Genomic DNA, 55138 nt, shown 5'->3' with positions numbered 1-55138 from the left:
ATGAGAAAAATTTGCATTCATAGGGTCGCTGCGTAAGCTCAGGAAGGGTTTAGGCCCAGGGCCTTCAAACGTCGATACAGCGTACGTTCACTCATCCCAAGGTGGCGTGCCAATTCACTGCGTGGGCCCTGGAACTGTTCCAGCGCCTGCGCCAGTTCGCCCAAGTCGTTGCGACCTCGGTTTCTGGTGAAACCTGCCGCCTGGCCGTGACCCACCTCTTCTGGCAGGTGCTCGGGCCGGATCAACCCGTCGTCGGTGAACAGCTGCGCCCTCTCCAGGATGTTACGCAGCTCACGGATATTGCCCGGGAACGGGTGCAGCGCAAGTTGCTGCAAGGCTGCCTCAGTCAGGCTGGCAGCCGGCTTGCCGGCCATCCGCTGCAAGAGGCTCTGCGCCAGCAAGGGCAGGTCCTCGACCCTTTCGCGTAACGCGGGCAAGCGTATCGGGAAGCCACTGATGCGGTAATACAGGTCTTCACGGAATGTGCCGTCCGCGACCATTTGCTTCAGCGGCTTGTGTGTTGCTGAAACCAGGCGGAAATCGGAATGCACGGTACGCAGGCTACCGACCGGGCGGAAGCTACCGGACTCGATCAGGCGCAGCAGTTTGACCTGCATCGCCAGCGGCACTTCGCCGATTTCGTCGAGGAACAGCGTGCCACCATGGGCCGCTTCGGCAAGGCCGATCTTGCGCTGGTTGGCACCGGTAAAGGCGCCCTTCTCGTAGCCGAACAATTCACTCTCGAACAATGACTCGGTCAAGCCGGTACAGTCGACTACCACCAAGGGGCCGTTGGCCCTAGGGCTGCCCATATGGATTGCACGGGCGAACAGCTCTTTGCCAGTCCCCGATTCGCCCTGCAGCAGCACGGGTATCTGCGCAGGTGCCGCCCGTTGCAGGCTGGCCAAGGCTGCTTTGAACGCTGGGGCCCGGCCAACCAGCCCCTGCTGCTGCGGTTGCGCGGACGCAAGCGTGATGGTGGTCAGGCGCTCGACGAACGCAACGACCCTGCCCTGTTCATCGAGGATGGGCCGCAACTCTACATCCACATGTTCAGGCCCACGCGGGGTGTGATGGATATGCAGCACGCGCTCCGGCGCCTTGCTGTCCCAGGCCTTGCGCATCGGGCAATGTTCGCCGGCCTGGTCACAAGGCACGGCGTAGTGATGTGACACCCGATGGCACTTCTCACCCAGCGGCGCTACTGCGTCACGGCCGAACTGTCGGCGGTAGGCCGCATTGGCAGCGAGGATGTTGTAGTCGGTGTCCAAGACGATGGCAGGTAGCGCATCGTGTTCCAGGTAGGAAACCAGGGCTAGGATGATTGAATGGGTTTCAGGCATGACAACGACCGGTTGGATAACCTGGCCGAGGGTACCAAGTACTGCCAAATGCTGCCATTGGCTGCCAGTCGACTGCCAAACGTAGCTGCCATTTTATCTGGCATGCGCCTGGCAATGCCGGATCGGCTGGCCTGCGTGGCTGGAAATTCCTGGCATGCATCTTGATAAACCTCCTGTCACTCCCTGCGCCTCTCAAAGGCGCCGTGGAACATTTGGAGAACGTAATGATCATTGGCAACAACCTTCACGTAGAAGCTTTCTTCGATGAGGCGACCTCGACCATCAGTTACTTGGTCATGGACGGCGAAACGCGCAAGTGTGCATTGATCGACAGCGTGCTGGATTACGACCCGAAGTCTGGGCGCACCTGTACCGCTTCGGCGGACCGGCTGATCGCCCGGGTCGCGGCGCTGGGCGCAGAGGTCCAGTGGGTGCTGGAAACCCATGTACACGCCGATCACCTTTCGGCCGGGGCGTACCTCAAGGAAAAGCTCGGCGGCCACACGGCCATTGGCGCGCACATCACCCAGGTGCAGAAAGTGTTCGGCACCTTGTTCAATGCCGAACCTGGCTTTGCGCGCGATGGCAGCCAGTTCGATGTGCTGCTCGAAGACGAGGAAGGGTTTCGTATCGGCAATTTGCATGCCCGGGCCTTGCACACCCCTGGGCATACCCCTGCGTGCATGAGCTACCTGATAGAGGATGCCGGAGAAAAGGTGCTGTTCGTTGGCGATACGCTGTTCATGCCTGATTACGGCACCGCCCGTTGCGATTTCCCCGGTGCCGACGCGCGTACCCTGTACCGGTCGATCCGCCGGCTGCTGGCGTTCCCCGACCACACTCAACTGTTCATGTGCCATGACTATCTACCAGGCGGGCGTGCCATGCGCTACGTCACCACGGTGGCCGAACAGCGCGCCAGCAATATCCACATCCATCAAGGCATCGACGAGGACAGCTTTGTCGCCATGCGCGAAGCCCGTGACAAGACCCTCGACATGCCCGTGCTGATCTTGCCGTCGGTGCAGGTCAACATGCGCAGCGGTCATTTTCCCGAGCCCGAGGCCAACGGTGTCAGCTACCTGAAGATCCCGCTGAACAAGCTTTGACCGCCCTGCCCGATAACCAGAATTTCAGGAAGTCCCCCATGCCTGCCTTGCAATCCCCTGCCAGTTCCAACCACCACAAGGTGGTCATCGTCGGTGCCGGTGCCGCGGGTATCGCCACCGCTGCCAGCCTCATCAGCCGCGACCCCTCGCTGGACATCGCGTTGATCGATCCCGCCGATGTGCACTACTACCAGCCTGGCTGGACCATGGTCGGCGCCGGTGTATTCACGGCACCGAGTACCGCTCGCACCATGGCCTCGACCATTCCACAGGGCGTACGCTGGGTCAAAGCGCGCGTTCAAGGCTTCGATCCACAGGGCCAGCGGGTCACGCTCGAGGATGGCCGCGCCATCAGTTATGAACAACTGGTGGTGTGCCCTGGACTCAAGCTCGACTGGGAGGCCATCGACGGCCTCAGCGATACCCTCGGGCGTAACGGCGTGACTTCCAACTACCGCTACGATCTTGCGCCCTACACCTGGCAACTGGTGCAAAACCTCAAGCAGGGTCGTGCCCTGTTTACCCAACCACCGATGCCGATCAAGTGCGCCGGCGCGCCTCAAAAGGCGCTGTACCTGTCTTGCGATCACTGGCTGCGGCACGGTCGGTTGGGTGATGTGAAGGCCAGCTTCTTCAATGCGGGCGCCGTATTGTTCGGTGTACCCGACTATGTGCCAGCGCTGATGGCTTATATCGACAAGTACGGTGTCGACCTCAACTACACACAACGCCTGGTGGCGGTGGATGGCCCCAGCAAGCGTGCCACCTTCGTCCGTGCGCTGGCCGACGGCAGCAGCGAGACCCGCACCGAGGCCTTCGACATGCTGCACGTCGTGCCACCGCAGGTTGCCCCGGACTTCATCCGCAACAGCCCGTTGGCGGATGCTGCGGGCTGGGTCGATGTCGACCCACATACCCTGCGCCATCGGCAGTTCGCCAATGTCCATGCTCTGGGTGACGTTGCCAGCACCAGCAATGCCAAGACCGCCGCGGCGGCGCGCAAGCAGGCGCCTGTAGTGGCCAATAATGTCCTGGTGGCGCTGGGCAGGTTGCCGACCCTTGCACAGTACGATGGCTATGGGTCCTGCCCACTGACCGTCGAGCGGGGCAAGATCGTCCTGGCCGAGTTCACATATGGCGGCAAGGTTGCACCGAGTTTTCCGCGTTGGCTGCTCGATGGACGGCGACCAACACGCCTGGCCTGGTTGCTGAAGGCCCGGCTGCTGCCACCGCTGTACTGGCAAGGCATGCTCAAGGGGCGTGAGTGGCTGGCGCGGCCCCAGCCGTTGGCCGCCGAGGCCGCCCAGTGATCGAACATCAACTGCTCGGCGCCGGGCTCGGTGCAATCATCGGCGCAGTGCTGGCGCTGACGGGCGCTGGCGGAGGCATCCTTGCCGTACCCCTGCTGGTGTTTGGCCTCGGCCTTTCGATGGTGGAAGCCGCCCCCATTGGTTTGCTAGCCGTTGGGCTCGCCGCTGCCGTGGGCGCGGTGCTGGGCTTGCGCCAAGGGCTGGTGCGTTACCGTGCAGCGCTTTTCATCGCACTGATTGGCATTGCCGGCGCTCCGCTCGGCCTGATGCTGGCGCACCGCTTGCCCAATACGCCGTTGGCCTTGGTGTTCGCCGGGGTCCTGGTTTACGCCTGTGTACGCATCTGGCGCAAGGCGGCCAAAGAGCTGCGGGGTGAAACCAACGAGGCGCACCGCTATATCGAGCCCTGCGTACTCAACCCGTTGCAGGGGCGTTTGCGCTGGACGTTGCCTTGTGCGCGGGCGTTGGCCTTGACTGGCGCGCTGTCGGGGTTGTTGTCAGGGTTGCTGGGGGTGGGTGGCGGCTTCGTGATCATTCCGGCCTTGAACCGCTACACCAACCTGCGCATGAAGAGCATCGTCTCCACCTCCCTGGCGGTCATTGCGCTGGTGTCGACGGGGAGCGTGGTTAGCGCCAGCCTGGCTGGGGTAATGCACTGGCAGGTGGGCGCACCGTTCGCTATCGGCGCTGTGCTCGGCTTGTTGCTGGCCAGGCCACTGGCGGCGAAGCTGGCCGGGCCACGCTTGCAGCAGATGTTTGCAGTGGCCGGATGGCTGGCTGCCTTGCTGCTCGCGGCAAAGGCTCTACTCGGCTAACAGCTCGCCCTGTTCGGCGGCGCACAGCGCCAGCAGGTAGTCCCAGACCACCCGCAGGCGTACCGACTTGTGCAGTTCACGGCGCGTGCAGATCCAGTAGCTGCGCTGGATGGTTTCGCTGGGCAGTACGCGCACCAGCGTCGGGTCGTGGCGGGCCATATAGTTGGGCAGCACGGCGATGCCCAGGCCTGCCCGGGCCGCCGTTTGCTGGGCGATGACGCTGGTACTGCGGAAGGCCACGCTGGGTGAGCGGCAGAAGCTGTTAAGGAACAGCAACTCCTGGCTGAACAACAAGTCGTCGACGTAGCCAATCCAGCTGTGGCGGGCCAGGTCTTCACGGTGACGCAAAGGTGGCGCCCGGTCCAGGTACGCCTGGCTGGCATACAGCGCCAGGCGGTAGTCAGTGAGTTTGCGGGTGATCAGTAGGTCAGCGTTGGGCCGCTCGAGGTGAATACTGATTTCCGCTTCGCGGTTGAGAATGCTGACAAACCGCGGGACCGCCACCAACTCCACTTCAAGCCCGGGGTAACGCTCGAACAAGGCGTTCATGCGTGGGGTGAAAAACATGATGCCGATGCCTTCGGTTACCCCCAGGCGGATTTTGCCCAACGGGGTGATGGCCTGGTTGATTTCTTCCTGCGCCAGCAGTGCGACGTTCTCCATGGCTTCAGCATGCTTGAGTAGCGCTTGCCCGGAGGGGGTCAGTTCGTAGCCTTGGGCATGTTGCACGAACAATGCAGTGCCCAGGCTTTTTTCAATGCTTTCGATATGCCGGGCGACGGTACTGTGGGTGGTGTTGAGGCGCTTGGCGGCGGTGAGGAGGCGGCCACTGCGCTGCAACTCGAGGAAAAACCGCAGATCATTCCAGTCGAACATGCATCCCTTTCCCTGTTGGCCGTTGTGCTAAAACGCACAACGGCTGCGCGAAATCTCGTGTTCCCTCAGCGAAATTAATCAATAAGATGGAAGGCGACAAGAATAATAATCAGGCGCGAGGTTGCACATGCCATCAGCCGATTCTGTCTTTGACTACGTGGTCGTAGGGGCCGGCCCCGCCGGATGCCTGCTGGCCAACCGTTTATCTGCCGACCCTTCCTGCCGCGTCCTGCTGCTCGAAGCGGGCGGCCGCGACAACTATCCCTGGATTCATATCCCTGTCGGCTACCTTTACTGCATCAACAACCCGCGCACCGATTGGTGTTTCAAGACCGAAGCGCAACCGGGGCTGGGCGGACGCAGCCTGGGTTATCCACGGGGCAAGGTGCTGGGTGGCTGTTCCTCGATCAACGGCATGATCTACATGCGTGGCCAGGCAGCCGACTATGACCGCTGGGCTGAACAGGGCAACGACGGCTGGGCCTGGAGCGATGTACTGCCATTGTTCAAGGCCAGCGAAAACCATTTTGCCGGAGCCAGCGAACACCATGGCGCCGCCGGTGAGTGGCGGGTCGAACGCCAGCGCTACAGTTGGCCGATCCTCGATGCGTTTCGCGATGCTGCCGAGCAGAGCGGCATCGGCAAGGTCGATGACTTCAACACGGGCGACAACCAGGGCTGTGGATACTTTCAAGTCAACCAGCGCAGCGGTGTGCGCTGGAACGCGTCCAAGGCGTTTCTGCGGCCCATCAAGGAACGCTCCAACCTCACCGTCCTGACTGACGTGCAGGTCGACCAGGTGTTGTTGAACAACACCCGTGCACGCGCTGTGAAAGCGCTGTGGCAAGGCGCCTGGCATGCGTTCGCTGCCCGGCGCGAGATCATCCTGTGCGCCGGAGCTGTGGGGTCTCCCGGCATCCTGCAGCGCTCTGGTATAGGCCCGCGCACGTTGCTGGAACGCTTGGGTATAGGCGTGCGCCACGATATGCCGGGTGTCGGCGGCAACCTGCAGGACCAGCTGCAACTGCGCCTGATCTATCAAATCCGCAATGCCCGCACCCTCAACCAGATGGCCAACAGCCTGTGGGGCAAGATGGGCATGGGCCTGCGCTATCTCTACGACCGCAGCGGGCCGCTGGCCATGGCGCCGAGCCAGTTGGGTGCGTTCGTGCGCTCAAGCCCCGATCAGCCCACGGCCAACCTCCAGTACCATGTGCAGCCGCTGTCGCTGGAGCGCTTCGGCGAGCCACTGCACCGCTTCCCGGCGTTTACCGCTTCGGTGTGTAACTTGCGCCCGGCGAGCCGCGGGCGTATCGACATTCGCAGCGCGGACATGAGCAGTACCCCGCTGATCGACCCCAACTACCTCAGCGACCCGCAAGACCTGCGCGTGGCCGCCGACGCTATCCGCCTCACCCGGCGTATTGTCCAGGCCCCTGCCCTTGCCGCTTTCGACCCTGTGGAGTATTTGCCTGGCCCTGCCCTGCAAACCGAACAAGACCTGTTCGAGGCCGCCGGCAAGATCGGCACCACGATTTTCCACCCGGTGGGTACCTGTCGCATGGGTAATGGCCCGTTGGACGTTGTGGATAACCAATTGCGCGTGCGCGGTATACCCGGCCTGCGCGTGGCAGATGCCTCGATCATGCCGCAGATCACCTCCGGCAATACCTGTTCCCCTACCCTGATGATCGCCGAGAAAGCGGCGCAACTGATCCTCAAAGGAGCTGCCACTCACACTTACCTGAACGAAGACGCGTTACCGACGCCCTGACCCGGGTGCGTGCAGTACCGGCAGCCTGCGGTCAGAGGCGGCCGACAGTGGAACAACAAAAATAATCACTGTGGCCTGCGGGCCGAGGACAGCAACGATGTCGGATTACATCCAAGAGCAGGGGGCGGCGGCGAGCAGCAACAGCCGTCGTGAAGAACGCAAGATCATTTTCGCGTCATCCCTCGGGACGGTTTTCGAGTGGTATGACTTTTTTCTTTATGGCGCGCTGGCTGCGGTCATCAGCAAGCAGTTCTTCGCGGGTGTCAACGACACCACTGCCTTCATCTTCGCCCTGATGGCCTTTGCTGCCGGCTTCCTGGTGCGACCCTTCGGTGCCTTGGTGTTCGGCCGGCTGGGTGACATGATCGGGCGCAAGTACACGTTCCTGATCACCATCGTGCTCATGGGCCTGTCCACCTTCGCCGTGGGCCTGCTGCCTACCTACGCCAGCATCGGTATCGCAGCGCCCATCATCCTGGTGGTGCTGCGCATGCTCCAAGGGCTGGCCCTAGGCGGCGAGTACGGCGGTGCGGCAACCTATGTGGCAGAACATGCACCGCCCGGCAAGCGCGGCTTCCATACAGGCTTCATCCAATCCACTGCTACCCTGGGCCTGCTGCTGTCGTTGCTGGTGGTGCTGGGCAGCCGTTACATCAGCGGCGATCAGTTCGAAACCTGGGGCTGGCGCTTGCCGTTCCTGCTGTCGATCGTGCTGTTGGGGATCTCAACCTGGATCCGCATGAGCATGCATGAATCGCCGGCCTTCGTGAAAATGAAGGCGCAGGGCAAGGTCAGCAAGTCGCCGATCCGTGAGTCGTTCACTTCCTGGCCTAACCTCAAGGTCGTGCTCACCGCCTTGTTCAGCATCAACGCCGGCCAGGCCGTGACCTTCTATACCGCGCAGTTCTACGTGCTGTTCTTCATGACCCAGATGCTCAAGATGGACCCGGCCCAGGCCAATACCCTGCTGATCATCAGCGTGGTGATCGGTGCGCCGTTCTTCGTGATTTTCGGCTGGTTGTCCGACCGCATCGGGCGCAAGCCGATCCTGATGGTTGGGCTGTTGCTGGCGACGGTGCTGTACTTCCCGCTGTTCAAGGCGCTCAGCCACTACGCCAACCCTCAGATCGATGCCGCCAGCCGCCAGGCGCCCATCGTGGTCACTGCTGATCCGCAAGGTTGCACCTTCCAGTTCGACCCCGTTGGCAAGGCCCGTTTCGACAGCCCGTGCGACAAGGTCAAGACGTTCCTGGTCAAGCAAGGCCTGCCCTATAGCTCGGTGGCGGTCACCGGCAGCCAGGTGGTGGTGAACATCGGTGACAAGACCATCAATGGCTTCGATGAAGCCGCCATGCGTACCGCGATCGAACAGGCAGGCTACCCGGCCAAGGCTGACCCGGCGCAGGTCAACCAGGTCATGGTAGTGGTGCTGATCGTGGCGATGATCCTTATCGCTACCATGACCTATGGCCCGTTGGCGGCGGTGATGGTCGAGCTGTTCCCCACCCGCATCCGTTACACCTCGATGTCACTGCCCTACCACATCGGCAACGGCTGGTTCGGTGGGTTCCTGCCGACGGTGTCGTTCGCGTTGGTGGTGTACACCGGGGACATCTTCTATGGCCTGTGGTACCCCGTGCTGGTGACCGGCATCAGCCTGGTGGTGGGCATCTTCTGCCTGAAGGAAACCAAGGACGTGGATATCGACAAGGTGTGAGGCAAGGCACATGTATAAAAAAACCGGCTGTAAAAGCCGGTTTTTTTATGCCCTAAAAAAACTTATGCACGATTTTCGAAAAAACGTCATACACAGAAATAAATAGCTAATTCAGATACTTACCGCTGTTTAAAGCGCATTCATCCAAAAATTGCTAACAACTTATCCACAGATGCTCAGGCGATCTGCTCCTGCGGTTTTTCATCCACTGGCGGCAGCGAACCCAAGGCCCGTTGGGTCGCCTCATTCCAGGCGGCAGCACGATCATTGAGCTCGGCAATGGCCCGCGGACCGCTGCCGTTGGCGTACATCGGCTCACCAATCACTACCTCGATGGTGCCCGCGCGCTTACCCCAGCCGGTCTTGGGCCAGAACTTGCCAGCGTTGTGCGCGATCGGCAGCACCGGCAGGCCAGCGTTCACCGCCAGGGCGGTACCCCCGCGGGAAAACTTGCCCAGTGTGCCGAATGGCACACGGGTACCTTCGGGGAATATCAACACCCATACGCCCTGCTTGAGCAGCTCATCACCCTTGCTGGCCACCTGGCGCAAGGCTTCCTTGGGATTGTCGCGGTTGATGGCGATCGGCCTGAGCATGGCCATCGCCCAGCCAAAGAAGGGCACGTACAGCAGTTCACGCTTGAGCACTTGGCTCAACGGCGAAAAATAGGCGGAAAGGAAGAAGGTTTCCCAGGTGCTCTGGTGGTTGGACAGAATCACACAGGGTGTTTTGGGCACGTTCTCGGCACCGGTCACCTTGTAGTGGATACCCAGGAATACCCGCGCCAGCAGCACGGCGAATCGGCACCAGTAGACGTTGATGAAGCGATAGCGTTTGTGGAAGGGCAAAAATGGCGCGATGAAAAAGCTCAGCGAGCACCACAGCAAAGAACTGGTGCCCAGTAGCAGGTAAAAAAGAAAGATTCTGATCGCCTGCAGGATCGACATAGTGGCATGTACCGTTGCGGGGCTTGCCCGCCTGAGAAAAATGCGCCCTTAGGCGCATCGTTTAAATTAGTTCTCTGGCGATAGCGGCCAGATCGTCGAAAATCAGTGTAGTTTCAGCGACGCCTTTTTCCAGGGTCCGCTCTCCCTTGCCGGTTTTGACCAACACGGGTTGTGCACCGACGGCCAGGGCGGCCTCAAGGTCACCTTTGCTGTCGCCAACGAACCACACGCCGCGCAGGTCGGCCTGGTAGTAGTCGGCAATTGCCCGCAGCATACCCGGCTTGGGCTTGCGGCACGCGCAGCCTTCATCCGGCCCGTGCGGGCAGTACACGATGTGGCCTACTTCGCCGCCCTGTTCGGCCACCAGCGCACGCAGGCGTGCATGCATGGCCTCCAGGGTTGCCAGCGAGTAGTAACCACGGGCAATGCCGGACTGGTTGGTGGCCACGGCCACCGTCCAGCCCGCCTTGCTCAACTGCGCGATGGCCTCGATCGAGCCGGGAATCGGGATCCATTCCTCCAGCGACTTGATGTAGGCGTCGGAGTCTTGGTTGATCACTCCGTCACGATCGAGAATCAGCAGTTTCAAGGCTTACCCCAGCAGCGAAATGTCGGCCACGCCCAGGAACAGACCGCGCAGGCGGCTGAGCAGGGCATAACGGTTGGCACGCACCTTGGCATCCTCGGCGTTGACCATCACCGCCTCGAAGAAGGCGTCGACCGGGTCACGCAAGGCAGCCAGGCGGGCCAGCGATTCGCTGTACTGGCGTGCGGCAGCCATCGGTTGCACAGCCTGGTCGGCCTGCTGGATGGCCGAGTACAGGGAGAACTCATTGGCGTTGTCGAAGTACTTCGGTTCGACCTGCTCTGCGATAGCACCTTCAGCCTTGCCCAGCAGGTTCGACACGCGCTTGTTCACCGCGGCCAAGGCCTCGGCTTCTGGCAGCTTGCGGAAGGCCTGCACGGCCTGTACGCGCTGGTCGAAGTCCAGGGCGGAACCCGGCTTCAGGGCACGCACCGACAGATAGGTGGCAACGTCGATGCCCTCGTCTTCATAGCGCGCGCGCAGGCGGTCGAAGATGAACTCCAGCACCTGCTCCGCCAGGCCGGCAGCCTTGACCTTGGTACCGAACTGCTTGACCGCGAACTCGACCGCACCGGTCAGGTCCAGGTCCAGCTGCTTCTCGATCAGGATACGCAGCACGCCCAATGCAGCACGGCGCAGGGCGTACGGGTCTTTGCTTCCGGTGGGCAGCATGCCGATACCAAAGATGCCGACCAGGGTGTCGAGCTTGTCGGCGATGGCAACGGCAGCACCGGTCAGGGTCTGCGGCAGCTCGGCGCCAGCGCCGCGCGGCATGTACTGCTCGTTCAGTGCCAGGGCGACGTCTTCTGGCTCGCCATCGTTGAGCGCGTAGTAGTAACCGGCAACGCCCTGCATTTCAGGGAATTCGCCGACCATCTCGGTGGCCAGGTCGCATTTGGACAACAGGCCGGCACGGCCAGCACGCTGGGCGTCGCCGCCGATCAGCGGGGCAATGAAGGCGGCCAGTTTGGAAACGCGTTCGGCCTTGTCGTAGACGGTACCCAGCTGAGCCTGGAATACCACGTTCTTCAGGCGCTCGTTGAAGCTCGCCAGTGGCTGCTTCTTGTCCTGCTTGAAGAAGAACTCGGCGTCGGTCAGACGTGGGCGCACGACCTTTTCGTTACCCTGGACGATCTGCTTGGGGTCCCGGCTCTCGACGTTGGCCACGGTAATGAAGCGCGGCAGCAGCTTGCCTTCGCTGTCCAGCAGGCAGAAATACTTCTGGTTGTCCTGCATGGTGGTAATCAGGGCTTCCTGCGGCACGTCGAGGAAACGCTCCTCGAACGAGCACACCAGCGGCACAGGCCACTCGACCAGCGCGGTCACTTCGTCCAGCAGCGCTGGCGGCACGATCGCTGTGCCTTCCTGCTGCAGGGCCAGTTCGGCAGTGCGCTTGGCAATCAGCTCGCGGCGCTCGGCGAAGTCGGCCAGCACGTAGGCTTTGCGCAGGTCTTCGACGTAGTTGGCCGGGGTGGTGATGACCACATTTTCCGGGTGATGGAAACGGTGGCCACGGGACTCGCGGCCTGCCTTCTGCGAGAGGATGGTGCAGTCGACCACCTGGTCGCCGAGCAGCATCACCAGCCACTGGGTCGGGCGTACGAACTCTTCACGGCTGGCAGCCCAGCGCATGCGCTTGGGGATCGGCAGGTCGTTGAGCGAATCCTCGACGATGGTCGGCAGCAGGCTGGTGGTGGCTTTACCCGGGATGTGCTGAGAGAAGCGCAGTTTGGCGCCGCTCTGGTCGATTTCGGACAGTTCGACCCCGCACTTCTTGGCGAAGCCCAGGGCCGCCTGGGTTGGCTGGCCTTCGGCGTTGAACGCCGCCTGCAGGGGCGGGCCATCGATGTTGATGCTGCGGTCAGGCTGCTGCACGTCGAGCTGGCGGATCAAGACGGCCAGGCGGCGTGGCGCGGCATAGACCTGTTTGCCCGCGTAGTTCAGGCCAGCGGCCTGCAGGCCTTTCTCGATACCGGCGAGGAAGGCTTCGCCGAGGCTGGCAAGGGCTTTGGGTGGCAGCTCTTCGGTGCCCAGTTCTACCAGAAAATCTTGAGCACTCATTGTGCAGCCTCCAGCTTCGCCAACACTTCGTCACGCAGTTCAGGGGTGGCCATCGGGAAGCCCAGGCGTGCGCGGGCTTGCAGATAGCTTTGCGCCACGTCCCGGGCCAGGGTGCGCACGCGCAGGATGTAGCGCTGGCGCTCGGTCACCGAGATGGCGCGACGGGCGTCGAGCAGGTTGAAGGTGTGCGAAGCCTTCAGGACCATTTCGTAGGTGGGCAGCGGCAGGTCCAGCTTGATCAGGCGGTTGGCTTCGCTTTCGTAGAAGTCGAACAGTTCGAACAGCTTCTCGACGTTGGCGTGTTCGAAGTTGTAGGTCGACTGCTCCACCTCGTTCTGGTGGAACACATCGCCGTAGGTGACCTTGCCGAACGGGCCGTCGGCCCACACCAGGTCGTACACCGAGTCGACACCCTGGATGTACATGGCCAGGCGCTCCAGGCCGTAGGTGATTTCACCGGTGACCGGGTAGCACTCGATACCGCCAACCTGCTGGAAGTAGGTGAACTGGGTCACTTCCATGCCGTTGAGCCAGATTTCCCAGCCCAGGCCCCAGGCGCCCAGGGTCGGCGACTCCCAGTTGTCTTCGACAAAACGGATATCGTGGACCAGTGGGTCGAGGCCGATGGCTTTCAGCGAGCCGAGGTACAGCTCCTGGAAGTTGGCAGGGTTGGGCTTGAGCACTACTTGGAACTGGTAGTAGTGCTGCAGGCGGTTGGGGTTTTCGCCATACCGCCCGTCGGCAGGGCGACGGCTAGGCTGCACGTAGGCGGCGTTCCAGGTTTCTGGGCCGACGGCGCGCAGGAATGTTGCGGTGTGGAAAGTGCCGGCGCCTACTTCCATATCGTAGGGCTGAAGCACCACACAACCTTGCTCGGCCCAGTAGTTCTGCAGGGCGAGGATCAGGTCTTGGAAGGTACGCACGGCTGGCGTAGGCTGGCTCACGAAATTCACCTGTATCTGGGGATGCGGATGTAAAGAGCGGGAGTATAACCTGATTCGCTTCGCCCTCTACTCATTGGAGCCTTATGCCACGCTGCTTTTGGTGTTCAGACGATCCGTTGTACCAGGCCTACCACGACCAGGAATGGGGAACGCCGCAGCGTGACCCGGCGTTGCTGTTCGAGATGCTTTTGCTCGAAGGGTTCCAGGCGGGGTTGTCGTGGATCACCGTGCTGCGCAAGCGCGAACGCTATCGACAGGTGATGTATGGCTTCGATCCGGTAAAGCTGTCGCAGATGAGCGACGAGCGGATCGAAGCGTTGATGCTCGATCCCGGCATCATCCGCAACCGCCTCAAACTCAAGGCCGCGCGGCGCAATGCACAGGCCTGGCTGGCTGTGGATAACCCGGCCGAGTGGCTGTGGTCGTTCGTCGGGGGCACGCCCAGGATCAATCATTTCACGGGCCGCGGCGAGGTGCCGGCAGTGACCGATGAAGCCAAGGCCATGAGCAAGGCCCTGCAGAAAGCCGGCTTCACTTTCGTCGGCCCGACCATCTGTTACGCCTTCATGCAGGCGACCGGGATGGTCATGGACCACACCACCGATTGTGATCGTTACGCCGCCTTGGTGCGCTGAGGGGTTACAATGCGCGCCTTGCTGAAATAAGGAATTCGCCTGTGGAAAAGTTCAAGGGCGCCCTGATGGTCGGGGTGCTTCGTCTGTTTGCCAAGCTGCCCTGGGGCGCAGTGCAGCGCGTCGGTGCCGGCATCGGCTGGCTGATGTGGAAAATCCCCAACGGTTCGCGCAACGTCGTGCGCATCAACTTGGCCAAGTGCTTCCCGCAGATGGACCCGACCGAACGTGAGCAGTTGGTGGGCCGCGCGCTGCGGGACATCGGCAAGTCGTTTGTCGAAAGTGCCTGTGCCTGGATCTGGCCGCCGCAGCGGTCGCTGGACCTGGTCAAGGAAGTACACGGGCTTGAAGTACTGGAGCAGGCCCTGGCCTCGGGCAAGGGCGTGGTCGGCATCACCAGCCACCTGGGTAACTGGGAAGTGCTCAACCACTTCTACTGCAGCCAGTGCAAGCCGATCATCTTCTACCGCCCACCCAAGCTCAAGGCGGTGGATGACCTGCTGCGAGAGCAGCGCGTACAGATGGGCAATCGCGTGGCGCCTTCGACCAAGGAAGGCATCCTCAGCGTGATCAAGGAAGTGCGCCGTGGCGGCCAGGTGGGCATCCCTGCTGACCCGGAGCCGGCCGAATCGGCGGGTGTGTTCGTGCCGTTCCTGGGTACCCAGGCGCTGACCAGCAAGTTCGTGCCGAACATGCTGGCCGGTGGCAAGGCGGTAGGAGTGTTCCTGCATGCGCTGCGTTTGCCGGATGGTTCGGGCTTCAAAGTGTTCCTGGAAGCAGCCCCGGAGGCGATGTACAGCACCGATGTGACCGAGTCGGCGGCGGCCATGAGCAAGGTGGTCGAGCGCTATGTGCGCGAATATCCCAGCCAGTACATGTGGAGCATGAAGCGCTTCAAGAAGCGCCCGGCTGGCGAGCCGCGCTGGTATTGATGTTTCGGGGGGCTGCTTTGCAGCCCCAACGATTTCAGGCCTTGTTCAGTTTCTTGAGAAACACCGTCATTTCTTTTTCGGCCTGCTTGTCGCCATGAGCCTGCGCCGCCACTATCCCATCCTCCCAGGCCTTGCGCGCCGCCGCCGCATCACCCTGCAGCTGATACGCCTTGCCCAGCAGCTTCCAGGCTGCGGAGTACTTCGGGTCTTGCTCCACACACACCGCCAGGTGCACCGCCGCTTCAGCGCCGTTCCCTTCATCCAGCCAGGCTTTGCCCAGCCCGAACCGCAGCAGCGGGTTATCCACACCCTTGGCCAGCATCTTCTCCAGCGACTCGCGCATGCCCTCTTCCCCTAGAAGAAACTCAAACCCACGTGGAACAGCTTCTCCACGTCCCTGATGTGCTTTTTATCCACAACGAACAGGATCACATGGTCGCCTGACTCGATCACCGTATCGTCGTGGGCGATCAGCACCTGTTCGTCACGAATGATCGCGCCGATGGTGGTGCCGGGTGGCAGGGAGATGTCTTCGATGGCCTTGCCGACCACCTTGCTCGACTTCGCATCGCCATGTGCTACCGCTTCGATCGCCTCGGCCGCACCACGGCGCAGCGAGTGTACGCTGACGATGTCGCCACGGCGCACGTGCGCCAGCAGGGTGCCGATGGTGGCCAGCTGCGGGCTGATGGCAATGTCGATGTCGCCGCCTTGCACCAGGTCGACATAGGCCGGGTTGTTGATGATGGTCATCACCTTGCGCGCGCCAAGGCGCTTGGCCAGCAGCGATGACATGATGTTGGCTTCGTCATCGTTGGTCAGCGCCAGGAAGATGTCGGCGTCGGCGATGTTCTCTTCCAGCATCAGGTCCTTGTCCGAGGCACTGCCCTGCAGCACCACGGTGCTTTCCAGGGTGTCGGACAGGTGGCGGCAGCGCGCCGGGCTCATCTCGATGATCTTCACCTGATAGCGGCTTTCGATGGCCTCTGCCAGACGCTCGCCGATCTGCCCGCCACCGGCGATGACCACGCGCTTGTTGGTTTCATCGATCCGCCGCAGTTCACCCATCACGGCGCGGATGTCTTTCTTGGCGGCGATGAAGAAGACCTCGTCGTCGGCCTCGATCACGGTATCGCCCCGTGGGGTGATCGGCCGGTCGCGGCGGAAGATCGCGGCTACGCGGGTGTCGACGTTGGGCATGTGCGCGCGAATCTGGCGCAACTGCTGCCCCACCAACGGGCCACCGTAGTAGGCCTTGACTGCCACCAACTGCGCTTTGCCTTCGGCAAAGTCGATCACCTGCAGTGAGCCTGGGTGTTCGATCAGGCGCTTGATGTAGTTGGTGACCACCTGCTCGGGGCTGATCAGCACGTCCACTGGAATGTGGTCGTTGTCGAACAGTTCCTCGCGTGTGAGGTAGGCCGATTCACGCACGCGGGCAATCTTGGTCGGGGTGTGGAACAAGGAATAGGCGACCTGGCACGCCACCATGTTGGTTTCGTCACTGTTGGTGACGGCCACCAGCATGTCGGCATCATCGGCGCCGGCCTGGCGCAGTACCGTGGGCAGCGAGCCGCGGCCTTGCACGGTACGGATGTCGAGGCGGTCGCCCAGGTCGCGCAGGCGATCGCCGTCGGTGTCGACCACGGTGATGTCGTTGGCTTCGCTCGCCAGGTGCTCCGCCAGCGTACCACCCACCTGCCCTGCGCCGAGGATGATGATCTTCATCCGCTACTCCCTAAACGTTTTGCTTACCCGCGCGAGGCGGCGATCTTGATCAGCTTGGCATAGTAGAAGCCGTCATGGCCGCCTTCCTGGGCCAACAGCTGGCGGCCATGGGGTTGACGTACACCTGCCTCGGTAGCCAGGTCCAGCTCACGGGCGCCCGGGGTGCGGGTGAGGAAGGCCTCGATCACTTCGGTGTTCTCGGTGGGCAAGCTCGAGCAGGTGGCATACAGCAGCATGCCGCCCACTTCCAGGGTTGGCCACAGGGCATCGAGCAGCTCGCCTTGCAGCGCGGCGAGGGCTGGAATGTCGTCGGCCTGACGGGTCAGTTTGATGTCCGGGTGGCGGCGAATCACGCCGGTCGCCGAACACGGCGCGTCGAGCAGGATGCGCTGGAAGGGCTTACCGTCCCACCAGCTGGCCGTGTCGCGGGCGTCACAGGCGATCAGCTCGGCGTCCAGCTGCAGGCGGTCGAGGTTCTCGCGCACACGGGTCAGGCGCTTGGCCTCCAGGTCGATAGCCACCACATGGGCCAGGCCCGTTTCGGCTTCGAGCAGGTGGCAGGTCTTGCCGCCTGGGGCGCAGCAGGCGTCGAGCACGCGTTGGCCGGGCGCCAGTTCGAGCAGGTCGGCGCACAGTTGCGCGGCTTCGTCCTGCACGCTGACCCAACCCTGGGCGAAGCCTGGCAGGCTGCGCACATCACAAGCTTCGGCCAGCACGATACCGTCGCGGCTGTACTGGCAGGCACTGGCACCGACGCCTGCTTCGGCCAGCAAGGCCAGGTAGGCGTCGCGGCTATGGTGGCGGCGGTTGACCCGCAGGATCATCGGCGGGTGGGCATTGTTGGCCGCGCAGATCGCTTCCCACTGCTCTGGCCAGAACGCCTTGAGCGCTTTCTGCAGCCAGCGCGGGTGGGCGGTGCGTACCACGGGGTCGCGCTCCATGCCGGCGAGCAGGGCCTCGCCTTCGCGTTGGGCGCGACGCAGCACGGCGTTGAGCAGCCCTTTTGCCCAAGGCTTTTTCAGCTTGTCGGCGCACCCGACCGTCTCGCCGATGGCCGCGTGGGCCGGAATGCGGGTATAGAACAACTGATACAGGCCGACCAGCAACAGTGCCTGCACATCGGCGTCGGCAGCCTTGAACGGCTTCTGCAGTAACTGCGCGGCGAGCAGGTCGAGGCGCGGCTGCCAGCGGGCAGTACCGAACGCCAGGTCTTGGGTCAGGCCGCGGTCACGTTCGTCTACCTTGTCCAGTTGCGCCGGTAGCGAGCTGTTCAGCGAGGCCTTGCCGCTGAGGACAGCAGCCAAGGCACGAGCGGCGGCGAGGCGTGGGTTCATTGGCCAAGCACCTTGCCACTGGCGAACTTCTCGCGGCGGCTGTTGAACAGGTCGCTGAAGGCCAGGGCCTTGCCGCCTGGCAATTGCAGGCGTGTCAGGCTCAAGGCCTGGTCACCGCAGGCGACCACCAGGCCGTCCTTGCTGGCAGAGAGGATTTCACCCGGGGCGCCCTTGCCTGTGGACACGTGAGCGGCGAGTACCTTCACGCTCTCGCCGTCGAGGGTGCTGTGGCATACCGGCCAGGGGTTGAGGGCACGGATCAGGCGCTCCAGCTCCACGGCTGGGCGGCTCCAGTCGATGCGCGCTTCGTCCTTGTTCAGCTTGTGTGCATACGTGGCCAGGGCATCGTCCTGCACTTCGCCCTGCAAGCTGCCGTCAGCCAGGCCGGCGATGGCCTGCACCACAGCGGGTGGGCCCATTTCGGCGAGGCGGTCGTGCAGGCTGCCGCCGGTGTCCTGGGCGCTGATTGGCGTAATCACTTTGAGCAGCATGGGGCCAGTGTCCAGGCCGGCTTCCATACGCATCACGGTCACGCCGCTCTCGGCATCGCCTGCTTCTACGGCGCGCTGGATCGGCGCCGCGCCGCGCCAGCGTGGCAGCAGCGATGCGTGGCTGTTGATGCAGCCCAGGCGGGGGATGTCCAGCACTGCCTGGGGCAGGATCAGGCCATAGGCGACCACTACCATCAGGTCCGGCTTCAGTGCAGCCAGTTCGGCCTGGGCCTGTGCATTGCGCAAAGTCGGCGGCTGGAACACCGGAATGTCATGGGCCACGGCCAGCTGCTTGACCGGGCTTGGCATGAGCTTCTGGCCACGGCCGGCAGGGCGGTCGGGCTGGGTGTAGACGGCCACGACCTGGTAGGGGCTGTCGAGCAAGGCCTTGAGGTGTTCGGCAGCAAACTCTGGAGTGCCTGCAAAGACGATGCGCATGGAGTTCTCGCTTCAAAAAAGAAAAAGGCTTGCCGGAGCAAGCCTTCTGGAAGGTGGGGATCAGGCTTGCTGGCGGTGCTGCTTTTCCAGCTTTTTCTTGATCCGGTCGCGTTTGAGCTGCGACAGGTAGTCGACGAACAGCTTGCCGTTGAGGTGATCGAACTCGTGCTGCACGCACACCGCCAGCAGGCCTTCGGCTTCGAGCTCGTAGGGCTTGCCGTCGCGGTCCTGCGCCTTGACGCGCACGCGCAGCGGGCGGTCGACGTTCTCGTAGAAGCCAGGCACCGACAGGCAACCTTCCTGGTACTGGCCCATGTCGTGGGTGAGTTCTTCGACCACCGGGTTGATGAAGACCCGCGGCTCGCTGCGGTCTTCGCTCAGGTCCATCACCACGACCTGTTTGTGGACGTTGACCTGGGTGGCAGCCAGGCCGATGCCGGGCGCTTCGTACATGGTTTCAAACATGTCGTCGATCAGCTGGCGCAGGGCGTCGTCGAACTCTGTCACCGGTTTGGCGATGGTGCGCAGGCGCGGGTCCGGGAATTCGAGAATGTTCAAGATGGCCATAGGGTCAGGCAGTCACTGTGCGTTCGGTTGAAAACTGAACACACATAATAAAGGGAATCGGGGGATTCGGCACCTGGCAAGCTCGACTAGGGTGTCTATGGGCTTGATAGCGTCCGATTAATGGACAGCTTTTCAAAGTGTTACCCACACAGTTATCCACAGGTTGTACCACGTAGATGGCCCTGTTTCGATCAAGGATGATCCCTATGCTCAATCACCATTCGTCGCTCTGCCCGCCTGCCGAACTAGAGGCGCGATTACGCCTGCATCGTCTTCCAGAAACGGGTTTGCGTCGCTTTCGCACTTTACTCGAAGCCTTCGGCAGTGCTTCGTCGGCGCTTAGCGCTCCGGCCGGCGCCTGGCGAGCATTGGGTATAGCACAAGCCAGCATCGATGCCAGGCGAAGTGCTGAGGTGCGCGACGGGGCGCTGGCTGCAATGGCCTGGTTAGAGCGCCCCGGCCAGCATTTACTGATGTGGGACAGCCCTGGCTACCCCGCGCTGCTGGCGGAAATCGACGATGCCCCGCCCTTGCTTTTCGTCGCGGGTGACCCGGCCTTGCTCGAGCGGCCCCAGCTGGCGATTGTGGGCAGCAGGCGTGCTTCGCCACCGGCTCTGGACACGGCCCGGGCCTTTTCCCGTTACCTGTCCCATGCCGGGTTCACCATCACCAGCGGGCTTGCATTGGGTATCGACGGCGCCGCTCATCGGGCTGCGCTTGAGGCCGGAGGTGCCACAATTGGCGTGCTAGGCACGGGTCTGAAAAAACTTTATCCACAGCGCCACCGCGACTTGGCCAGGGCAATGATCGACAACGGTAGCGCGCTGGTTTCCGAGTACCCGCTGGATGCCGGGCCGTTACCTGGCAATTTTCCACGGCGTAACCGGATCATCAGTGGCCTGTCACTGGGCGTGCTGGTGGTCGAGGCGAGCTTGGCCAGCGGTTCGCTGATTACCGCACGGCTTGCGGCCGAGCAAGGCCGCGAGGTGTATGCCATCCCCGGCTCCATCCACCACCCAGGCGCCAAGGGCTGCCACCAGCTGATTCGCGATGGCGCATTGTTGGTGGAAAGCGTGGAGCAGATCCTGGAAAGCCTGCAGGGGTGGCAGAACCTGCCACCGGCCGTCGTGGACACACCGACACATCCGTTGCTAGCGCTGTTGCATGCTGCGCCGCAGACCAGCGAGATGCTTGCCCATTGCAGCGAACAGCCATTGGCGCAGGTACTGGCGCAGTTGACCGAGTTGGAGCTCGAAGGCCGGGTGAGCAATGAAGCTGGGCGTTGGTTTGCCCGCGCCGGCTAAGTAAACTGCGTGCAAGGCTTAAATGCGGAGAGACACAAATGGTGAGCAGTTGGCGTGTGCAACAAGCCGCACGTGAGATTCGGGCCGGTGCGGTGATCGCCTACCCGACGGAAGCGGTCTGGGGCCTGGGCTGCGACCCGTGGAACGAGGACGCGGTGTATCGCTTGCTGGCGCTCAAGTCGCGGCCTGTGGACAAAGGGTTGATCCTGATCGCTGACAACATCCGCCAGTTCGATTTCCTGTTCGAGGATTTTCCCGAAGACTGGATCGACCGCATGGGCAGCACCTGGCCGGGGCCCAATACCTGGCTGGTACCGCATCAGGACCTGTTGCCGGAGTGGGTGACGGGGCAGCATGACACCGTGGCGCTGCGGGTCAGTGATCACCCGCAGGTGCGCGAGTTGTGTGCGTTGGTGGGGCCGTTGATTTCCACCTCGTGCAACCCGGGTGGGCGGCCGGCGGCGAAGACGCGGTTGCGGGTGGAGCAGTATTTCCACGGGCAGCTGGATCTGGTGCTCGGCGGGGCGCTGGGTGGGCGCAAGAATCCGAGTGTGATTCGTGATCTGGCCACGGGCGAGGTCGTCCGCCCGGGATAGAGCTGCCGGGTGAACCGACGACTTCCCGGGCAGCGCCTATGTTGTTGCAGCGGGCTTGTCCTGCGAAGGGGCCGCAAAGCGGCCCCTGTGTTCAAGGGAGCAGAACGGTCGACCCCACAGTCCGCCGCGCCGACAGTTCGGTCTGCGCCTTGGCTGCCTCACTCAGCGGATACCGCTGCTGGATATCCACAACCAGCTTGCCGCTGGCAATCATTGCAAACAGGTCATCCGCCATGGCCTGGGTGTTTTCGGCATTGTTGGCATAGCCGGCCAGGGTCGGCCGGGTGACATACAGCGAGCCCTTCTGCGACAGGATGCCCAGGTTGACCCCCGTCACCGCGCCCGACGCATTGCCAAAGCTCACCATCAACCCGCGTGGCTGCAGGCAGTCCAGTGAAGTCAGCCAGGTATCGGCACCCACGCCGTCGTACACCACCGGGCATTTCTTGCCGTCGGTCAGCTCAAGCACGCGCTTGGCCACATCTTCGCGGCTGTAGTCGATGGTGGCCCAGGCACCCAGCGCCTTGGCCCGCTCGGCCTTTTCGGAGGAGCTGACAGTACCGATCAACTTGGCCCCCAGCGCCTTGGCCCATTGGCAAGCCAGCGAACCGACGCCCCCGGCCGCCGCATGGAACAGAATCACATCGCCTGGCTGCACGGCGTAGGTCTGCTTGAGCAGGTATTGCACGGTCAGGCCCTTGAGCATCACCGCCGCCGCTTGCTCGAAGCTGATGCTGTCAGGCAGCTTGACCAGGTTGGCCTCCGGCAGCGTATGCACTTCGCTGTAGGCACCCAGTGGGCCGCCGCCATAGGCTACACGGTCACCTACTTTCAGGCGGCTGACCCCCTCGCCCACCGCTTCGACCACACCGGCACCCTCGGTGCCCAGGCCTGACGGCAACGCAGGCGGTGCGTACAGCCCGCTGCGGAAATAGGTGTCGATGAAGTTCAAGCCGATCGCATGGTTACGCACACGCACCTGCTGGGGCCCGGGCGGCGCCGGGTCGAACGCCACAAGCTGCAACACTTCGGGGCCGCCATGCTGGCTGAACTGGATACGCTTGGCCATCTCGCACTCCTGTTATCGGGATCGGGAAAGGCCTTCTATCGGACGCCTTTGCTTGATCGCCGTCAACTGCGGCGCGCCAACCACCGGTGGTATGCTACGCGCCGAATTCTTCCCTGCCCGTTCCTGGTGACCCGATGACTAGCCGCACCGAGGCCGTGAAAGCCTACCTGCTCGACCTGCAAGACCGCATCTGCTCTGCCCTCGAAGCCGAAGACGGCAGCGCCCGCTTCGTCGAGGACGCGTGGGTGCGCGAAGCTGGTGGCGGGGGCCGCACGCGGGTGATCGGTGACGGGCAACTGATCGAAAAAGGTGGGGTGAACTTCTCCCACGTGTTCGGCGCCGGCCTGCCGCCATCGGCCAGTGCCCATCGCCCCGAGCTGGCAGGCCGTGGCTTCGAGGCCTTGGGCGTGTCGCTGGTAATCCATCCGCACAACCCGCATGTGCCAACATCCCATGCCAATGTACGTTTCTTCATTGCCGAGAAGGAAGGCGAGGAGGCCGTCTGGTGGTTCGGTGGCGGCTTCGACCTGACCCCGTACTACGGCAATGAGGAGGATTGCATTCACTGGCACCGTGTGGCCGAGCAGGCGTGCGCGCCGTTCGGCGCTGACGTTTACCCGCGCTACAAGGCCTGGTGCGACCGCTACTTCCACATCAAGCACCGAGGCGAGCCCCGTGGCATTGGCGGGCTGTTCTTCGATGACCTGAACGAGTGGGATTTCGACACCTGCTTCGCCTTCATCCGCGCCATTGGCGATGCCTATGTCGACGCCTACCTGCCGATCGTCCAGCGCCGCAAGAACACGCCTTACACCGCCCAGCAACGCGAGTTCCAAGAGTACCGCCGCGGCCGCTACGTGGAGTTCAACCTGGTCTATGACCGCGGCACCCTGTTTGGCCTGCAATCAGGTGGCCGTACCGAGTCGATCCTCATGTCGCTGCCACCGCAGGTACGTTGGGGTTACGATTGGAAGGCCGCGCCGGGCAGCGAAGAAGCGCGCCTGACCGAGTACTTCCTGCAAGACCGCGACTGGCTCGCCCAGTAAGCCTGTGGATAACCGAGGAGCTCCCATGGACCAGTATGTCGTTTTCGGTAACCCCATCGGCCACAGCAAGTCGCCGTTGATCCACCGCCTGTTTGCCGAGCAGACCGGCCAGGACCTGGAGTACGCCACCTTGCTGGCGCCACTGGACGAATTCAGCGACTGCGCCCGTGGCTTCTTCAAGCAGGGCAGCGGCGCCAACGTGACCGTGCCGTTCAAGGAAGAAGCCTACCGGCTATGCGACAGCCTTACCCCACGTGCCCAGCGTGCCGGGGCGGTAAATACCCTGAGCAAGCTGGCAGACGGCACCCTGCGCGGCGACAACACCGACGGCGCAGGCCTGGTGCGTGACTTGACGGTGAACGCCGGGGTCGAGCTGGCAGGCAAGCGCATTCTCATTCTGGGTGCCGGTGGTGCGGTGCGGGGTGTGCTGGAGCCTATCCTGGCGCACAACCCGCAATCGCTGGTGATTGCCAACCGCACGGTGGAAAAGGCCGAGCAACTGGCCCATGAGTTCGATGACATGGGGCCGGTGGTGGCCAGTGGCTTTGCCTGGTTGCAGGAGCCCGTGGATGTGATCATCAATGCCACCTCGGCCAGTTTGTCCGGTGAGCTACCGCCGATTGCCGACAGCCTGATCGAGGCGGGGCGGACGGTGTGCTACGACATGATGTATGGCAAGGAGCCCACACCTTTTTGCCAATGGGCGAGCAAGCTGGGGGCCGCCAAGGTGTTGGACGGGCTGGGCATGCTGGCAGAGCAGGCGGCTGAGGCGTTCTTTATCTGGCGTGGAGTTCGGCCGGATACGGGGCCGGTCTTGGCTGAGTTGCGTCGACAACTGGCTCGCGGCTGAGAACCTGGGGCCGCTTTTGCGGCCCATCGCCGACAAGTCGGCTGCACCTCATTCGGCAAATTGAATAGGGCACAGCGCCTTTCCCTCCAGCTTCTGCAACTCTTCGATTACCTGCGGCCTGGCCCGCTGCAGCGTCAAACTTCCCCCCGTGCGTCGTAACCGCCGTGCCTCGCGGTGCAACATATCCACACCTGAGTAATCGATGAAATTCACCTGCCGAGCATCAATCACCACATGCGGCCCCTGGCAGCGCTGCAGGCGCACCTGCAGGTAATGCGCCGCGCCGAAAAAGATCGACCCGCCCACCCGCAGCACATCCACCGACCCTTCGCGGCTCTGCTGTACCCGTGGCCGTGACGTGCGCTTGAGATAGAAAAACAGCGAGGCCAGCACGCCAGCGTAAATGGCCGTCTGCAACTCCAACAGCAAGGTCGCGGCAGCGGTCAGGGCCATGACCAGGAACTCCGAACGGCTGACCCGGAACAGTGCGCGTATCGCGCGATGGTCCACCAGCCCCCAGCAGATCAGCAGGATGCTGCCGGCCATGGCCGGAATCGGCAACTGTGCGATCAGCCCGGCGCCTGCCACGGCGAACAGCGCCACCCACGCTGCGGAGAACACCCCAGCCATCGGCGAGCGGGCGCCGGCGTCGTAGCTCAGCCCCGAACGGGTGAAGGAGCCGGATGACAGATAGCCGGAGAAGAACGCCCCGACAATATTCGACAACCCTTGGGCACGGATTTCCTGATCGGCGTCGATCAGTTGCTCGGAGCGTGCCGACAGCGAGCGGGCAATCGACAGGCTGGTGACCAGCCCGAGCATGCCCACCGCCACGGCGCTGGGCAGCAGCCGCAGCATCAGGTCCAGGTCCAGCAGGGGCAGTGGGCTCAAGGGCGGTAATTGGCCGGTGAAGGCCGGTACCCGTGGTACGTGACCGAAGACGCCCGGCAGCAGCCAAGCCAGCAGGCTGACCAGCATCAGGCTTATCAACAGGCTCGGCCAGCGTGGGCGCCAGAGCTTAAGGGCGATGCCGATGAGTACGGTGGCCACACCCAGCGCCAGTGAAGGCAGGTCGATCTCACCGGCGTGGCTGGCCAGCGTCTGTACGGTTTTCAACGCCGTTGCCTGGCTTGGCAGGTCCATGCCCAGCAGGTTAGGCAGTTGGCCAAGGGCGATGACGATGGCGGCGCCGAGGGTGAACCCGAGCACCACCGAATGGGAGACGAAATTGACCAAGGCCCCGAAACGCAGCAGGCCGAGCAGCAACTGGAAGACGCCGGCGAGGAAGGTCAGCAGCAACACCAGGGTGACGTAGTCAGCGCTGCCGGCCACGGCCAAGGGGCTGATGCTGGCGTAGAGGACAATGGACATCGCGGCGGTCGGGCCGCAGATCAGGTGCCAGGAGGAGCCCCATAGGCAGGCGACCAGTACCGGCACGATTGCAGCGTACAGTCCGTATTCTGCAGGCAGCCCGGCGATCAGGGCATAGGCGATCGATTGCGGCAGGGCGAGGATCGCACCGCTCAGGCCCACCAGCAGGTCCTGGCGCAGGCTGCGACCCGATTGACGGGGCAGCCAGGTGAGGAAGGGCAGCAGGTGGGTCAGGTGAATCATCGGGCAACTCGCGTCAGGGGGTGTCGGGTACAGGCTTTACAAATCGGATGCCACCGCTTCCCTGGCACTGCCGCCGGCCAGGGTGGTCACCCCGGCCAGCCAGCCCTCGACCACCTGAGGGTTCGCCTTGGCCCAGGCCTTGGCCGCTTCATCGAAAGTGATTTTCTTATCCACAACCTCGGCCATGATGCTGTTTTCCATATCCAGGGTGAATTTCAGATTACCCAGCAGCCTCGCCGCGTTCGGGCACGCTTGTGGATAACCCTTGCGGGTCAGCGTATAGACCTCGCCCTTGCTGCCAAACCACTGCTCACCGCCCGTGAGGTAATGCATCTTCAGCTTCACGTTCATCGGGTGTGGTGTCCAGCCCAGGAAGGTGATGAACTGGCTCTTCTTCACGGCGCGGTCGACTTGCGCCAGCATTGCCTGTTCGCTCGACTCCACCAGCTTCCACTGGCCGAGGTTGAATTCATTCTTGTCGATGATCGCTTTCAGCGACAGGTTCGCTGGCGCCCCCGAGCCGATCCCGTAAAGCTTTCTGTCGAATTGGTCGGCATGTTTTTGCAGGTCGGCAAAATACTTCACGCCGGCATTCCATACGTAGTCGGGTACCGCCAGCGTAAATTCGGTTCCCTCCAGATTGCGCGAGAGCTGCTGCACATCGCCGCTGGCGATGAACTTGTCATGAAAGCCCTGCTGCGCCGGCATCCAGTTGCCGAGGAAGGCATCGACCTTGCCGTCCTTCAGGCCACCATAGATGATCGGCACCGCCAGGCTGTCGACCTTGACCTGATAGCCCAGGCGCTCCAGCAGCAGCCGGGCGATAGCGTTGGTGGAGGCAATGTCGCTCCAACCGGGGTCGGCCAGTTTCACAGTGGTGCATTGCGCGTCGTCGGCGTAGGCGCTGGCAGTGGTCAGGCCAAGGGCCAGGGCGAACATGGCGGTGGAGAACTTGAGCATGGCGGCCTCTCTTCATCAATCCAAGGGTGCGGGCTGTGGATAACGTGCCTTGCGCTCGAGGTCGTCGAGGTCGATGTGGTTGCGCATGTACTGTTCGCTGGCATCAACCCAAGGTTGATGGTCCCAGCTTTTCAGCGTGCCGATGGCCAGCGCTTCGGCGACCAGACGGCGCCGCCGCTGGCTGGCCAATACCTGCTGGCGCAGGCTGGGCATATCCCAACGCTGCCGGGCTTCATCGACAAATGCCTGCAGCAGCGCCTGGTGGTCCGGGCTGCCGGTGAGGTTCTCCCGCTCGTGCGGGTCGCGGCTCAGGTCATAGAGTAGACAGGGGTCGTCTTCGCTGTACACGAACTTGAAGGCGCCGCGGCGGATCATCATCAGCGGGCCGACCGTGCCTTCGGCCATGTATTCGCCGATCACCTCGTCATGGCCGCCCTGCCCTTGCAAGTGCCCGAGCAGCGAGTGGCCATCCAGGTGCAGCTGTGGTTCCAGCTGGCCGCCGGCCAGCTCGACCAGAGTCGGCAACAGGTCGCAGGTCGACACCGAGGCGCTGACCCGCCCGGGCGCAAAGCGGTTGGGTGCATAGATCAATAGCGGTACCCGCGCCGCCATCTCGAACCAGTGCATCTTGTACCAGAGCCCACGCTCGCCAAGCATGTCGCCGTGGTCACCGGAGAATACGATCAAGGTATCGTCGGCCAGGTTGCACTCTTGCAGGGTCTGCAGCAGCTGGCCGATGTTGTCGTCAATGTAGCTGCAGGCGCCGAAGTAGGCACGGCGGGCGTCGCGGATCTTATCCACAGGCAGGGGCTTGTCCCACAGGTCGTAGACCTTGAGCAGGCGCTGGGAATGGGGGTCCAGCGCATGCTGGCCCAATTCGGCGCAGGGCATGGGGATATCCACACCCTCGTAACGATCCCAGTAACGCTTCGGGATGGTGTACGGGTCGTGGGGGTGAGTCATCGAGACGGTCAGGCAGAACGGCCGGCCATGGTTCTCGCGCACATGGTCGTAGAGGTACTGGCGGGCCTTGAACACCACCTCTTCGTCGAAATCCAGCTGATTGGTGCGCACGCAGGGGCCGGCCTGCAGCACTGATGACATGTTGTGGTACCAACTCGGGCGCTCGTGCGGCGCGTCCCAGTTCACTGTCCAACCGTAATCGGCGGGGTAGATATCGCTGGTCAGGCGTTGTTCGTAGCCGTGCAATTGGTCCGGGCCACAGAAGTGCATCTTGCCCGACAACGCCGTGCGGTAGCCGAGCCGGCGCAGGTAATGGGCGTAGGTGGGGACATCAGCGGGGAAGTCGGCAGCATTGTCATAGGCGCCGATGCGGCTGGGCAACTGGCCGCTGACCAGGGTGAAGCGTGAGGGGGCGCACAGCGGGCTGTTGCAATAGGCCGAATCGAATACCACGGCCCCCTCTGCCAGGCGCTCCAGGTGGGGCATCTGGATCGGTGAGGTACCGTAGATCGGCAAGAGGGGCGCGGCCATCTGGTCGGCCATGATGAACAGGATGTTCGGGCGCGTCATGGTGGGCTTCCATCGTTCAGGGTTATGCGAACTGCTTGCCTATCAAGATGCGGGTGTGGATAACATGGGTAAAGCCCATGGCGGGCAATGACTGGGATTAGCAGTACTTATGTTTGATCACTTGGCCGAGCTCTCGCTCGACACATTGCGTGTGTTCGAGTCCGCGGCGCGCTTGCGCGGCTTCACCGCTGCCGCGCTGGAACTGGGGACTACCCAACCGGCGGTGAGCCAGCAGGTCAAGCGCCTCGAGGCCCATCTGGGCACGCGCCTGTTCGACCGCATCTACCGCGGTATCGAGCTGACCGAGGCGGGCCAACTGTTATTCGAACAGGTGAATCAAGGCCTGCAGGCGATGGACGACGGTATTGCCCAAGCCAGCGGGCGGGGCCAGCGCGAGGTGCTACAGGTGGCCACGGACTTCGCCTTTGCCGCGTTTTGGCTGATGCCGCGCCTGCAGCGTTTCCATGCTGCTTATCCACAGGTGGATGTGAGCCTGGTGACCGGTGAGCGCAGTCAGGCGATGTTGCGGCCTGATATCGATGTGGCGGTATTGTTTGGCGATGGGCGCTTCCATCAGGGGGAGAGCCGATGGTTGTTCGATGAGGAGGTATTCCCGGTCTGCAGCCCACGGCTGACTCATGGCAAACCCTTGTCAGCCGTGGCTTTGCAACGATTGCCCTTGCTTCATTTACGCGGTGAACAGGCCAGCCGCTGGTTCGATTGGGCGGGGGTCTTTCGCGGGTTTGGTGTGGCCAGCCCGCCGCCATCTGGACAATTGCGGTTCGATAACTACACGTTGTTGATCCAAGCAGCGATTGCCGGGCAGGGGGTGGCAATTGGCTGGGGACATCTGGTCGATGGGTTGGTGGAGCAAGGGTTGCTGTGTCGGCCGTTGGAGGGGAGTTTGCGCTCCCAGCGGGGGTATTACGTGGTGCTGCCTCCGCGCAAGCGGCGGGGGGCGCTGATTGAAAGGTTCGTGGCGTGGCTGGAGCATGAGCGGGGGCTTTGACAGGGTTGATGTGTAGCCGGGCTGGCTTGTCGGCGCAGAGCGCTCAGGATACGAAGTTCAGATGCTCGCCCCGGTGCAGCCCCAGCTCCAGGATATCGACCATCCCCGCCGCCACCCCGGCCAGCCGCCGTAACGGCCCATCCAGCTCCGGCGGCACCGTACCGCTGGCCGTGCGAAAGTGCTCCATACCCATTCCAGGGAAATCCTGCGGCGTATTGATCAGCGTCCAGTGCAAGGCGCTGCGCTGCAGTGCATCGACCACCTGGTCGGCGCCCTTACGCTGTTCATCGCTGTAGCTGCCCGGCGTATCCAGCACGGCAAAATCGCCCACCAGCAGCACACGGCGTATAGTCGTGCGGGTAAGCCCGGCGACCAGTGCTTCGCTCATTTGCCATTGTGCTGCCAGGTCGCCTGGCGCCAGCGCCGACAACAGGGCAATCACCGCCGAGCCGCCCGCCGCGCCCTGCTCCGCCTGGTCGGCGCCCTCCAGGCCGCCTATCTTGAAATGCAGGCCGGGGCGCGGGGCATGACGGTTGAGGTCATCGACCACGGCCGTGACCTCATGCTGGCGTGACAGCAACTCAACCATCAGGGCGCTGCCCAGGCTGCTTTCAGCCCCAAACAGCACCAGCTTGAACACTGGGGTTTCGGCATTTTTCACCACGTCACTCCCTTTGCAGGTGGTGATGGTTTGACCGCATTCAGGAGTTATCGTGCAGAGGATCAAGGGTTACCACGCCCACGTCTATTACGACGCAAGCACCATCGAACAAGCTCGGGCTCTGTGCGAGGAGGCAGCGCGGCTGTTTCCCGTGACCATGGGACGCATGCACCGCAACCCGGTCGGGCCGCACCCGGACTGGAGCTGCCAGTTGGCTTTCGGGCCAGAAGTAGTGGGGGTGGTGTTGCCGTGGTTGGCGTTGTACCGCAAGGGGCTGGTGGTGTTTCTGCATCCGCTGACGGGGGATGAACTGGCGGATCACCGGGATCATGCGATCTGGATGGGTGCCGTGCGGCCTTTGGATCTGTCGATCTTTGAGCAATAGGCTGTTCTTACCGCCCCTATCGCCGGCTTGCCAGCGATAGGGGCGACGCGGCTCAGCGTCGTGCGCCTCGCACCCCTTCAGCCAAGGCCGAGCACAGGCCCAGTACGTCACTGACGGCCTGATCGGCATCCTTGGCCTGGGCGATCTTGTCGACCAGCGCCGAACCCACCACCACCCCATCGGCCAGGCGCGCAATCGCCGCAGCCTGCTCCGGGGTGCGAATACCGAAGCCGACACTGATCGGCAAATCGGTATGCCGACGCAGGCGCGCAATGGCTTGGGTCACCTGGTCGGTGGTCGCCGAGCCGGCACCGGTCACACCCGCCACCGATACGTAGTAGACGAAACCGGAGCTGCGCTCCAGTACGCGCGGCAGGCGCGCATCGTCGGTGGTCGGGGTGGTCAGGCGGATGAAGTCGATGCCTGCGGCCTGGGCCGGGGTGGCGAGTTCGGCGTCGTGTTCTGGCGGCAGGTCGACGATGATCAGGCCGTCGACACCTGCCTCTTTGGCCTCGGCGACGAACCTGGCCACGCCAAAGCGGTGGATCGGGTTGTAGTAACCCATCAGCACGATCGGGGTGGTTTGGTTACCGACGCGAAATTCGCGAACCATCTGCAGGGTTTTGGCCAGGGTCTGGCCAGCGTCCAGGGCGCGCAGGGTGGCCAGCTGGATGGCCACGCCATCGGCCATCGGGTCGGTGAATGGCATGCCCAGCTCGATCACGTCGGCACCGGCCGCCGGCAAACCCTTGAGGATCTGCAGCGAGGCGTCATAGCCAGGGTCGCCAGCGGTGACGAAAGTGACCAGCGCGGAGCGGCCTTCGGCTTTCAGCTCGGCGAAGCGTTGTTCTAAACGGCTCATGCCTGTTTCTCCTGGGCGGCCATGTGGTTCATCACGGTTTGCATGTCTTTGTCGCCACGGCCGGACAGGCAGATGACCATCAGGTGGTCCTTGGGCAGGGTCGGGGCGCGTTTAATTGCCTCGGCCAGGGCATGGGCGCTTTCCAAGGCCGGAATGATGCCTTCCAGACGGCAGGTGGCATGGAACGCATCGAGGGCTTCGTCGTCGGTGATGCTGACGTACTCCACACGCTTCACTTCGTGCAGGTAAGCGTGCTCTGGGCCGATGCCCGGGTAGTCGAGGCCTGCGGAAATCGAGTGGGCGTCGGTGATCTGCCCGTCATCGTCCTGCAGCAGGTAAGTACGGTTGCCGTGCAGCACGCCTGGGACGCCGCCATTGAGGCTGGCGGCATGCTTGTCGGTGTCGACGCCGTGGCCACCGGCTTCAACGCCGATGATCTGCACGCTGGCATCGTCGAGGAAATCGTGGAACAGGCCCATGGCGTTGGAGCCACCGCCGACGCAGGCAATCAGGCTGTCGGGCAGGCGACCTTCCTTCTCCTGCAGCTGGGCGCGGGTTTCCTTGCCGATGATCGACTGGAAGTCGCGCACCATGGCCGGGTAAGGGTGTGGGCCGGCTACGGTACCGATCAGGTAGAAGGTGTCGTCGACGTTGGTGACCCAGTCGCGCAGAGCCTCGTTCATGGCGTCTTTCAAGGTGCCGGTGCCTGCGGTAACCGGAACGATCTCGGCGCCCAGCAGTTTCATGCGGAACACGTTGGCCTGCTGGCGCTCAATGTCGGTGGCGCCCATGTAGATCACGCAGGGCAGGCCGAAGCGTGCAGCGACGGTGGCCGTGGCCACGCCGTGCATGCCGGCGCCGGTTTCGGCGATCAGGCGTTTTTTGCCCATGCGCTTGGCCAGCAGCACCTGGCCGATGCAGTTGTTCACCTTGTGCGCGCCGGTGTGGTTGAGCTCTTCACGCTTGAAGAAAATCTTGGCGCCGCCGCAATGTTCGGTCAGGCGCTCGGCGAAGTACAGCGGGTTGGGGCGGCCGATGTAGTCGCGCTGGAAGTAGGCCAGCTCTTCGAGGAATGCGGGGTCGGCTTTGGCCGCTTCGTATTCGCGGGCCAGGTCCAGCACCAGCGGCATCAGGGTTTCGGCCACGTAGCGGCCGCCGAACGCGCCGAACAGGCCGTTGGCATCGGGGCCGGCGCGGTATTGGGTCTGGGTCATGGGGCGCTCCAAGGCGTAATGAATGAGTGATGGGCTTTACTCTAACCACGGCAAGCCTGTCTGAAAACCGATAAGATTGCGCAAACCTGTAAGGAAAACTCACAAGTCAAATGGCCCATGACCTCCCTCCCCTCAATGCCTTGCGTGCGTTCGAGGCGGCCGCCCGGTTCAATAGCGTCAGCCAGGCAGCGGAAGCCTTGCACGTGACCCACGGCGCTGTGAGTCGGCAAATCAAGGTGCTTGAGGAGCACTTGGGCCTAGCGCTGTTCGTTAAGGACGGGCGTGGCATCAAACTCACAGATGCAGGCGTAAGGTTGCGTGATGCCAGTGCTGAAGCATTCGACAGGCTGCGGGGTGTATGCGCCGAGTTGAGTCGGGATGTGAGTGAGGCGCCGTTCGTGCTGGGCTGCTCGGGCAGTTTGCTGGCGCGCTGGTTTATCCCCCGGCTGGGGCGTTTGAAAGCCGACTTGCCGCAATTGCGCCTGCACTTGTCCGCGGGTGAGGGCGACCTTGACCCGCGCCGCCCAGGGCTCGATGCCCTGCTGGTTTTTGCCGAATCGCCATGGCCTGCTGACATGCAGGTCCATGTATTGGCCGAAGAACGTATCGGCCCGGTGCTCAGCCCACACTTTGCAGGCTTTGAACGCTTGCGTAATGCACCTGCCACTGCCTTGCTGGACGAGGCGCTGCTGCATACCACCTCACGCCCGCAGGCGTGGCCCACCTGGGTGGAAGAACAAGGCCTGAAGGCCGCTGGGCTGAAATATGGCCAGGCCTTCGAGCACTTGTACTATTTGCTGGAAGCCGCTGTGGCAGGCCTTGGTGTGGCGATCGCGCCGCAGCCGCTGGTGGCTGACGACCTGCGTGCTGGCCGGTTGAGTGCACCGTGGGGCTTTTCCCCCACCGCGGCAGCCCTGGCGCTCTGGGTGCCCCGGCGCGCCGCTGACGGGCGCGCCGAGCAACTGGCGCAATGGCTGCGCCGCGAACTGGAACGGCAGGCAGGTTAGTTGCGACGGTACAGCAGGTAGGCGGCCAGCAGGCCGAGGGCGCCAATGGCTACGCCGGCAGTGGTGACAGGGTGCTCCTGCGCATAGTCACGGGTGGCGATGCCGGTCTGGCGAGTGCGGGTCTTCACTTCCTCGTAGGCATCACTAAGCAGGCTGCGTGAGTGTTTGAGGGCGCTTTCGGCATTGCTGCGGATGGCCTTCACAGATTTCTGCGATTCCTCCGATGCGTCGTGCTTGAGGTCCTCGAGGCTCTTCAGAAGGCTTTCGATCTCCGCTTCCATGCTTTCCAGGGATGTTTTACGCAGCGAATTGCGGTGCATGTTGACGCTCCTTTGCAGTATGGACTGTAAGGATTGCGACTACGCCAGGGTGCAAAAGTGCAATCGAACTTTACCCGACGCTGACGGTTCGCAGGTAAACCAGGCCTGCGCTGCTAGGCTCAATCTCACCGTCATCCAAGGAGAGTGCACATGTCCGATCATCACACCTACAAGAAGATCGAACTGGTAGGGTCATCGCCCACCAGCATCGAAGAGGCAATCAACAATGCCTTGGCCGAAGCGGCCAAGAGCATCAAGCACCTGGAGTGGTTCGAAGTGATCGATACCCGTGGCCATATTCAAGGCAACAAGGCTGCGCACTTCCAGGTCACGCTCAAGGTAGGCTTCCGCATCGCCAACAGCTGAAACATGCCGGGGGTGGATAAACCCGGCGTGATAGCGTTATACAGTCAAGGGCGCCTTGCCGGCGCCCTTTTCGATTTTCATCTGAACAAGGAACGCGTGTGATGAAGAAACTGATTCTGGCGGTTGGCCTGATGACGCTGGCGGGTGGCGCGCTGGCGGCGGGCAAGCCTTGCGAGGAACTGAAGGCTGAGATTGCGGCAAAGTTGGATGCCAAGGGGGTGAAGGGCTATACCCTGGAGGTGGTCAAGAAGGGCGACCCGGCTGGCAAGGTGGTGGGTAGCTGTGAAGCGGGCAGCAAGGAGATTGTCTACCGCCGTGGTTGAAGGTCGGCCAATCGCCGACTCCCACACGTTACTCCACTGCCTGCAGGTCTGTGCGGTAACCGTGGGAGCCGGCGTGCCGGCCAAAATGGGGCCTACTCGGCTTTCAAGGCCTGTGCCATCAATTCATAGGACCTGATCCGGTCCGCGTGCTCATACAGGTCGCTGGTAAAGATCAGCTCATCGGCCCCGGTCTGTTCCAGTAGCACCTGCACTTTGGCCCGAACCTTCTGCGGGCTGCCGATCATTGCCAGGCCCAGGAAGCTACCCACCGCGTCCCGTTCGTGCGGCAGCCACAGCCCGTCCATGCTTGGTACAGGTTTACGCTGCATCAGGCTTTGCCCGCGAATCAGGGCGAGGATGCGCTGATACATCGAGGTGGCCAGGAACTCGGCCTTGTCGTCGGTTTCTGCCACCACCATCGGAATACCCAGCATCACATAGGGCTTGTCCAGGGTGGTCGAAGGTTTGAAGTGGTCGCGGTAGATACGAATCGCCTCATGCATGTAGCGGGGCGCGAAGTGCGAGGCAAAGGCGTAAGGCATGCCGCGCATGCCGGCCAGCTGCGCGCTGAACAGGCTGGAGCCGAGCAGCCACATGGGTACCTCAGTGTCATGCCCGGGTACTGCGATCACTTTTTGATCATCCGTGCGCGGTCCCAGGTAGCGGGACAGCTCCTCGACATCATCCGGGAAGTCGTCGGCGCTGCCCGAGCGTTCGCGGCGCAGGGCGCGTGCGGTCATCTGGTCGGAGCCGGGCGCGCGGCCAAGGCCCAGGTCGATCCGCCCCGGATAGAGGCTGGCCAGGGTGCCGAACTGTTCGGCGATCACCAGCGGAGCATGGTTGGGCAGCATGACGCCGCCGGAGCCGACGCGGATCGTCGAGGTACCGCCGGCCAGGTAGCCGATCAGCACTGAAGTGGCCGAGCTGGCGATGCCATCCATGTTGTGGTGTTCAGCCACCCAGAAGCGGTTGTAACCAAAGCGTTCGACGTGCTGCGCCAGGTCCAGCGAGTTGCGCAGCGCCTGCGCAGGGCCGCCATCGGCGCGTACTGGCACCAGGTCGAGGGTCGATATCTTCAGGTCGCGCAGTTGCGTCATGGGTGCCTCCGCAAGAGTGATTGGCCAGAGGCCTTTACAACTCTGTATGGGCACATTCCGAGGATTCAATGCTTGCCGTACGATTGATCTGAACTTGCCGTAGGCGGATGACCTCTGAACCGTTAGATACGCAACCGAACGACCAGGAGGCATCATGAAAAAGACAGCATCGGCAATTTGGCAAGGCGGCCTTAAAGAGGGTAAAGGCCTGCTCTCCACCGAAAGCGGCGCGCTTAAACAGAACCCCTATGGTTTCAACACCCGTTTTGAAGGCACGCCCGGCACAAACCCTGAAGAGCTGATCGGCGCTGCCCATGCCGGATGCTTTTCCATGGCGCTGTCGATGATGCTCGGTGAGGAGAAACTTACGCCGGAACGTATCGACACCATTGCTGAGGTTACGTTGGACAAGCAGCCCGATGGCTTTGCCATTACTGCCGTGCACCTGATCCTAAAGGCCAAGGTGCCGGGGGCCAGCGAGGCCCAGTTTCTGGAGATTGCCAACAAGGCAAAGGCCGGATGCCCAGTGTCGAAGGTGCTGAACGCGACGATCACCCTGGATGCCTCGCTGGTGGGGTGAACGGCGCAACGTGAACGGTTTGCTGTAGTCTAAACAGCGTCGGCAGCGTCGCTGCCTTTTCAGGAGCCGTTCAATGATTCGCGTAGCAATCGCCGTGCTGGCTTCCCTGCTGGCCACTTCTGCACTGGCGGCGGTCAAACCGTGCGAGGAACTGAAGGCCGAGATCGAAGCCAAGATCCAGGCTCAGGGCGTGCCGTCCTACACCCTGGAGATCGTGCCCAACAGTGACGTCAAGGACCAGAACATGGTCGTTGGCAGCTGTGAGGGTGGGACCAAGAAGATTATTTATCAGAAGAATGATCGGTAGATCGTCAGGGGCTGCCAAGCAGCCCCGGCGTTCATTCACGGAATGCAGAATACGTTGCTGGGCTCATTGACCACCACCTTTCGGCTGGCGTCATACAGCAGCACCTGCGGTTCCATGACCGGTGCCCGCGCTTCCAGGCGATAGCGCTCGCCCGCCTTGAAATCATCGAAGCGCACGGTCAGGTAGCAGGTACGGTCACGGGGCTGGGTCATCATGCCGCCCGCGTAAATTTCATAATCGAAGCGCACCACCAGTTCATGCTTGCCAGGCGTCACCTGGAAATAGCGGCCATCGCTTAGACGCTTGCCATCGAGCTTGTCAGCCATGATGACCCGGCCTGGGGTCATGGTGTAGAGGTCAACCCATGCCTGCTTGGGGTCGACGGGTGGCAAGGGGCTGGCGCATGCCCCCAGTGCACTGAGGGCGATCAGCATCATGGGCTGGCGCATGGTGAAACTCCACTTGCGATTTACACGCTACAAGCATAGCGCCGTTTGGGGCCTTCAGGTGCGTTGGCAGCCTGCAGGCAGGCCTTGGCCTACCAGTTTTTGCTGATGATCGTAGAGTTTGACCCAGGGGCGAAAGCCAATGCTGCCGGCCTGCAGTTGGTACCGCTGCCCGGCGTTGAAGTCCTTGAAGGTCAGGTTGAGCTGGCAATCACGCCACAGTGGCTCGTCCACCGGGCCGATGTTGCTCGGATTGACCGGAAACTGGTAGCGCACGGTCAGCTCGTGGCTGCCGGGTTGGACTTCAAAGTAGCGCGAATCGACCCAGTCACGTTCGTCGACCTGCACGGCGTGCAGGGAGGTATCGTCAGTTGGGCTCAAATCGACCCAGGCTTGGTTAGGGTCCGGGTCTGGCAGGGTCGAACAGGCAGATATGAGCAGCAGTGAGCCGATGACGAACAGTGCACGCATGGCGAAACTCCCCCCTGGCGAGATAGTCTTGGAGCGCATCGGCCGTGAGCGAGTTGGATAGCCCAAGATGGTATGGTTTTTTCTTTTGAAGCGCTCAGGCCCTGGGCCACTCGACCACTGTTTCAGGGCGTTGGTTCCCCTTGTGGGCGCCTTTCTGCTGAACGGCTGTACCAGCCTCGGTTACTACGGCCAGCTGGCGCAGGGCCAGTGGCAACTGCTACGCGCCCGCCAGCCGGTGGACCAGGTGATCGCTGACCCGGCCAGCCGCCCTCAACTGCGCGCCCGCCTGCAACATGCCGAGCAGGCCCGAGTGTTTGCCAGCGAGCACCTGAAACTGCCGGACAATCGCAGTTATCGGGTCTACGCCGACCTGGGGCGCCCTTATGTGGTGTGGAACGTATTTGCCACGCCCGAACTGTCGCTGCAGCCGGTTACCCACTGCTTTCCCATCGCCGGTTGCGTGGCCTATCGCGGTTACTACCAGCAAGGTGCAGCCCGCGGCGCGGCGGCGTTGATGCGCGAGAAAGGGCTGGATGTGTACCTGGGCGGGGTTGAGGCGTACTCGACACTTGGTTGGTTCGATGACCCGATTCTGTCGTCGATGGTCGGATGGGGCGATGAGCGCCTTGCCACACTGATCTTCCATGAGCTGGCACATCAGCGCTTCTACGTGCAAGACGACACCGAATTCAACGAGTCGTTTGCCACCTTCGTCGAGCAGGAGGGAACGCGCCAATGGCGCCAGGCACGTGGGCTTGCAGCGATTGAGAACGGCCAGGGCCAGCAGCGTGACCAGTTCATCCGACTGGTATTGGCGAGCCGCGAGCGGCTGCAAACGATTTATGCCGGGCCACTGGATGACGCGCACAAACGCGCGGCCAAGCAGGCGGAGTTCGAGCGCTTGCGCCGTGAGTACCGTGATGTGCGCGACCGTCAATGGGCGGGTGACAAGCGCTATGACGCCTGGATGTATGGGCCGATGAACAACGCCAAACTGTTGCCGTTCGGGCTATATGACCAATGGGTGCCGGCGTTTGCGGCGGTGTTTCGTGAGGTTGGGGGGGATTGGACGCGGTTTTATGAGCGGGTTGAAGGGTTGGGGCGGTTGCCCGTTGAACAAAGGAAGCAAGCGCTGGCCAGATTGGCGGCGAGCCTCTGAAAGGTGGGGGGCTGCAAGGCAGCCCCATGTGCCTCAGGCCTTGAGGAATGCCTGATGCATCTGAGCCAAGGTAGCGAAGTGAAATTCCGGCGTGTGCGCCTTCAACTCCTGCTCACTACCAAACCCATACCCCACCGCCACTGCCTGCAGGCCGTTGCTGCGAGCACCGATCAGGTCGTGCTTGCGGTCACCGATCATCAGGGTTTGCGCCGGGTCCAGCCCTTCCTCGTCCAGCAAGTGACGAATCAACTCGACCTTGTTGGTGCGCGTGCCGTCCAGTTCGCTGCCGTAGATCACCTTGAAGTGATGATCGAAGGCGAAATGACGGGCGATTTCGCGGGCGAATTCCCACGGTTTGGAGGTGGCGATGTACAGGGTGCGCCCTTGCCCGTTGAGGGCATCGAGCAGTTCCGGCACACCGTCGAACACCAGGTTTTCGTACAGGCCGGTCACGCGGAAGCGTTCTCGATAGAAGTTCACCGCTTCCCACGCCCTGGCTTCATCGAAGCTGTAGAACTGCATGAAAGCCTGCAGCAAGGGTGGGCCGATGAAGTGTTCGAGGCGCGTCAGGTCCGGTTCGTCGATACCCAGTTTGGCCAGGGCATACTGGATTGAACGGGTGATGCCCAGGCGCGGGTCGGTGAGGGTGCCATCGAGGTCGAAGAGGATGTTCTGATGGTGCATATCAAGTGCTCTACTCAATTCATTCATGGACGCCTTCGCGGGTCATTCCGGTTGATCGTAGCCTTCGGCCAGGTGCTGGTCCTTGAGCTTGACGTAGTTACCGGCGCTGTAGGAGAAGAAGGCGCGCTCCTTGTCGGTCAAGGGCCGGGCCTGTTTTACCGGGCTGCCGACGTACAGGTAGCCGCTTTCCAGGCGCTTGCCGGGCGGCACCAGGCTGCCGGCGCCGATGATCACTTCGTCTTCGACAGTGGCGCCATCCATGACCGTGCTGCCCATGCCAACCAGAATGCGGTTGCCCAGGGTGCAGCCATGCAGCATGACCTTGTGGCCGATGGTCACCTCATCGCCGATGATCAATGGAAAGCCATCAGGGTTGAACGGGCCAGCATGGGTGATGTGCAGCACACTGCCGTCCTGCACGCTGGTGCGCGCCCCGATACGGATGCGATGCATGTCGCCACGCACCACCGTCAGTGGCCACACCGAGCTGTCCTCACCGATCTCCACATCGCCCAGCACCACGGCCGAACGGTCGACAAAAGCGCGCGGTGCAACTTTCGGAGTGTGTTGCTGAAAGCTTCGGATGGCCATGATAGCGTCTCTCATCTGTGCCGATAGGCAGGCTGCCTGCTGCGGTCGACGTCGATTGTAATTAAGATGGGGTAGTGTTTCTTCTGCCAAGGTATCCAAACCGTGAGTGCGACCAACCCGCTTCTGCAGCCCTACGATCTGCCGCCCTTCTCGGAAATCCGTGCCGAACACGTGTTGCCGGCGATCGAAGAGATCCTTGCCGACAACCGTAAAGCCATTGCCGACATCCTCGAAAAGCAGGGCAAGAACCCCACCTGGGCCGGCCTGGTGCTGGCCATGGACGAACTTAACGACCGCCTGGGCGCTGCATGGAGCCCGGTCAGCCATCTCAATGCGGTGTGCAACAGCAAGGAATTGCGCGAGGCCTACGAGGCCTGCCTGCCAGCGCTGAGTGCCTACTCTACCGAACTGGGCCAGAACCGTGCGCTGTTCGAAGCGTACCAGGCACTGGTCAACAGCCCGCAAGCCGCAGGTTTCGACGTCGCGCAGAAGACTATCCTCGAGCACGCCCTGCGCGACTTCCGCTTGTCGGGCATCGACCTGCCTGCCGACAAGCAGCAACGTTACGCTGAAGTACAGAGCAAGCTCAGTGAACTGGGCAGCCGCTTCTCCAACCAATTGCTCGACGCCACCCAGGCGTGGACCAAGCACGTCACCGACGAAACGGCGTTGGCCGGCCTCACCGACTCGGCCAAGGCCCAGATGGCTGCCGCCGCTCAGGCCAAGGGCCTCGACGGCTGGCTGATCACGCTGGAGTTCCCCAGCTACTATGCGGTGATGACCTACGCCAGCGACCGTGCCCTGCGCGAAGAACTGTACGCCGCCTACTGCACCCGCGCCTCGGACCAAGGCCCGAACGCCGGCCAGTTCGACAACGGCCCGGTGATGCGTGAAATTCTGGACCTGCGCCAGGAGCTGGCCGGGTTGCTGGGCTACAAGAACTACGCCGAACTGAGCCTGGCGACCAAGATGGCCGAGTCCAGCGACCAGGTGCTGAGCTTCCTGCGCGACCTGGCCAAGCGGTCCAAGCCGTTTGCTGCCCAGGACCTTGAACAGCTCAAGGCCTATGCCGCCGAACAAGGCTGCGCCGAGCTGGCCAGCTGGGACGCCGGTTACTTTGGCGAGAAGTTGCGTGAACAACGTTACAGCGTGTCGCAGGAAACCCTGCGCGCCTACTTCCCCATCGACAAGGTGCTGTCTGGCCTGTTCAGCATCGTCCAGCGCCTGTACGGCATCGAAATTGCCGAGCTCAAGGGCTTCGACAGCTGGCACCCCGACGTGCGCCTGTTCGAGATCAAGGAAAACGGCCAGCACGTCGGCCGCTTCTTCTTCGACCTGTATGCCCGCGCCAACAAGCGCGGCGGTGCCTGGATGGATGGCGCCCGCGACCGTCGCCGCACCGCCGACGGCGAGCTGCAGAGCCCGGTGGCCAACCTGGTGTGCAACTTCACCCCGGCCGCGCCTGGCAAGCCTGCACTGCTGACCCATGATGAAGTCACCACGCTGTTCCACGAATTCGGCCACGGCCTGCACCACCTGCTGACCCGTATCGAGCATGCCGGCGTGTCCGGGATCAATGGCGTGGCGTGGGATGCGGTGGAGCTGCCGAGCCAGTTCATGGAAAACTGGTGCTGGGAGCCCGAAGGCCTGGCGCTGATCTCTGGCCATTACGAAACCGGCGCCGCCCTGCCCCAGGACCTGCTGGACAAGATGCTGGCAGCGAAGAACTTCCAGTCCGGCATGATGATGGTGCGCCAGCTGGAGTTCTCGCTGTTCGACTTCGAGTTGCATGCCAGCCACGGCGACGGCCGTAGCGTATTGGAGGTCCTCGAAGGCGTGCGTGACGAGGTTTCGGTCATGCGCCCACCGGCCTACAACCGCTTCCCCAACAGCTTTGCGCATATCTTTGCGGGGGGTTACGCGGCGGGCTATTACAGCTACAAATGGGCCGAAGTGCTGTCGGCTGACGCCTTCTCGCGCTTCGAGGAAGAAGGCGTGCTCAACGCTGAGACCGGCCGCGCCTTCCGCGAGGCGATCCTGGCCCGGGGCGGTTCGCGCGAGCCGATGGTGCTGTTCGTCGACTTCCGCGGCCGGGAACCATCCATTGATGCACTGCTGCGCCACAGCGGCCTGAGCGAGGGCGCGGCGGCATGAGCGAGGTAGCTGTGACCAAGACCAAGAAGCGCTTCATCGCCGGGGCGGTATGCCCGGCGTGCAGCGAGCCCGACAAGCTGATGATGTGGAACGAAGACGGTGTGCCGCACCGTGAATGCGTTGCCTGCGGCTTTACCGACACCTTGAATGAACAAGGGCTGTCGGTGCCCACGGAGCTGGGCACGCGGGTCAACCACCTGGCACCGAAGGCCGCACCGGCCAAGGTGCAGACGGTGCAGTTCTTCCCAAATCCAAAGCTGAAGAAACCGGCCGAATAAGGCCCCACCTGCCTGCCCTGGCTCACTGCCAAGGCAGGCAGTGCTTCATCACCACGGGTGGTAGATAATCACGCCACTGTGGCTCTACTCGCCATCCATGCTGGCCTGCTCTTCACGTGAGCACGGTGATCCATCATGGACAACCCCCTTCTGCAAAGCAGCAGCACCCCCGTCGATTACCCTTCAATAACGCTGCAAAACATGCGCGACGCTTTCGAGCACGTGCTGCGCGCCCACGCGCAAGGCGTGGCGCGCATCATTGAGCAGCAGCAAGCGCTTCCCACCTGGGATGACCTGGTACTGGCAGTGGACGCGCTGGATGCGCAGTTGCTTGCTGTGCTCTATACCGTTATCCCCCTGGTGGGCAAACAGCCGTCCTGGGGCGAGGCGATTGCCGACTTCTACGGCCAAACGGTGGCGCGCTTCGACCAGAAATTTGCCAACCGCCACCTGCACAGCTTGTACGAGCGGCTGGCGAACAGCGCCATCGGCAGAAACCTGGGCACTCAGCAGCGCGCGACCCTGCATTGGTACCTGGGCAAGTTTGCCGTCGGTGGCGCAGCGCTGGCCGAAAGCGACCAGGCTCGCCTGGCTGAACTGCAGATGCAGATCGGCGAGTTACGCCAAGCGTTCCTGAGCAACATCGGCCGGCCAGGGTTGTTGGTCGAGAATGAGACCGAACTGCGCGGCCTGCCACGAAGGCTGCGTGACGAATTGGCCGCGCGTGCCGAGGCAGCGGGTGCGCAAGGTTGGTTGATCGCCTGTGAAAGCGAGCCCACCGGCGCGGTGCTTCGGCAAGCCGCTCACCGCCCCCTGCGCGAGCGCGTGTACCGTGCCTTTCACACCCGTGGGGTAAGCGCCGACCCGCAGCAGGACAATGGCACTCAGTTGCAGCGCCTGGCCGAATGCCTGGACGAAAAGGCCCGCCTGCTCGGCTTTGCCAGCCACCTTGAACTGAGCCTGCTTGGCAAAAGTGCAGGCTCGGCCAGCCAGGTGAGCCATTTTCTACAGCTACTGGCAAGGTGCGTGCGCCCCGCCATGGCGCAATGGCGCGCCCGGCTGGCGCAACAGGCCGTGGCGCAAGGCCTGGGGACTGTGCGGCCTTGGGATGTCAGTTATCTGCTGGCAGCATCGGGGGAAGCGCAACCCAGTGGGACGTTTCGCGAGCATTTCCCGCTCAGTGGCGTGGTCAACGCATTGGCCCAGCTGGCGCAGCAGCTGTTTGCGCTGGAACTGCGCGCAAGGCGGCTGGCGACCTGGGACGACAGCGTACAGGCTTTCGAAATCTGGCAGCACCACGCCTTTATCGGTTTGCTTTACCTCGACGCCGTGCAACATGCGGGCAAACAGGCCGATGCCGTGTTCACCACCTACGTGCGCAACCGGCGGGTCGATGCCGAGGGTATCTACCATCCAGCCGTCGTGGTCGTGAACAGCGATATCCCAGCGGCGCAGAAGGGGACAGAGCCGCTGCTGGATCACCTTTCGTTGCGCAAGCTGTACCATGAGTTCGGCCATGCCCTCCATCACCTGCTGGTGCGCACCAGTAGCCATGTGATGTCGGATGTGACCGAGCTTGGCACCGATGGCGTGGAGCTGTTCGGTAAGCTGTTCGAACGTTGGGTGTGGGACGCGGGCTACCTCGCTGGCATTGCTGGGGCGCGCCAGGACGGCAGCACGCTGAGCCAGGCGCAGGCTGAGGTGCACCTGAACGCGTTGAGGCAGCAGAGCATCGATGAAATCGGCCGCGACCTGAGCCTGGCGTTGTTCGACCTGGACCTGCACCGCACGCCGCTGGACGGTAGAACGCTGGTGCAGCGTCTTGAGGACGCGCGCGCGTGTTGCGGGTATTGGCCCCTGGAAGATTTCGAGCGCCCCGCGCATGCTTTCGACCACCTGATGGACGGTTACGACGCTGGCTTTTACGCCTACCTGTGGGCGGACGTTCATGCGTTTGATCTGTTCAGCCGCTTCCAGGCGCAGGGGCTGTTGGACCGGGCCACGGGGCGGGCCCTGCAGCAGACGTTGTTCGAAAGCGGTGCCGCACGCCCGCTGCGCGAAGGTATCCACGCCTTTCTCGGGCGGCCGCCAAGCCCGTCCGCTTACCTGCGCTGGCATGGGCTGGGCTGACCGAAGGTGCTGGCAAGATCCCAGGGATCTCGATACTGTATGTAAATACAGTATGAGGGTGCGTCATGATACCGCCAGTAGCGCAAAAGGGCCGTGGCACGGCCCACAACCCGCATAACCGCTTCGCCCCGAACCATTCGGTGGCGGAGGATGACGGCTGGTATCAAGAGGTGCCGCTGACCCAGGCTACCGAAGTACGGGTCGAAACCGCCAAGTCGGTCATCAGCCGCAATACCTCCCCCGACCTGCCGTTCGACCGCTCGATCAACCCTTATCGCGGTTGCGAGCATGGCTGCATTTACTGCTACGCCCGCCCTTCCCACGCCTATTGGGACCTTTCCCCAGGGTTGGACTTCGAAACCAAGCTGATCGCCAAGACCAATGCGGCCGAGGTGCTTGCGCAACAGCTGAGCAAGCCGGGTTATGTCTGTGCACCGATCAACTTAGGGTCCAATACCGACCCATACCAGCCGATCGAGCGTGAGCAGCAGCTGACCCGGCGCTTGCTGGAAGTGCTGTTGAAGTTTCGCCACCCCGTGACCATCGTTACCAAGGGCGCGTTGGTGCTGCGCGATCTCGACGTGCTGGCCGAGATGGCCAGCCAACGGCTGGTGCGGGTGATGATCAGCCTGACGACATTGGACGATGACCTCAAACGAGTGCTCGAGCCGCGGGCGGCGTCGTCCAGGGCCAGGTTGCGCGCCATCCGGGTATTGCGCGAGGCGGGGGTGCCGGTGGGCGTCTTGTGTTCGCCGATGATCCCGATGATCAACGACAGCGAACTGGAGCGCTTGCTCGAGGCCGCCAAGGAGGCTGGCGCGCAGAGCGCGGCCTACATGATGTTGCGCCTGCCCTTGGAAGTGGCACCGCTGTTCGAACAATGGCTGCAGGACCACTACCCGCAGCGCGCCAACCATGTGTTAAGCCTGATTCGCCAAAGCCGGGGAGGCGAGTTGTATGACAGCCGCTTTGGCGCGCGTATGCGGGGAGAAGGTATTTTTGCCGAACTGCTGGCACAACGCTTTGCCAAGACCCAGCGCCGGTTGGGGTTTGAAGGGCGCGACGCGCAACCGCTGGACTGTTCAGCGTTCTGTCCACCGGGCGGACAGATGGCTTTGTTCTGAAACCCCAACCTAACTAATCGAAGTACATAATTCTATTCCAGGCTCTTGGCAGTTGATGTTTTTTTGCTATTATTCATTTCCCGCCTCACCTATCTGGAACACGCGTTCTAGAGCCTCCGAATTAAGTTTCAGTTAAGTTTTCCCCGCTAGCGTAGGCATCCAGTTCACCGAGACTGTGATTTCTGGCCCGTGCGTGTCATCTAAAACCCTGCATAGCCAGAATCTTTCACCGGTAAAATGGACTTACCTACACACCGTCAAGAGGATGAATCATGCCCGTCAAGGACCCATCCAAGGTCGTTCCGCAGGTCCCCGCGGAGAGCGCCGATGCCGCCCTTAAGCACATCGTCGACGGCTTCCTGCGCTTTCACCACGATGTCTTTCCCGAGCAGCAGGAGCTTTTCAAGAAGCTCGCCACCGCTCAAACGCCGCGCGCCATGTTCATCACCTGCGCCGACTCGCGCATCGTCCCCGAGCTGATCACCCAGAGCTCGCCAGGCGACCTGTTCGTGACCCGTAACGTCGGTAACGTGGTGCCGCCTTACGGGCAGATGAACGGCGGCGTTTCCAGTGCGATCGAGTACGCCGTGTCGGCGCTGGGTGTGCACCACATCATCATTTGTGGCCACTCCGACTGCGGCGCGATGCGTGCGGTGCTCAACCCGAAATCGCTGGCCAAGATGCCGACCGTTTCCGCCTGGTTGCGCCACGCCGAAGTGGCCCGTACCGTGGTTGAGAACAACTGTTCTTGTGGCAGCGAGCACGAAACCATGCAGGTGCTGACGCGGGAAAACGTCATCGCCCAGTTGCATCACCTGCGCACGCACCCGTCGGTGGCTTCGCGTCTGGCAGCGGGTGAGCTGTACATCCATGGTTGGGTGTACGACATCGAGACCAGCAAGATCGAAGCGTACGACGCCGCCAGCGACAGCTTCATGCCCCTGGCTGCTGGCGAGCCAATCCCCTGCGCTACTCCGAGAGGCCGCTACTAAGCGACCCGTCCAACGCTAGAACCTTGATAGCCGGCTGCACCCCCTGAGGGGTGTGGTACGGCCTTCGGCTGCCTTGAATTCCCTGACTGCCCTGCCGGCCTGTCCGCCGGCGGCCCGCGCCTGCGCGCTTGTCAGGGGCCAACGTGCCCACGGCCAGAGGAATGGCCGTGCGACAAAGGAAGGAGAAATAGGGTGAACATGACACAGTTGAAAGCGGCCCTGCCGCGAGAGTTGTTGGCGTCGGTGGTGGTCTTTCTGGTGGCCCTGCCCTTGTGCATGGGGATTGCGATCGCTTCCGGCATGCCACCGGCCAAAGGCCTGATTACCGGCATCATCGGCGGCATCGTAGTGGGCTTTCTGGCGGGCTCACCGCTGCAGGTCAGTGGCCCTGCAGCGGGCCTGGCGGTGTTGGTGTTCGAGTTGGTACGCCAGCATGGCATGGCCATGCTCGGGCCGATTCTGCTGCTGGCCGGGGTCTTGCAGTTGCTGGCCGGGCGCTTGCGCCTGGGCTGCTGGTTTCGCGTCACCGCGCCAGCGGTGGTGTACGGCATGCTGGCGGGTATTGGCGTGTTGATCGTGCTGTCACAGGTGCATGTGATGTTCGACACGGCGCCACAACCCTCGGGCATGCATAACCTGCTGGCGTTCCCGTCGACCGTGGCTGCTGCCCTGCCACTGGAAAGCGCAGGTTCGGGCTGGCAGGCCGGCGCCCTGGGCCTGGGTACCATTGCCATCATGTGGGGCTGGGAGCGCTGGCGGCCGCAGGCGCTGCGGTTCATCCCCGGTGCCTTACTCGGCGTGGCGGCAATGACAGCCATCAGCCTGTGGCTGGCGCTGCCGGTCAACCGTGTGCAGGTACCGGCGGACCTTTCCGAAGCCATCGACTGGATCCGCGTGGACGACCTTATGAAGCTGGCCGACCCCGCTCTGCTGGTCGCAGCCTTTGCCCTGGCGTTCATCGCCAGTGCAGAGACCCTGTTGTCGGCCGCCGCCGTAGACCGCATGCACAGTGGGCAGCGTTCGGACTTCGACCGTGAGTTGTCGGCCCAGGGTGTCGGCAACATCCTTTGCGGCGTGCTCGGCGCGTTGCCCATGACCGGGGTGATCGTGCGCAGCTCGGCCAATGTGCAGGCCGGAGCCCAGACGCGCGCATCGGCCATCTTCCATGGCCTGTGGCTGTTGGCATTCGTGGTGGCGCTGAGCAGTGTGCTGCAGCAGATCCCGGTGGCGAGCTTGGCCGGCGTGCTGGTCTTCACCGGTGTGAAACTCGTGGACTTCAAGGCATTTCGGGGGCTGGGCCGCTACGGGCGCATGCCAATGTTCACCTACGCGGCCACCGCGTTGGCGATCATCTTCACCGACCTGCTGACCGGTGTGTTGCTGGGCTTTGCCCTGACCCTGCTCAAGCTGGCCTTCAAGGCGGCCCGCCTGAAGATCAACCTGGTGAGCCTGGAGACGCCTGGGCATATGGCACTGCGCCTGAGTGGCGCAGCAACCTTTCTCAAGGTGCCGGCGCTGACGCAAGTATTGGAAAGCCTCCCCGCTGGCACCCACCTCCACGTGCCGATGACCCACCTCAGTTATATCGATCACTCTGTGCTGGAGCTGCTCGAAGACTGGGGCCGCACCCAGCGCCACCATGGCTCACGGTTGATCATCGAGCCCCGGGGGCTGAAACGGCGGGTTGAGGGCCGCTTGCGTACCGTCACCGAGTGCTGATACCTGGGGCTGTCGGCTCTGCCGTGCCGACAGCCTGCCAGCATCCGGGACGAAAGGTCAGGCGGGTTGGCTCAGTTCCACGCCCAGTTGGCGCGACAGGCAAGGCCAGCGTTTCCAGGCAGCACCCGTCGCCGGGCTACTCAGGGTTTCGCGGTAGGCCTCTACCGATTCCACGGCGAAACTCTCGTCATTGAGCATTTCTTCGACCGAGTGGTGCACCACCTCATCCAGTTGGTTGGCGAACGTCTCGCCAATCAGTTGATGGGCAATCAGGTTGGCCATGGTGGTATCGAACGGAATCAACGGTTGCTGGAAGTGACGGATGTACAGGTCGTTCACTTCCTCTACCAGGCGATGGGCCAGGTAGGCCTCGTCCAGCAGGCAGTCCAGCCCCGCATGCCCGTGCATCACGCTGGGCGGCTGCAGGAAATAGGCTTCGGCGATTTTAAGCACGGGTTTGATCTGCGATTCGATACCGGCTTCGCGGGCGACCGCATGGGCGGCCTCCAGCAATTCTGGAACCTGGTCGATGTAGGCGCTGACGAAGCGCGCCAAGGTACCCTGGGCGTCCTGCTCAGGCAGTTGGATCGAGGGGTGCAGGTGCGGTAGTTGGGCCTCGAGACGCGCTTTCAGTTGGCCGGTACGGCCTTCGTGTTGGTGGGCTTGGCTAATCTGCTCGCGTACAGCAGCGATGTTCATGACAACTCCAGGGACAAGACGTTTCAAACGGAAGACACTAAATTAGCTCGATATGCAGGATACTTAAGACGTATTTGTTATAAGCGCCGCAAACGTGTGCGCCCTTGGCTATATCTAAATGCCATTATTGTGCCAGACCCTATCTAGCACGGGCCCTGCAGGATATTTCCTGAATTCATGAAGTTCATTTCACCCCCGCCGTTGCGGGCCATTGGTCGCTGTCTATACTCCGCTTGAACGTGATTCGTTGATGAGGCCCGACTGCTTTTAGCAGGGGCTCGGTCGTCGAAGCCAGGCAGTCTTGACCGCCGTTCCCTCTTGCCGCAGGCCATGCCTCCGGGACAACAAGAATTAGAAGGGGAACCCGCAATGATGCGACATCCACCTGTCTGGATGGGCCTCCTGTTGTGGACGGTTTTCGGTCAGGCCAACGCCGCCTGGACTGTGAACATGGCGCCCGGCGCGACTGAAGTCTCCAACGCCGTGTTCGACCTGCACATGACCATCTTCTGGATCTGCGTGATCATCGGCATCGTGGTGTTCGGCGCGATGTTCTGGTCCATGGTCATCCATCGTCGTTCCATCGGCCAGCAGGCTGCGCATTTCCACGAACATACCTGGGTGGAAATCCTCTGGACGGTGATCCCCTTCCTGATCCTCGTGGCCATGGCCATCCCGGCGACCAAGACGCTGATCGATATCTACGATGCCAGCGAATCGGACATCGACATCCAGGTCACCGGCTACCAGTGGAAGTGGCATTACAAGTACCTGGGCCAGGACGTGGAGTTCTTCAGCAACCTGGCCACGCCGGCCGACCAGATCCAGAACAAGGCACCCAAGGATGAGCACTACCTGCTCGAGGTAGACCAGCCGCTGGTGCTGCCGGTGGGCGCAAAAGTGCGCTTTCTGGTAACGGCCGCCGACGTGATCCACTCCTGGTGGGTACCGGCCTTTGCGGTCAAGCGCGATGCCATTCCCGGCTTCGTCAACGAAGCCTGGACCCGCATCGAGAAGCCCGGCATCTACCGTGGTCAGTGCACCGAGCTGTGCGGCAAAGACCACGGCTTCATGCCAGTGGTGGTCGAGGTCAAAACCCAGGCCGACTACGACACCTGGCTTGGCGAGCGCAAGGCCGATGCGGCCAAGCTCAAGGAGCTGACCAGCAAGGAATGGACCCTGGAAGAGTTGGTCGAGCGCGGCGATAAGGTCTACCACACCACCTGCGTGGCCTGTCACCAGGCCCAGGGCCAGGGCCTGCCGCCGATGTTCCCGGCGCTCAAGGGCTCGAAAGTGGCCACCGGGCCCAAGGAAGAACACTTGAGCGTGGTCTTCCATGGGCGGCCAGGCACGGCCATGGCCGCGTTCGGCAAACAGCTCTCGGAAGTCGATATCGCTGCTGTGGTTACCTACGAGCGTAACGCCTGGGGCAACAACAAGGGCGACATGGTCACGCCGAAGGATGTGCTGGCGCTCAAGCAGGCAGACGCGCAATGAACCGGGTTACTCGCGGCAGTCAGTGGATTGCAGGAGACAGGACATGAGTGCAGTGATCGACGACCACGCCAACGGCCATGAGCATGCGCATGGCCCCGCGAAGGGCCTGATGCGCTGGGTGCTGACCACCAACCACAAGGACATCGGCACGATGTACCTGTGGTTCAGTTTCATGATGTTCCTGCTCGGCGGCTCGTTTGCCATGGTTATCCGCGCCGAGCTGTTTCAGCCCGGGCTGCAGATCGTGGAGCCGGCGTTCTTCAATCAGATGACCACCATGCATGGCTTGATCATGGTGTTCGGTGCGGTGATGCCGGCCTTCGTCGGCCTGGCCAACTGGATGATCCCGCTGATGATCGGGGCGCCCGACATGGCCCTGCCACGGATGAACAACTTCAGCTTCTGGCTGCTGCCGGCGGCATTCCTGCTGCTGGTTTCGACGCTGTTCAGCCCAGGCGGCGGGCCGAACTTCGGCTGGACCTTCTACGCCCCGCTGTCTACCACCTATGCCCCAGCCAGCGTGACCTTCTTCATTTTCGCCATTCACCTGATGGGTATCAGCTCGATCATGGGCGCGATCAACGTGATCGCAACCATCCTCAACCTGCGTGCGCCCGGCATGACCCTGATGAAAATGCCGCTGTTCGTCTGGACCTGGTTGATCACCGCCTTCCTGCTGATCGCGGTTATGCCGGTGCTGGCGGGTGTGGTGACCATGATGTTGATGGATATCCACTTCGGTACCAGCTTCTTCAGTGCTGCCGGCGGTGGCGACCCGGTGCTGTTCCAGCATGTGTTCTGGTTCTTTGGCCACCCCGAGGTGTACATCATGATCCTGCCCGCCTTTGGCGCGGTCAGCTCGATCATCCCGGCGTTTTCCCGCAAGCCGCTGTTCGGTTACACCTCGATGGTCTATGCCACTGGGGCGATCGCCTTCCTGTCGTTCATCGTGTGGGCACACCACATGTTCGTGGTCGGCATCCCGGTGGTGGGTGAGCTGTTCTTCATGTACGCCACCATGCTGATCGCCGTGCCCACTGGGGTGAAGGTGTTCAACTGGGTGAGCACCATGTGGGAAGGCTCGCTGACATTCGAGACACCGATGCTGTTCGCCATTGCCTTCGTCATCCTGTTCACCATCGGCGGTTTCTCCGGCCTGATGCTGGCCATCGCCCCGGCAGACTTCCAGTACCACGACACCTACTTCGTGGTGGCGCACTTCCATTACGTGCTGGTGCCCGGGGCGATCTTCGGCATCTTCGCCTCGGCCTACTACTGGCTGCCGAAATGGACGGGGCACATGTACGACGAAACCCTCGGCAAGCTGCACTTCTGGTTGTCATTCATCGGTATGAACATGGCCTTCTTCCCCATGCATTTCGTAGGCCTGGCCGGTATGCCGCGGCGCATCCCCGACTACAACCTGCAGTTCGCCGACTTCAACATGGTGTCATCGATCGGTGCCTTCCTGTTCGGTGCCACACAGATCTTCTTCTTGTTCATCGTCATCAAGTGCATTCGCGGTGGCGCGCCGGCACCGGCCAAGCCCTGGGATGGCGCCGAGGGCCTTGAGTGGTCGATCCCCTCACCCGCGCCCTATCACACCTTCCAGACACCACCGGACGTGAAATAGGTAACTGCCCATGAACGGCCAACCGCTCAAGCGCCTGGTATTGCGCCTGCTGATGCTGACGGTGGTGATGTTTGCCTTCGGCTTTGCCCTCGTGCCGATCTACGACGTGATGTGCAAGGCCTTCGGCATCAACGGCAAGACTGGCGGGCAGTATGAAGGCAGCCAGGTCAGCGACCTGACGCGCTCGGTGCGAGTGCAGTTCATGTCAACCAATGCCAGCGACATGGTCTGGGACTTCTATTCCACCGCCGATCAGCTCGAGGTCAACCCGGGGGCGGTCAACCAGATGATCTTCATCGCCCATAACCCGACCAACCGAGCAATGAGTGCCCAGGCCATACCCAGCATCACCCCGGCCGAAGCCGCGGCGTATTTCCACAAGACCGAGTGCTTCTGCTTTACCCAGCAGGTGCTGCAGCCCGGCGAACGCATCGAGATGCCAGTGCGTTTCATCGTCGACCGCGACCTGCCGGCGAGCGTGAAGCACCTGACACTGGCCTACACCTTGTTCGACATCACCGCTCGCCATCCGCCGGTTGCGCATGCCGCTGCCCCGGACGTTCAGGGCGCCCGTTAAGGGAAGGAGAACAGCAATGGCAAGTCATGAGCACTACTACGTCCCGGCGCAGAGCAAGTGGCCGATCATCGCCACACTTGGGATGTTCATCACGGTGTTCGGCCTGGGCACCTGGTTCAACGATCTCAAGGCCGGCCACCCTGACTCCCATGGGCCGCTGATTTTCTTCATCGGGGCGTTGTTCCTGGCCTACATGTTGTTCGGCTGGTTTGGCTCGGTTGTCAGGGAAAGCCGCGCCGGGCTCTACAGCCCGCAGCTGGACCGCTCCTTCCGCTGGTGCATGAGCTGGTTCATCTTCTCCGAAGTGATGTTCTTCATGGCCTTCTTCGGCGCGCTGTTCTACGTGCGTGTGCTGGCCGGCCCATGGCTGGGGGGTGAGGGGCACAAGGGCGTGGCCCACATGTTGTGGCCGAGTTTCGAGTTCGCCTGGCCGCTGTTGCACACACCCGACCCTAAACTGTTCCCGCCACCGAAGGAAGTCATCGACCCTTGGCACCTGCCCTTGATCAACACCATTCTGCTGGTCAGCTCGAGCGTGACCATCACCATCGCCCACCACGCCCTGCGCCGCGAAAACCGAGGTGCGCTGAAGCTGTGGCTAGGGCTGACCATCCTTCTGGGCCTCAGCTTCATTTCACTGCAGGCCTATGAGTACCACGAGGCTTACACCAAGCTGGGGCTGACGCTGGGGTCGGGGATCTATGGCGCGACCTTCTTCATGCTCACGGGCTTTCACGGTGCCCACGTGACCTTGGGCACGATCATCCTGATCGTCATGTTCATACGGGTGCTACGTGGGCATTTCAGCCCCGAAAAACACTTCGGCTTCGAGGCGGCCAGCTGGTACTGGCACTTCGTCGACGTGGTGTGGGTGGGGCTGTTCATCTTTGTGTATGTGCTTTGAACGCTGATGAAGAACGCTGTGGGAACAGTCAGAAGGGTGCGTGGGATACAAGCTGGCCACTGATGAAGCCCCAGGCCACCAGGCCTATGGTCAGGGCCGCCAGGGTGACCCGCACGGTCAACGCCTTCAGCAAGCGGGTCGAGTTCTCGTCGTCCTTGACCAGAAACACCAGGCCACTGAACAGGCTGGCAACCGTGGCCAACAGCATCAGGACAATCGCGGCCTTGAGCATGGCGCTTCTCCAGAGGGATGCGGTGATGTGGATAAGTATAGCGAGGCGCCCGTGAGGCCGTTTCGTCCGGGCTGGGTACCCACCCTGGTGGTGCTTGCGCTACTGCCAGGTTTGATTGCGCTTGGCTGCTGGCAGCTGGGCCGTGCCGATGAAAAACGTGCGTTGCTGGCGGCGTATGCCGAGCGCAGCATTGAAGCGCCGCTCTCCACTGCCCAGTTGCAGCAAAGCGACGATACCGCGATGCGCCGTGTCCACCTTTACGGCCGTTTCGATGCTGAGCACAGCCTGCTGCTGGACAACCGCATGCGCGATGGCCAAGCCGGCGTGGAGCTGCTGCAACCGTTCCACGACCAGCCCAGTGGCCTATGGCTGCTGGTCAATCGTGGTTGGCTGCCTTGGCCGGACCGCCGCAGCCCCGTCGCGTTCGACACTCCGACGCAGGCGCTGGCGCTGGATGCCTCGGTATATGTGGCGCCGGGCAGCACCTTCCAGCTGCACCCTGACCCCGTCGGCGGCCAATGGCCGCATTTGCTGACCGCCGTGAACCCCACGCAACTGTGGCAACAGCTCGCGCGCGAAGGCTTTGCCCATGAGCTGCGACTGCAGCCCGGCCCGGCCACCTACCGCCTGGACTGGCCGGTGGTCGCCATGGGCCCGGAAAAACACCTGGGCTATGCCGTGCAATGGTTCGCCCTGGCCACTGCCCTGGTGCTGCTTTACCTCTACTTTGGCTGGCACCACAAAAAGGAGAACAACCATGGCCGCCGCCACCACTCCACTGGACCCGCCTGACCGTCGCAAACCCAGAGCCCGCGGGCGTTTGCAGTTGATTCTGATTCTGCTGGTGGTGCTCGGCCCGATGATCCTGGCCACCAGTATGTACAAGCTCAAGTTCTGGGTGCCGGAAGGCCGCAGCTACCATGGCGCGATGATCGGCAACGGCCAGAGCCGCAGCGACATTGGCGTCACCGGCGAGGATGCGCGCTGGCAGCTGCTGGTCAGCGCGCCCGAGGGCTGTGCCGAAGAGTGCCAGCGCCTGGTGTACCTGGCGCGGCAAATCCAGGTGGGCCTTGGGCGAGACGCCAGTCGCGCCAGTCATGCCCTGGCCGCCGCCCAGCCGTTGAGCGCCGACTATCAAACC

The 55138-nt window shown here is 62.5% G+C and carries 57 protein-coding genes (1 of these 57 running past the window's edge); 31 read left to right on the top strand and 26 right to left on the bottom strand.

Translation table 11 applies throughout. The features are described from left to right. Positions 1-38: 38 nt before the first annotated feature. Positions 39-1343 (bottom strand): sigma-54-dependent Fis family transcriptional regulator, encoded by a 1305-nt coding sequence (locus tag APH34_RS17360; protein WP_054902264.1) that lies wholly within the window; start codon positions 1341-1343, stop codon positions 39-41. A 224-nt stretch (positions 1344-1567) separates the two neighbouring features. Here APH34_RS17360 and APH34_RS17355 point away from each other — a divergent pair, with 224 nt between their 5' ends. The 3 genes from APH34_RS17355 to APH34_RS17345 are packed head-to-tail and all read left to right on the top strand — an operon-like array spanning position 1568 to position 4577. Beyond that, positions 1568-2452, top strand: a complete 885-nt coding sequence (locus APH34_RS17355) for an MBL fold metallo-hydrolase (protein WP_054902263.1) — start codon at positions 1568-1570, stop codon at positions 2450-2452. A gap of 38 nt (positions 2453-2490) precedes the next feature. After that, the gene (locus APH34_RS17350) at positions 2491-3762 is read left to right on the top strand and encodes an FAD/NAD(P)-binding oxidoreductase (protein ID WP_054902262.1); all 1272 of its coding nucleotides are present in this window, start codon (positions 2491-2493) and stop codon (positions 3760-3762) included. Then, positions 3759-4577, top strand: a complete 819-nt coding sequence (locus APH34_RS17345; protein ID WP_054902271.1) for a sulfite exporter TauE/SafE family protein — start codon at positions 3759-3761, stop codon at positions 4575-4577. Before APH34_RS17350 ends, APH34_RS17345 begins: the two co-directional genes overlap by 4 nt. Here APH34_RS17345 and APH34_RS17340 read toward each other — a convergent pair. Beyond that, positions 4566-5453, bottom strand: coding sequence for a LysR family transcriptional regulator (locus APH34_RS17340; protein ID WP_054902261.1), 888 nt, complete (start codon positions 5451-5453; stop codon positions 4566-4568). The genes APH34_RS17345 and APH34_RS17340 overlap by 12 nt on opposite strands. Before the next feature lie 127 nt (positions 5454-5580). Between APH34_RS17340 and APH34_RS17335 the strand changes: the two genes are divergently transcribed. After that, positions 5581-7227 (top strand): GMC family oxidoreductase, encoded by a 1647-nt coding sequence (locus APH34_RS17335; RefSeq protein ID WP_054902260.1) that lies wholly within the window; start codon positions 5581-5583, stop codon positions 7225-7227. Positions 7228-7324: 97 nt separating this feature from the next. Continuing rightward, positions 7325-8944, top strand: a complete 1620-nt coding sequence (locus APH34_RS17330) for an MFS transporter (RefSeq protein ID WP_054902259.1) — start codon at positions 7325-7327, stop codon at positions 8942-8944. Positions 8945-9120: 176 nt separating this feature from the next. Here APH34_RS17330 and APH34_RS17325 read toward each other — a convergent pair whose 3' ends face one another. The 4 genes from APH34_RS17325 to glyQ all read right to left on the bottom strand — a co-directional run bounded on the left by APH34_RS17325 (position 9121) and on the right by glyQ (position 13482). Then, positions 9121-9891, bottom strand: coding sequence for a 1-acyl-sn-glycerol-3-phosphate acyltransferase (locus APH34_RS17325; RefSeq protein WP_054902258.1), 771 nt, complete (start codon positions 9889-9891; stop codon positions 9121-9123). 61 nt (positions 9892-9952) lie between these two features. Then, positions 9953-10480: a D-glycero-beta-D-manno-heptose 1,7-bisphosphate 7-phosphatase gene (gene gmhB, locus APH34_RS17320; RefSeq protein ID WP_054902257.1), complete on the bottom strand. Its 528-nt coding sequence runs from the start codon at positions 10478-10480 to the stop codon at positions 9953-9955. A gap of 3 nt (positions 10481-10483) precedes the next feature. Continuing rightward, positions 10484-12538, bottom strand: a complete 2055-nt coding sequence (glyS, locus tag APH34_RS17315) for a glycine--tRNA ligase subunit beta (RefSeq protein ID WP_054902256.1) — start codon at positions 12536-12538, stop codon at positions 10484-10486. Beyond that, entirely contained in the window at positions 12535-13482 is a 948-nt protein-coding gene (glyQ, locus tag APH34_RS17310; protein WP_025337182.1) for a glycine--tRNA ligase subunit alpha, read from the bottom strand. Before glyQ ends, glyS begins: the two co-directional genes overlap by 4 nt. 83 nt (positions 13483-13565) lie before the next feature. On the opposite strand from glyQ, the gene APH34_RS17305 reads away from it, so the two are divergent. Together APH34_RS17305 and APH34_RS17300 are read left to right on the top strand one after the other, a co-directional pair. Next, the gene (locus APH34_RS17305; protein WP_054902255.1) at positions 13566-14117 is read left to right on the top strand and encodes a DNA-3-methyladenine glycosylase I; all 552 of its coding nucleotides are present in this window, start codon (positions 13566-13568) and stop codon (positions 14115-14117) included. A 41-nt stretch (positions 14118-14158) separates the two neighbouring features. Further along, positions 14159-15046 (top strand): lysophospholipid acyltransferase, encoded by an 888-nt coding sequence (locus APH34_RS17300; protein WP_054902254.1) that lies wholly within the window; start codon positions 14159-14161, stop codon positions 15044-15046. A 34-nt stretch (positions 15047-15080) separates the two neighbouring features. Here APH34_RS17300 and APH34_RS17295 read toward each other — a convergent pair whose 3' ends face one another. The 5 genes from APH34_RS17295 to def are packed head-to-tail and all read right to left on the bottom strand — an operon-like array spanning position 15081 to position 19604. Then, a complete protein-coding gene (locus tag APH34_RS17295) occupies positions 15081-15389 on the bottom strand; it encodes a tetratricopeptide repeat protein (protein ID WP_054902253.1) in 309 nt (102 codons plus the stop codon). 11 nt (positions 15390-15400) lie between these two features. Beyond that, on the bottom strand, positions 15401-16774 hold the full coding sequence (trkA, locus tag APH34_RS17290; RefSeq protein ID WP_054902252.1) for a Trk system potassium transporter TrkA: 1374 nt from the start codon (positions 16772-16774) through the stop codon (positions 15401-15403). 23 nt (positions 16775-16797) lie between these two features. Beyond that, positions 16798-18108 carry a 16S rRNA (cytosine(967)-C(5))-methyltransferase RsmB gene (rsmB, locus tag APH34_RS17285; RefSeq protein ID WP_054902251.1) on the bottom strand — a complete coding sequence of 437 codons (1311 nt, stop codon included), beginning with the start codon at positions 18106-18108 and terminating at the stop codon, positions 16798-16800. Beyond that, complete coding sequence (gene fmt, locus APH34_RS17280; RefSeq protein WP_054902250.1) at positions 18105-19037, bottom strand: methionyl-tRNA formyltransferase; 933 nt, start codon at positions 19035-19037, stop codon at positions 18105-18107. The genes rsmB and fmt overlap by 4 nt, the downstream gene beginning before the upstream one ends. Before the next feature lie 60 nt (positions 19038-19097). Further along, positions 19098-19604: a peptide deformylase gene (gene def, locus APH34_RS17275; protein ID WP_054902249.1), complete on the bottom strand. Its 507-nt coding sequence runs from the start codon at positions 19602-19604 to the stop codon at positions 19098-19100. 206 nt (positions 19605-19810) lie between these two features. On the opposite strand from def, the gene dprA reads away from it, so the two are divergent. Beyond that, entirely contained in the window at positions 19811-20908 is a 1098-nt protein-coding gene (gene dprA / locus APH34_RS17270) for a DNA-processing protein DprA (protein ID WP_054902248.1), read from the top strand. Positions 20909-20946: 38 nt separating this feature from the next. Further along, complete coding sequence (locus APH34_RS17265; RefSeq protein ID WP_054902247.1) at positions 20947-21504, top strand: L-threonylcarbamoyladenylate synthase; 558 nt, start codon at positions 20947-20949, stop codon at positions 21502-21504. A 91-nt stretch (positions 21505-21595) separates the two neighbouring features. Here the strand turns inward: APH34_RS17265 and APH34_RS17260 are convergent, their stop codons facing one another. Next, a complete protein-coding gene (locus tag APH34_RS17260; protein WP_054902246.1) occupies positions 21596-22573 on the bottom strand; it encodes an NADPH:quinone reductase in 978 nt (325 codons plus the stop codon). A 134-nt stretch (positions 22574-22707) separates the two neighbouring features. On the opposite strand from APH34_RS17260, the gene hemF reads away from it, so the two are divergent. After that, complete coding sequence (hemF, locus tag APH34_RS17255) at positions 22708-23619, top strand: oxygen-dependent coproporphyrinogen oxidase (protein ID WP_054902245.1); 912 nt, start codon at positions 22708-22710, stop codon at positions 23617-23619. A 25-nt stretch (positions 23620-23644) separates the two neighbouring features. Then, positions 23645-24469, top strand: coding sequence for a shikimate dehydrogenase (aroE, locus tag APH34_RS17250; RefSeq protein ID WP_054902244.1), 825 nt, complete (start codon positions 23645-23647; stop codon positions 24467-24469). 48 nt (positions 24470-24517) lie between these two features. On the opposite strand, the gene APH34_RS17245 is transcribed toward aroE, so the two are convergent. Genes APH34_RS17245 through betC form a run of 3 tightly spaced genes read right to left on the bottom strand, consistent with a single transcriptional unit; the run spans position 24518 to position 28576 of the window. Next, positions 24518-26083 (bottom strand): SulP family inorganic anion transporter, encoded by a 1566-nt coding sequence (locus APH34_RS17245; protein ID WP_054902243.1) that lies wholly within the window; start codon positions 26081-26083, stop codon positions 24518-24520. 36 nt (positions 26084-26119) lie between these two features. Beyond that, entirely contained in the window at positions 26120-27043 is a 924-nt protein-coding gene (choX, locus tag APH34_RS17240) for a choline ABC transporter substrate-binding protein (protein WP_054902242.1), read from the bottom strand. 15 nt (positions 27044-27058) lie between these two features. Next, on the bottom strand, positions 27059-28576 hold the full coding sequence (gene betC, locus APH34_RS17235) for a choline-sulfatase (RefSeq protein ID WP_054902241.1): 1518 nt from the start codon (positions 28574-28576) through the stop codon (positions 27059-27061). A gap of 109 nt (positions 28577-28685) precedes the next feature. Between betC and APH34_RS17230 the strand changes: the two genes are divergently transcribed. Further along, positions 28686-29585 (top strand): LysR family transcriptional regulator, encoded by a 900-nt coding sequence (locus APH34_RS17230; RefSeq protein ID WP_054902240.1) that lies wholly within the window; start codon positions 28686-28688, stop codon positions 29583-29585. Positions 29586-29628: 43 nt separating this feature from the next. Here APH34_RS17230 and APH34_RS17225 read toward each other — a convergent pair whose 3' ends face one another. Further along, positions 29629-30246, bottom strand: coding sequence for an NAD(P)-dependent oxidoreductase (locus tag APH34_RS17225; protein WP_054902239.1), 618 nt, complete (start codon positions 30244-30246; stop codon positions 29629-29631). Between the two features lie 52 nt (positions 30247-30298). Between APH34_RS17225 and APH34_RS17220 the strand changes: the two genes are divergently transcribed. After that, entirely contained in the window at positions 30299-30631 is a 333-nt protein-coding gene (locus APH34_RS17220; RefSeq protein WP_054902238.1) for a DOPA 4,5-dioxygenase family protein, read from the top strand. Positions 30632-30683: 52 nt separating this feature from the next. Here APH34_RS17220 and trpA read toward each other — a convergent pair whose 3' ends face one another. Together trpA and trpB are read right to left on the bottom strand one after the other, a co-directional pair. Then, positions 30684-31493: a tryptophan synthase subunit alpha gene (gene trpA, locus APH34_RS17215; protein ID WP_054902237.1), complete on the bottom strand. Its 810-nt coding sequence runs from the start codon at positions 31491-31493 to the stop codon at positions 30684-30686. Then, entirely contained in the window at positions 31490-32707 is a 1218-nt protein-coding gene (gene trpB / locus APH34_RS17210) for a tryptophan synthase subunit beta (RefSeq protein ID WP_054902236.1), read from the bottom strand. Before trpB ends, trpA begins: the two co-directional genes overlap by 4 nt. 110 nt (positions 32708-32817) lie before the next feature. Between trpB and APH34_RS17205 the strand changes: the two genes are divergently transcribed. Beyond that, on the top strand, positions 32818-33714 hold the full coding sequence (locus APH34_RS17205) for a LysR family transcriptional regulator (protein WP_054902235.1): 897 nt from the start codon (positions 32818-32820) through the stop codon (positions 33712-33714). Here APH34_RS17205 and APH34_RS17200 read toward each other — a convergent pair. Beyond that, the gene (locus APH34_RS17200) at positions 33711-34034 is read right to left on the bottom strand and encodes a YqjD family protein (RefSeq protein WP_054902234.1); all 324 of its coding nucleotides are present in this window, start codon (positions 34032-34034) and stop codon (positions 33711-33713) included. The two genes, APH34_RS17205 and APH34_RS17200, sit on opposite strands and share 4 nt — an antisense overlap. Before the next feature lie 150 nt (positions 34035-34184). On the opposite strand from APH34_RS17200, the gene APH34_RS17195 reads away from it, so the two are divergent. Continuing rightward, positions 34185-34400, top strand: coding sequence for a dodecin (locus APH34_RS17195; protein ID WP_054902233.1), 216 nt, complete (start codon positions 34185-34187; stop codon positions 34398-34400). A 101-nt stretch (positions 34401-34501) separates the two neighbouring features. Next, positions 34502-34723, top strand: a complete 222-nt coding sequence (locus tag APH34_RS17190) for a DUF1161 domain-containing protein (RefSeq protein WP_054902232.1) — start codon at positions 34502-34504, stop codon at positions 34721-34723. 92 nt (positions 34724-34815) lie between these two features. Here the strand turns inward: APH34_RS17190 and APH34_RS17185 are convergent, their stop codons facing one another. Beyond that, entirely contained in the window at positions 34816-35820 is a 1005-nt protein-coding gene (locus APH34_RS17185) for an LLM class flavin-dependent oxidoreductase (protein WP_054902231.1), read from the bottom strand. A gap of 154 nt (positions 35821-35974) precedes the next feature. On the opposite strand from APH34_RS17185, the gene APH34_RS17180 reads away from it, so the two are divergent. Together APH34_RS17180 and APH34_RS17175 are read left to right on the top strand one after the other, a co-directional pair. Continuing rightward, on the top strand, positions 35975-36400 hold the full coding sequence (locus APH34_RS17180) for an OsmC family protein (protein ID WP_054902230.1): 426 nt from the start codon (positions 35975-35977) through the stop codon (positions 36398-36400). Positions 36401-36473: 73 nt separating this feature from the next. Beyond that, positions 36474-36707, top strand: coding sequence for a DUF1161 domain-containing protein (locus APH34_RS17175; protein ID WP_054902229.1), 234 nt, complete (start codon positions 36474-36476; stop codon positions 36705-36707). Positions 36708-36742: 35 nt separating this feature from the next. Here APH34_RS17175 and APH34_RS17170 read toward each other — a convergent pair whose 3' ends face one another. Beyond that, complete coding sequence (locus APH34_RS17170) at positions 36743-37156, bottom strand: hypothetical protein (RefSeq protein ID WP_054902228.1); 414 nt, start codon at positions 37154-37156, stop codon at positions 36743-36745. A gap of 54 nt (positions 37157-37210) precedes the next feature. Continuing rightward, the gene (locus tag APH34_RS17165) at positions 37211-37624 is read right to left on the bottom strand and encodes a hypothetical protein (protein WP_054902227.1); all 414 of its coding nucleotides are present in this window, start codon (positions 37622-37624) and stop codon (positions 37211-37213) included. A gap of 85 nt (positions 37625-37709) precedes the next feature. Between APH34_RS17165 and APH34_RS17160 the strand changes: the two genes are divergently transcribed. Then, on the top strand, positions 37710-38783 hold the full coding sequence (locus tag APH34_RS17160) for an aminopeptidase (protein ID WP_054902270.1): 1074 nt from the start codon (positions 37710-37712) through the stop codon (positions 38781-38783). Between the two features lie 33 nt (positions 38784-38816). Here the strand turns inward: APH34_RS17160 and APH34_RS17155 are convergent, their stop codons facing one another. Both APH34_RS17155 and APH34_RS17150 read right to left on the bottom strand, forming a co-directional pair. Then, positions 38817-39467 carry an HAD family hydrolase gene (locus APH34_RS17155; protein WP_054902226.1) on the bottom strand — a complete coding sequence of 217 codons (651 nt, stop codon included), beginning with the start codon at positions 39465-39467 and terminating at the stop codon, positions 38817-38819. Positions 39468-39509: 42 nt separating this feature from the next. Beyond that, positions 39510-40058 carry a gamma carbonic anhydrase family protein gene (locus APH34_RS17150; protein ID WP_054902225.1) on the bottom strand — a complete coding sequence of 183 codons (549 nt, stop codon included), beginning with the start codon at positions 40056-40058 and terminating at the stop codon, positions 39510-39512. 102 nt (positions 40059-40160) lie between these two features. Here APH34_RS17150 and prlC point away from each other — a divergent pair, with 102 nt between their 5' ends. From prlC to APH34_RS17120, 6 genes are all read left to right on the top strand, one after another. Further along, positions 40161-42212, top strand: a complete 2052-nt coding sequence (prlC, locus tag APH34_RS17145) for an oligopeptidase A (protein WP_054902224.1) — start codon at positions 40161-40163, stop codon at positions 42210-42212. Continuing rightward, positions 42209-42490: a YheV family putative zinc ribbon protein gene (locus tag APH34_RS17140; protein WP_054902223.1), complete on the top strand. Its 282-nt coding sequence runs from the start codon at positions 42209-42211 to the stop codon at positions 42488-42490. Before prlC ends, APH34_RS17140 begins: the two co-directional genes overlap by 4 nt. A gap of 135 nt (positions 42491-42625) precedes the next feature. Beyond that, positions 42626-44620 (top strand): M3 family metallopeptidase, encoded by a 1995-nt coding sequence (locus APH34_RS17135; protein ID WP_054902222.1) that lies wholly within the window; start codon positions 42626-42628, stop codon positions 44618-44620. 65 nt (positions 44621-44685) lie between these two features. Further along, the gene (locus APH34_RS17130; protein WP_054902221.1) at positions 44686-45744 is read left to right on the top strand and encodes a PA0069 family radical SAM protein; all 1059 of its coding nucleotides are present in this window, start codon (positions 44686-44688) and stop codon (positions 45742-45744) included. Positions 45745-46016: 272 nt separating this feature from the next. Further along, positions 46017-46736: a carbonic anhydrase gene (locus APH34_RS17125; protein ID WP_054902220.1), complete on the top strand. Its 720-nt coding sequence runs from the start codon at positions 46017-46019 to the stop codon at positions 46734-46736. A gap of 198 nt (positions 46737-46934) precedes the next feature. Beyond that, positions 46935-48455: a SulP family inorganic anion transporter gene (locus tag APH34_RS17120; protein ID WP_232964047.1), complete on the top strand. Its 1521-nt coding sequence runs from the start codon at positions 46935-46937 to the stop codon at positions 48453-48455. Between the two features lie 57 nt (positions 48456-48512). Here the strand turns inward: APH34_RS17120 and APH34_RS17115 are convergent, their stop codons facing one another. Continuing rightward, positions 48513-49154, bottom strand: coding sequence for a hypothetical protein (locus APH34_RS17115; protein ID WP_054902218.1), 642 nt, complete (start codon positions 49152-49154; stop codon positions 48513-48515). A 369-nt stretch (positions 49155-49523) separates the two neighbouring features. Here APH34_RS17115 and coxB point away from each other — a divergent pair, with 369 nt between their 5' ends. The 4 genes from coxB to APH34_RS17095 are packed head-to-tail and all read left to right on the top strand — an operon-like array spanning position 49524 to position 53765. Then, positions 49524-50651: a cytochrome c oxidase subunit II gene (coxB, locus tag APH34_RS17110; protein WP_054902217.1), complete on the top strand. Its 1128-nt coding sequence runs from the start codon at positions 49524-49526 to the stop codon at positions 50649-50651. A gap of 43 nt (positions 50652-50694) precedes the next feature. Continuing rightward, positions 50695-52284 (top strand): cytochrome c oxidase subunit I, encoded by a 1590-nt coding sequence (gene ctaD, locus APH34_RS17105; protein ID WP_054902216.1) that lies wholly within the window; start codon positions 50695-50697, stop codon positions 52282-52284. Between the two features lie 10 nt (positions 52285-52294). Beyond that, positions 52295-52861, top strand: a complete 567-nt coding sequence (locus APH34_RS17100) for a cytochrome c oxidase assembly protein (RefSeq protein ID WP_054902215.1) — start codon at positions 52295-52297, stop codon at positions 52859-52861. 16 nt (positions 52862-52877) lie between these two features. Next, positions 52878-53765 (top strand): cytochrome c oxidase subunit 3, encoded by an 888-nt coding sequence (locus APH34_RS17095; RefSeq protein ID WP_054902214.1) that lies wholly within the window; start codon positions 52878-52880, stop codon positions 53763-53765. Positions 53766-53793: 28 nt separating this feature from the next. Here APH34_RS17095 and APH34_RS17090 read toward each other — a convergent pair whose 3' ends face one another. After that, entirely contained in the window at positions 53794-53997 is a 204-nt protein-coding gene (locus APH34_RS17090) for a twin transmembrane helix small protein (protein WP_054902213.1), read from the bottom strand. A gap of 51 nt (positions 53998-54048) precedes the next feature. On the opposite strand from APH34_RS17090, the gene APH34_RS17085 reads away from it, so the two are divergent. Further along, positions 54049-54789 carry an SURF1 family protein gene (locus APH34_RS17085; RefSeq protein WP_054902269.1) on the top strand — a complete coding sequence of 247 codons (741 nt, stop codon included), beginning with the start codon at positions 54049-54051 and terminating at the stop codon, positions 54787-54789. After that, positions 54755-55138 carry the 5' portion of a hypothetical protein gene (locus APH34_RS17080; RefSeq protein ID WP_054902212.1) on the top strand. It continues 201 nt past the right edge of the window, so only the first 384 of its 585 coding nucleotides appear in the window; the start codon lies at positions 54755-54757; its stop codon lies off the right edge, out of view. Before APH34_RS17085 ends, APH34_RS17080 begins: the two co-directional genes overlap by 35 nt.

The organism is Pseudomonas sp. NBRC 111131 (assembly GCF_001320525.1).
In the GTDB taxonomy this organism is placed as follows: domain Bacteria; phylum Pseudomonadota; class Gammaproteobacteria; order Pseudomonadales; family Pseudomonadaceae; genus Aquipseudomonas; species Aquipseudomonas ceruminis.
Note: the sequence above shows the minus strand (reverse complement) of the source record. Positions and strands in the feature narration are given on the sequence as shown.

Bases quoted from the DNA above. Each gene is read 5' to 3' on its own strand.
- APH34_RS17360 (WP_054902264.1), bottom strand. From the start codon at position 1,343: ATGCCTGAAACCCATTCAATCATCCTAGCCCTGGTTTCCTACCTGGAA.
- APH34_RS17355 (WP_054902263.1), top strand. From the start codon at position 1,568: ATGATCATTGGCAACAACCTTCACGTAGAAGCTTTCTTCGATGAGGCG.
- APH34_RS17350 (WP_054902262.1), top strand. From the start codon at position 2,491: ATGCCTGCCTTGCAATCCCCTGCCAGTTCCAACCACCACAAGGTGGTC.
- APH34_RS17340 (WP_054902261.1), bottom strand. From the start codon at position 5,453: ATGTTCGACTGGAATGATCTGCGGTTTTTCCTCGAGTTGCAGCGCAGT.
- APH34_RS17335 (WP_054902260.1), top strand. From the start codon at position 5,581: ATGCCATCAGCCGATTCTGTCTTTGACTACGTGGTCGTAGGGGCCGGC.
- APH34_RS17330 (WP_054902259.1), top strand. From the start codon at position 7,325: ATGTCGGATTACATCCAAGAGCAGGGGGCGGCGGCGAGCAGCAACAGC.
- APH34_RS17325 (WP_054902258.1), bottom strand. From the start codon at position 9,891: ATGTCGATCCTGCAGGCGATCAGAATCTTTCTTTTTTACCTGCTACTG.
- glyS (WP_054902256.1), bottom strand. From the start codon at position 12,538: ATGAGTGCTCAAGATTTTCTGGTAGAACTGGGCACCGAAGAGCTGCCA.
- APH34_RS17305 (WP_054902255.1), top strand. From the start codon at position 13,566: ATGCCACGCTGCTTTTGGTGTTCAGACGATCCGTTGTACCAGGCCTAC.
- APH34_RS17295 (WP_054902253.1), bottom strand. From the start codon at position 15,389: ATGCGCGAGTCGCTGGAGAAGATGCTGGCCAAGGGTGTGGATAACCCG.
- trkA (WP_054902252.1), bottom strand. From the start codon at position 16,774: ATGAAGATCATCATCCTCGGCGCAGGGCAGGTGGGTGGTACGCTGGCG.
- rsmB (WP_054902251.1), bottom strand. From the start codon at position 18,108: ATGAACCCACGCCTCGCCGCCGCTCGTGCCTTGGCTGCTGTCCTCAGC.
- fmt (WP_054902250.1), bottom strand. From the start codon at position 19,037: ATGCGCATCGTCTTTGCAGGCACTCCAGAGTTTGCTGCCGAACACCTC.
- def (WP_054902249.1), bottom strand. From the start codon at position 19,604: ATGGCCATCTTGAACATTCTCGAATTCCCGGACCCGCGCCTGCGCACC.
- dprA (WP_054902248.1), top strand. From the start codon at position 19,811: ATGCTCAATCACCATTCGTCGCTCTGCCCGCCTGCCGAACTAGAGGCG.
- APH34_RS17265 (WP_054902247.1), top strand. From the start codon at position 20,947: ATGGTGAGCAGTTGGCGTGTGCAACAAGCCGCACGTGAGATTCGGGCC.
- APH34_RS17260 (WP_054902246.1), bottom strand. From the start codon at position 22,573: ATGGCCAAGCGTATCCAGTTCAGCCAGCATGGCGGCCCCGAAGTGTTG.
- hemF (WP_054902245.1), top strand. From the start codon at position 22,708: ATGACTAGCCGCACCGAGGCCGTGAAAGCCTACCTGCTCGACCTGCAA.
- aroE (WP_054902244.1), top strand. From the start codon at position 23,645: ATGGACCAGTATGTCGTTTTCGGTAACCCCATCGGCCACAGCAAGTCG.
- APH34_RS17245 (WP_054902243.1), bottom strand. From the start codon at position 26,083: ATGATTCACCTGACCCACCTGCTGCCCTTCCTCACCTGGCTGCCCCGT.
- choX (WP_054902242.1), bottom strand. From the start codon at position 27,043: ATGCTCAAGTTCTCCACCGCCATGTTCGCCCTGGCCCTTGGCCTGACC.
- betC (WP_054902241.1), bottom strand. From the start codon at position 28,576: ATGACGCGCCCGAACATCCTGTTCATCATGGCCGACCAGATGGCCGCG.
- APH34_RS17230 (WP_054902240.1), top strand. From the start codon at position 28,686: ATGTTTGATCACTTGGCCGAGCTCTCGCTCGACACATTGCGTGTGTTC.
- trpA (WP_054902237.1), bottom strand. From the start codon at position 31,493: ATGAGCCGTTTAGAACAACGCTTCGCCGAGCTGAAAGCCGAAGGCCGC.
- trpB (WP_054902236.1), bottom strand. From the start codon at position 32,707: ATGACCCAGACCCAATACCGCGCCGGCCCCGATGCCAACGGCCTGTTC.
- APH34_RS17205 (WP_054902235.1), top strand. From the start codon at position 32,818: ATGGCCCATGACCTCCCTCCCCTCAATGCCTTGCGTGCGTTCGAGGCG.
- APH34_RS17200 (WP_054902234.1), bottom strand. From the start codon at position 34,034: ATGCACCGCAATTCGCTGCGTAAAACATCCCTGGAAAGCATGGAAGCG.
- APH34_RS17195 (WP_054902233.1), top strand. From the start codon at position 34,185: ATGTCCGATCATCACACCTACAAGAAGATCGAACTGGTAGGGTCATCG.
- APH34_RS17190 (WP_054902232.1), top strand. From the start codon at position 34,502: ATGAAGAAACTGATTCTGGCGGTTGGCCTGATGACGCTGGCGGGTGGC.
- APH34_RS17185 (WP_054902231.1), bottom strand. From the start codon at position 35,820: ATGACGCAACTGCGCGACCTGAAGATATCGACCCTCGACCTGGTGCCA.
- APH34_RS17180 (WP_054902230.1), top strand. From the start codon at position 35,975: ATGAAAAAGACAGCATCGGCAATTTGGCAAGGCGGCCTTAAAGAGGGT.
- APH34_RS17175 (WP_054902229.1), top strand. From the start codon at position 36,474: ATGATTCGCGTAGCAATCGCCGTGCTGGCTTCCCTGCTGGCCACTTCT.
- APH34_RS17170 (WP_054902228.1), bottom strand. From the start codon at position 37,156: ATGCGCCAGCCCATGATGCTGATCGCCCTCAGTGCACTGGGGGCATGC.
- APH34_RS17165 (WP_054902227.1), bottom strand. From the start codon at position 37,624: ATGCGTGCACTGTTCGTCATCGGCTCACTGCTGCTCATATCTGCCTGT.
- APH34_RS17155 (WP_054902226.1), bottom strand. From the start codon at position 39,467: ATGCACCATCAGAACATCCTCTTCGACCTCGATGGCACCCTCACCGAC.
- APH34_RS17150 (WP_054902225.1), bottom strand. From the start codon at position 40,058: ATGGCCATCCGAAGCTTTCAGCAACACACTCCGAAAGTTGCACCGCGC.
- APH34_RS17140 (WP_054902223.1), top strand. From the start codon at position 42,209: ATGAGCGAGGTAGCTGTGACCAAGACCAAGAAGCGCTTCATCGCCGGG.
- APH34_RS17135 (WP_054902222.1), top strand. From the start codon at position 42,626: ATGGACAACCCCCTTCTGCAAAGCAGCAGCACCCCCGTCGATTACCCT.
- APH34_RS17130 (WP_054902221.1), top strand. From the start codon at position 44,686: ATGATACCGCCAGTAGCGCAAAAGGGCCGTGGCACGGCCCACAACCCG.
- APH34_RS17125 (WP_054902220.1), top strand. From the start codon at position 46,017: ATGCCCGTCAAGGACCCATCCAAGGTCGTTCCGCAGGTCCCCGCGGAG.
- APH34_RS17120 (WP_232964047.1), top strand. From the start codon at position 46,935: ATGACACAGTTGAAAGCGGCCCTGCCGCGAGAGTTGTTGGCGTCGGTG.
- APH34_RS17115 (WP_054902218.1), bottom strand. From the start codon at position 49,154: ATGAACATCGCTGCTGTACGCGAGCAGATTAGCCAAGCCCACCAACAC.
- coxB (WP_054902217.1), top strand. From the start codon at position 49,524: ATGATGCGACATCCACCTGTCTGGATGGGCCTCCTGTTGTGGACGGTT.
- ctaD (WP_054902216.1), top strand. From the start codon at position 50,695: ATGAGTGCAGTGATCGACGACCACGCCAACGGCCATGAGCATGCGCAT.
- APH34_RS17100 (WP_054902215.1), top strand. From the start codon at position 52,295: ATGAACGGCCAACCGCTCAAGCGCCTGGTATTGCGCCTGCTGATGCTG.
- APH34_RS17095 (WP_054902214.1), top strand. From the start codon at position 52,878: ATGGCAAGTCATGAGCACTACTACGTCCCGGCGCAGAGCAAGTGGCCG.
- APH34_RS17090 (WP_054902213.1), bottom strand. From the start codon at position 53,997: ATGCTCAAGGCCGCGATTGTCCTGATGCTGTTGGCCACGGTTGCCAGC.